Here is a 57671-nt window from a genome sequence, read left to right on the forward strand (position 1 = left end):
CACCTTCCCCCTGGTGGTCGGCCACGAGGTCGCCGGACGCATCGACGCCCTCGGCGAGGGCGTGCGGCACTGGACGGTGGGCGACCGCGTGGAGGTCGGCTGGTTCGGCGGTCACTGCGGGCACTGCCGGCCCTGCCGCGAGGGCGACTTCGTCGACTGCCGGAACCTCCAGGTGCCCGGCTGGGCGTACGAGGGCGGCTACGCCACCCACATGGTCGCCCCCGTCAACGCGCTGGCCCACGTCCCCGACGCGCTGACCGCGGTCGACGCCGCTCCGCTCGGCTGCGCGGGCGTCACCACGTACAACGCCCTCAGGAAGAGCTCCGCCCGGCCCGGTGACCTCGTCGCGGTGATCGGCATCGGCGGTCTCGGGCACCTGGCGGTGCAGTACGCGGCCAAGTCCGGCTACGAGACGGTCGCCATCGCGCGCGGCGCGGACAAGCGGGAGCTGGCACGGAAACTCGGCGCCCACCACTACATCGACAGCTCGGCGAGCGACATCGTCAAGGAGCTGCAGGCACTCGGCGGGGCCAAGGTCGTGCTCGCCACCGCCTCCAATTCGCAGGCCATGGCGGCGGGCGTCGAGGGGCTCCAGACCCGGGGCGAACTGATCGTGGTCGGCATCGCCCCCGATCCCATGCCGATCACGCCGGCGCAGCTGATCCTGACCTCCCGCACCGTCGTCGGCCACCCGTCGGGGACCTCGCGCGACGTCGAGCACACCATGGACTTCAGCGCGCTCGCCGGGATCCGCCCGATGACCGAGACGGTGCCGCTGGAGGAGGTCAACGAGGCCTTCGCCCGCATGATGTCCGGCGCCGCGCGCTTCCGCATGGTGCTCGTCCCCTGAGCCGTGCCGGCGCCGCCGGCCGGGGTGATTCGGTTACCCCCGGCCGCCGTCTGCCCGCCCTGACCGGCGGCGAGGGCGTCCTGGAGCACGCCCTCGACCACTACCGGGAGGTCCGCGGCGAACCCCCGGTGCAGCCCGGGTACCGGCGCGGCTGAGCGGTCCGGGGCACCACGCGCGGCCTCCGCGTTGTGGTGCCCCGGGCCATGTCGCGGGCGTCGCGGCGCTCCTACCGTCCGGCGCATGACCTCACTCAGAGCCGCACTCCAACGGGGCCGCCCGCGTGCCGCCCTGCTCGCCGTCCTCGTGGCGCTCCTCGCCGCGCTCGTCCCCGTCCGACCCGCCCACGCCGCCGGGACGATCGAGGAGGTGACCGGCTTCGGCGGCAACCCGGGCGCGCTGCGGATGTACCGCTACGTCCCCGCCGGGCTGCCGCAGGGCAGGCCCGTCGTCGTCGCCCTCCACGGCTGCACCCAGAACGCCCAGGGATACGGCACCCAGAGCGGCTGGACCGCGCTGGCGGACCGCTGGGGCTTCTCCGTGGTGCTGCCCGGGCAGACCGCGGCCAACAACCTCAGCCAGTGCTTCAACTGGTTCCAGACCGGCGACATCGCGCGCGGCCAGGGCGAGGCCGCCTCCATCCGGCAGATGACCGCCCGCCAGGTCGCCGACACCGGCGCCGATCCGTCGCGGGTGTACGTCACCGGGCTCTCCGCGGGCGGCGCCATGACCGCGGTGATGATGGCGGCCTACCCCGACGTCTACGCCGCGGGCGGCGTGGTCGCCGGCCTGCCGTACGGCTGCGCGCAGGCGGCGGGCTCGCCGTACGTGTGCATGTACGTCGGCGCGACCCAGACGCCCGGGCAGTGGGGCGACCGGGTCGCCGCCGCCTTCCCCGGGTACACGGGCCCGTGGCCGCGGCTGACCGTCTTCCAGGGCACCGCCGACTACACGGTCAAGCCCGTCAACATGGACGACCTCGTACGGCAGTGGACGGACGTGCACGGGACCGACCAGACCGCCGACGCCTCCGACACCGTGGCGGGCTTCCCGCACCGCACGTACAGGGATGCCTCCGGCGCCGCGGTCGTCGAGACGTACAGCATCACGGGCATGGGCCACGGCCAGCCCGTCGACCCGGGCAGCGGGGCGGCCCAGTGCGGCACGGCCGCCGCCTACATGCTGGACGTCAACCTGTGCGCGGCGTACCGGCTCGGGACGGGCTGGGGCCTGGGCTGAGTCCGGCGCGGCGGCGCCGGGCAGCGGTGGTGTCGGGGCGCACGCCGGCCCCGCCCCGTCACTCCGCGGCCATCGCCGCCAGGCGGGTCACGGTGTTCCAGTTGCGGGCGGTGGCCGTCAGCCCCAGGTGCTTCTCCCACAGCGCGTGGGAGAGCCGGGTCTTCTGCACCCCGCCGGGGCAGTGCACGTAGATCTCGCGCTCGCCCGGGCGGAACTCGTCGGGCGCGAAGCCGCCCGGGTCCAGGCCGGCGATCCGGTCGGGCTCGACCGGCCCCGACAGGAAGGTGACCAGGAAGCGCGCGGGGTCGACGCCCGTCATGTCGAAGGGGTTGCGTTCGACGACCCCCGCGAGTCCGGCCGCCTCACGGACGAGGCACGGCACTTTCCGCCCGTCGAACGCGGCGGCGATCCCCGCCTCCAGCGCCTCCGCGAGCTTCCCGGGGTCGTCCTGCTCGTGTTCGAACAGGGCGTTGCCGCTGCGCAGATGGGTGCGCACGGACGTGCCGCCGATCTCCTCCAGCAGCCGGCGCAGGTCCTGCATCGGGAGCATGGTCGTCGGCCCGACGTTGATCCCGCGCAGGAGCGCCACGTATCCGGTCACCCCGCCACATTAACCGTCGCCTCGCCGGGCTTACCCACTTTCGGAGGACCGCCGGCCCGGCGGAACGGTTCGGCACCGCGCGCCGCCGCTACGTTCGCGTCCATGAGCACGAAGCGTGACCGGCCGGTCGTCACCGAACTGCGGCTCTCCGCCTTCAAGTCGCACCGCGGCGCGAGCTTCCCGCTCGGGCCGCTCACCCTGCTGGCGGGGGCGAGCGGCACCGGCAAGTCCAGTGTCCTGGAGGGGCTGGGGCTGCTCGGCCGGCTGGCCGCCGGCGAGGAACTGTCCATGGCGTTCGAGGGCGTACGCGGGGGAGTGGCGGCCTGCGTGCCCCACGCGGCCAAGCCCGACGCGGAGGGCCGCCGGGGCTTCCGCATCGGCTGCACGGTCGACGGCGCGGTCGGTCCCGTCGTACTCGACGTGGCCGTGCAGACCGAACCGGAACTGCGGATCGTCGGCGAGCGGTTGACCGGCGGCGGGGAGACCCTGCTCGCCACCGCGCTGCGCGACCCGGGACGGCGTACGGTCCAGGCGGCCTGGCACACGGCCGGGCTCGTCCCGGTGACCCGGGCCCCGCTGCCCGACGACCGGCTGGCCACCTCCCTGCTGCCGCTGCGCGTGGCGGGCACCACGGAAGGGCAGCGGCTGGTCCTCGCCGCCGCCGAGCAGGTGGTGCTCGCACTGCGCGGGGTGTTCCCCGTCGACCCCCGGCCGCACACGATGCGGGAGCCGGCGCGTGTGGCGGACGGCTTGCTGCGCGGCGGCTGCGACAACCTCTCGGCGGTGCTGCGGCGCACCCAGGGCGAGTGCCGTACGCGGCACGCGGCGCTGGTCGGTGCGCTGCGGGCGGTGTGCAGCCCGCCCGTCGAGGGCCTGACGGTGATCCCCGCCGGAGAGCCGGGGACGGGGGCCTACGCGGAGTCCGTGGTGGCGGCCGTCGACCGGGGGCCGCTGGGGCTGGTGCCGGTGGACCGGCTCGGCGACGGGGAGTTGCGCTTCCTCGCGCTGGCGCTGGTGCTGCTGACCGGTCCCGGGGTGCTGGAGGTGGACACCAGCGGGGAGGTGCCGGACGCCGTGCAGGTCCTCACCGTGCTCGCGGACGGCCTCGACACCGGCCTGGACCGGGCGCAGTCGCGGCAGTTGCTGGCGCTGGCCGCGCTGGTCGCCGAGCGCGGCCACATCAGGCTGCTCGGCACGGTGCACGATTCCGCCGTCGCCGACGGCGCGGAGGGGCTGACCCTGCTGCGCCTGGGGAGCGCCGCGGCCGACCGGGACCGGGTGCCGGCGCAGGGCACCGGCCCGGAGGCGCCGGCCCCCGGGGCCCCGTCGGCCGGGCAGACCCCGCCGCAGCACGCGGCGGCGATGGGGTAGACCTGCGGGTGTGACCGAGGATCTGCACGCGCTGCAGCGCAGGCTGGCCGCCTTCGCGGCCGCACGCCGCTGGGAGCCGTACCACACGCCCAAGAACCTGGCCGTGGCCCTGAGCGTCGAGGCGTCCGAGCTCCTGGAGATCTTCCAGTGGCTCACGCCCGAACAGGCGGCCGGGGTCATGGAGGACCCCGACAGCGCGCACCGGGTGCGGGACGAGGTGGCGGACGTGCTCGCCTACCTGCTGCAGTTCTGCGAAGTGCTCGGTGTGGACGTGCTCGAGGCGCTGTCCGCGAAGATCGACCGCAACGAACTGCGCTTCCCGCTGCCGGGCGCCGGGGACTGACCCACCGCACGCCGGTGGGCCGGGGGTCGTCGCGCAGGCCTCCGCACCCGGTTCACACGGACGGGTGAGCGCGTTGTCCACAGGCGGGAACCGGCCACTTCCCCATCGCGTCACGATCGGTCACTCTGAGTGAGGAACGATCGACGGGGCGAAGACGGGGTGGAGGTGCGTCGTGATGGACGCGGTACGGCTGATCCGGGCCACACGGGAGGCGCTGAGGGGCGGCGGGACCGAACGTGAGCTGATGGCGGAGGCCTGGCAGGTGCAGGCGCTGACGGAGGCCATCGGCAGCCATCTGGCGCTCCACGGGGCGCCCGAGCTGCGCACACCCGGCTTCTCCGTCTGCGAGGCGGGCGGCAGGGCGTGCGGCGCCACGGGACCTCCGGGGGTGCCGGCCGGGCCGCTGCGCGCGTCCCTGCTCACCGGAGTGCGCGAACCGGCCGGGACCTTGCGTGAGCTGCGCGAACTGCTGTCGGAGCTGGGCATGGCCCTGGTCTCGGTGGCCTGCACCGCCGAGAGCGAGACGGAGTACTGGCAGTGCATCGAGGCGGTCGACGCCGCCGACGAGTCCAAGGACCGGGTGGGTGTGCTCCTGCGCGCAGTCGAGGCACGGCAGCGGGAGGGCGCATGAGGACCAAGTCGACGCAACGGAAGCGGAGTTGGCGGATTGCCGCCGCCCCGGGTCCGCGAGGGGGCCACACAGGGCGGCTTGCCGGTCGATCCGGAGCCGGGAGGTGCAGGATGGAGTCATGGATCTTCGAATCTTCACCGAGCCCCAGCAGGGGGCCTCGTACGACACTCTGCTCTCCGTCGCCAAGGCGACCGAGGAGCTCGGGTTTGACGCCTTCTTCCGCTCCGACCACTACCTCAAGATGGGTGACGTCGACGGTGTGCCGGGGCCGACCGACGCGTGGATCACCCTGGCCGGCCTCGCCCGCGAGACCAAGCGGATCCGGCTCGGCACCCTGATGACGGCGGCCACCTTCCGGCTGCCCGGTGTGCTCGCCATCCAGGTCGCGCAGGTGGACCAGATGTCGGGCGGCCGCGTCGAGCTGGGCCTGGGCGCCGGGTGGTACGCGGAGGAGCACGCCGCCTACGGCATCCCCTTCCCGAAGGAGAAGTTCGCCAGGTTCGAGGAGCAGCTCGCCATCGTCACCGGGCTGTGGGGCACCCCGGTGGGGGAGACCTTCGACTTCAAGGGCACGCACTACACGGTCGAGAACTCCCCGGCCCTGCCCAAGCCCGCCCAGGCGAAGGTCCCCGTCCTCATCGGCGGCAGCGGAGCCAGGCGTACCCCGCGCCTCGCCGCCCGCTACGCGGACGAGTTCAACCTGCCGTTCGGCTCGCTGGAGGACACCGCCACGCAGTTCGCCCGTGTGCGGGAGGCCGCCGAGGAGCACGGCCGGGGCAAGGACGAGATCGTCTACTCCAACGCCCTCGTCGCGTGCGTCGGCAAGGACGACGCCGAGGTCGCCCGCAGGGCCGCGGCCATCGGCCGTGAGGTCGACGAGCTCAAGGCCAACGGCCTCGCGGGTTCCCCCGCCGAGGTCGTCGACAAGATCGGCCGCTACGGCGAGCTCGGCGCCACCCGTTTCTACCTGCAGATCCTGGACCTGAGCGACCTCGGGCACCTGGAACTGATCGCCTCCCAGGTCCAGTCGCAGCTCGGCTGAGCCCGGCACACCACACGAGGAGCACCCGCGATGCCCGCACCCGCCCGGCCCCTGGCACAGGCCCTCGCCGAGGGCACCGTCGTCCTCGACGGCGGGCTGTCCAACCAGCTCGCCGACCAGGGCTGCGACCTGGGCGACGCGCTCTGGTCCGCACGGCTGCTCGCCGACGCGCCGGAGCAGATCGAGGCGGCCCACACCGCCTACCTGCGCGCGGGCGCGCGGGTGCTCATCACCGCCAGCTACCAGGCCACCTACGAGGGCTGCGCCGCGCGCGGCATCGGAGGGGAGGAGGCGAACGCCCTGCTGCGGCGCAGCGTCGCCCTCGCCCGTTCCGCCGCCCGCGACCGCGACGACGTGTGGGTGGCGGCCTCCGTCGGACCGTACGGCGCGATGCTCGCGGACGGCAGCGAGTACCGGGGCCGCTACGGGCTGGGCGTCGCGGAACTGGAGCGCTTCCACCGGCCCAGGATCGAGACGCTGGCCGGGGCCGGCCCGGACGTCCTCGCGCTGGAGACCGTGCCGGACACCGACGAGGCGGAGGCGATGCTGAGGATCGTCGAGGGCCTCGGGGTGCCGGTCTGGCTGAGCTACACCGTCGGGGGCGCAGGGACCCGGGCCGGGCAGCCGCTGGAGGAGGCCTTCCGGATCGCGGCGGACACGGAGGCGGTGATCGCCGTCGGCGTGAACTGCTGCGACCCGGCGGACGCCGCCCGCGCCGTGGAGACGGCGGCGGCGACCGTGGACCTGCCCGTGGTCGTCTACCCCAACAGCGGTGAGGCCTGGGACGAACGGGCCCGCGCGTGGCGCGGCGGTCCGGCCTTCGACCCGGCCCTGGCCTCCGCGTGGCAACGGGCCGGTGCCCGGCTCATCGGGGGATGCTGCCGGGTCGGTCCCGCGCAGATATCCGCCCTCGCCCGCTCGCTCGCCGCGGAGCCGGGGAAATCCGCTGTTCGGGGCGGTGGCGGTCAGGCGATACTCAGGCGGTGTTCCTGACGATAACGACCACCGGCAGTGGCGGCGTGCCCGCCACGGACCTCGGCTTCCTGCTGCACAAGCATCCGGACAAGGCCCAGGTCTTCTCGACCTCCTACGGCGACGCCCACGTCTTCTACCCCCTGGCGTCCGAGCAACGGTGCACCGCAGCGCTGCTGCTGGAGGTGGATCCGGTGGCGCTGGTCCGGCGCGGGAAGGGCAAGGGCCGGGGCGGAGCCCCCGACTCGGCGCTCGGCCAGTACGTCAACGACCGGCCGTACGCCGCCTCCTCGCTGCTGGCGGTCGCCCTCCGCACGGTGTTCGCCAGTGCCCTGCGAGGCGCGTGCGACGCGCGTCCCGAGCGTGCGGCGCAGCCCCTGCCGCTGCGGATCGAGATCCCCGCCGTGCCCGCGCGCGGTGGCGCCGCGCTCGTCCACCGGCTCTTCGAGCCGCTGGGCTGGACGGTCGAGGCCGAACCGGTCGCGCTGGACGAGCAGTTCCCCGCCTGGGGCGACTCGCGCTACGTGCGGCTGGCCCTCGAGGGCGAGCTGCGGCTGTCCGCGGCCCTGCGGCACCTGTACGTGCTGCTCCCGGTCCTGGACGACGCCAAGCACTACTGGGTCTCGCCCGACGAGGTCGACAAGCTGCTGCGCATGGGCGACGGATGGCTCGCCGACCACCCGGAGCAGCGGCTGATCACCAGCCGTTACCTGGCCCGCCGCTGGTCGCTGACCCGGCAGGCCATGGAGCGGCTGGAGCTGGCCCGGCTCGCCGAGGCCGACGACAGCGAGGCCGAGGAACTGGACAACGCCGTCGACGAGGAGGTGGACACCGAGGAGAAGCCGCTGCCGCTGGCGGTGCAGCGCCGCGAGGCGATCCTGGCGGAGCTGCGCGGCGCCGGCGCCAACCGGGTCCTCGACCTCGGCTGCGGACAGGGCCAGCTGGTCGGCGCCCTGCTCAAGGACGTCCGCTTCACCGAGGTCCTCGGCGTCGACGTGTCGTCCCGGGCCCTGGGCGAGGCGGCGCGGCGGCTGCGGCTGGACCGCATGGGCGAGCGGCAGTCCTCCCGCGTCCGGCTGGTGCAGGGCTCCCTGACGTACACCGACGCCCGGCTCAAGGGCTGGGACGCCGCGGTGCTCAGCGAGGTCGTCGAGCACCTCGACCTGCCCCGGCTGCCCGCCCTGGAGTACGCCGTCTTCGGCTCGGCACGCCCCGCGACGGTGGTGGTGACCACGCCGAACGTCGAGTACAACGTGCGCTGGGAGACGCTGCCCGCCGGGCACGTGCGGCACGCGGACCACCGCTTCGAGTGGACCCGCGAGGAGTTCCGCTCGTGGGCCGGGCAGGTCGCCGGACGCCACGGCTACGACGTCCGCTTCGTCCCCGTCGGCCCCGACGACCCCGAGGTCGGCCCACCCACCCAGATGGCCGTCTTCACCCTGACCGCCACGGCCATGACATCCACCACGACCACCACGACCACCACCACGACCGCGAAGGAGGTCACGTCCGCATGACCGGCAAGCGCACCCTCCCGGTGACCGACCTGTCCCTCGTCGTCCTGGTCGGCACCACCGGCTCCGGCAAGTCGACGTTCGCCCGGCGCCACTTCAAGCCCACCGAGGTGATCTCCTCGGACTTCTGCCGCGGCCTCGTCAGCGACGACGAGAACGACCAGGCCGCCACCGGTGACGCCTTCGACGTGCTGCACTACATCGCGGGCAAGCGGCTCGCCGCCGGCCGGCTCACCGTCGTCGACGCCACCAGCGTGCAGCAGGAGAGCCGCCGCCAGTTGCTGCGGCTCGCCCGCGAGCACGACGTGCTGCCCATCGCGATCGTCCTCGACGTCCCCGAGCAGGTCTGCATCGAGCGGAACGCCTCCCGTCCCGACCGGGCGCACCTGCTCCGGCACGTCGTGCAGCGCCAGCAGCGCGAGCTGCGCCGCTCGCTGCGGCAGCTGGAGCGCGAGGGCTTCCGCAAGGTGCACATCCTGCGCGGCGCCGAGGAGGTCGACGCGGCCGAGGTCGTGCTGGAGCGCCGCTACAACGACAAGCGCGAGCTCACCGGCCCGTTCGACATCATCGGCGACATCCACGGCTGCAGCTCCGAGCTGGAGACCCTGCTCGGCAAGCTGGGCTACGTCGACGGCGCGCACCCCGAGGGCCGCACCGCCGTCTTCGTCGGCGACCTCGTCGACCGCGGCCCCGACAGCCCCGGCGTGCTGCGCCGCGTCATGGCCATGGTCGCCTCCGGCGACGCCCTGTGCGTGCCCGGCAACCACGAGAACAAGCTGGGCCGCTGGCTCAGGGGCAAGCAGGTCCAGCACACCCACGGCCTCGCCGAGACCATCGAGCAGCTGGAGCAGGAGGACGAGAAAGACCCCGCCTTCCGGGAGCAGGTGCGCGAGTTCATCGGCGGACTCGTCAGCCACTACGTGCTCGACGGCGGCAAGCTGGTCGTCTGCCACGCCGGCCTGCCCGAGAAGTACCACGGCCGCACCTCCGGCCGGGTCCGCTCGCACGCCCTGTACGGCGACACCACCGGCGAGACCGACGAGTTCGGCCTGCCCGTGCGCTACCCGTGGGCCGAGGACTACCGCGGCCGCGCCGCCGTCGTCTACGGCCACACGCCGGTGCCGAGCACCTCGTGGATCAACAACACGATCTGCCTGGACACCGGCGCCGTCTTCGGCGGCCGGCTGACGGCACTGCGCTGGCCCGAGCGCGAGATCGTCGACGTGCCCGCCGAGCGGGTCTGGTACGAGCCGGCCAAGCCGCTGGCGAGCGAGGCCCCCGGCGGCCACGACGGGCGGCCGCTCGACCTCGCCGACGTCAGCGGCCGCCGTGTCGTGGAGACCGCGCACCACGGCCGGGTCGCCGTCCGCGAGGAGAACGCGGCCGCCGCGCTGGAGGTGATGAGCCGCTTCGCGGTCGACCCGAGGCTGCTGATGTACCTGCCGCCGACGATGTCGCCGTGCGCGACCTCGCAGCTGGAGGGCTACCTGGAGCACCCGCACGAGGCGTTCGCCGCCTACCGGGCGGACGGCGTCGGCCAGGTGCTCTGCGAGGAGAAGCACATGGGCTCCCGGGCCGTGGCGCTGGTGTGCCGCGACGCGGAGGCCGCCGGCGAGCGCTTCGGGGTGACCGGCGGCGTGACGGGCTCCCTGCACACCCGCACGGGCCGTCCGTTCTTCGACGACCCGGCCGTCACCGAGCAGGTCCTGGAGCGGCTGCGGGCCTCCGTCACCGCAGCCGGGCTGTGGGACGAGCTCGGCACGGACTGGCTGCTGCTCGACGCCGAGCTGATGCCCTGGTCGCTGAAGGCCTCCGGCCTGCTGCGCAAGCAGTACGCCGCGGTGGGCGCCGCCTCCGGCGCGGTCTTCCCCGGTGCGCTCGCCGCCCTGGAGTCCGCCGTCGCGCGGGGCACCGACGTGGCGGCCCTGCTGGAACGGCAGCGCGGGCGGTCCGCGGACGCGGCCGCCTTCACCGAGGCCTACCGGCGCTACTGCTGGACGACGGAGGGCCTGGACGGAGTGCGTCTGGCGCCCTTCCAGATCCTTGCCGCCCAGGGCCGCAGTCTCGCCGCGCTCCCGCACGACGAGCAGCTGGCGCTGATCGACCGCCTGGTGGCGAACGACCCGACGGGGCTGCTCCAGGAGACCCGCAGGCTGGTGGTCGACACCGGCGACGAGGAGTCGGTGGCGGCCGGCACGCGGTGGTGGCTGGAGATGACGGAGGCCGGCGGCGAGGGCATGGTCGTCAAGCCGCTCGGGGCGCTGGTGCGCACCGAGGACGGCAACCGGCTGGTCCAGCCCGGCGTGAAGTGCCGGGGCCGGGAGTACCTGCGGATCATCTACGGTCCCGAGTACACCCGGCCGGACCAGCTGGTCAGGCTCCGTTCCCGGGCCCTGGGCCACAAGCGCTCCCTCGCGCTGCGCGAGTACGCGCTGGGCCTGGAGGCGCTGGACCGGCTCGCCGGCGGCGAGCCCCTGTGGCGCGTCCACGAGGCGGTCTTCGCCGTCCTGGCCCTGGAGTCCGAGCCGGTGGACCCCCGCCTGTGACGGATGAGGGGCGGGCACCCGGGTGCCCGCCCCTCCCTGGCGGTAAACCCCTGCCAAGTGGGAATGTCTAGCTCCATGGCATTCCATGTGGACTCCGAGGCCGGGCGGCTGCACCGCGTCATCCTCCACCGCCCCGACCTGGAGCTGAAAAGGCTCACGCCGTCGAACAAGGACGCCCTGCTCTTCGACGACGTCCTGTGGGTGCGCCGGGCGCGTGCCGAGCACGACGGCTTCGCCGACGTGCTGCGCGACCGGGGCGTGGCCGTGCACCTCTTCGGTGACCTGCTGCGGGAGACGCTGGACCTGCCCGAGGCGCGGCGCATGGTGCTGGACCGGGTGTTCGACGAGAAGGAGTACGGCCCGGTGGTCACCGACCACCTGCGCGCCGCCTTCGACGAGCTGTCCGCGGCCGAGCTGACCGAGGCGCTGGTCGGCGGCATGACCAAGCGGGAGTTCCTTAGCCGGTTCGCCGAGCCCACCTCGGTCCGCTTCCACGTGATGGACCTGGACGACTTCCTGGTCGACCCGCTGCCCAACCACATCTTCACCCGGGACACCTCGGCCTGGGTCTACGACGGGGTCAGCATCAACGCGATGCGCTGGCCGGCCCGCTGGCACGAGACGATCCACTACGAGGCGATCTACCGCCACCACCCGCTCTTCGCGGGCGGCTCCTTCCACGTGTGGTCCGAGGGACAGGCGGCCTACCCGTCCACCATCGAGGGCGGCGACGTCCTGGTGATCGGCAACGGCGCCGTCCTCATCGGCATGAGCGAGCGCACCACCCCACAGGCCGTGGAGATGCTGGCCCAGCGGCTGTTCAACGCGGGCTCGGCGACCACGATCGTGGCCCTGGACATGCCCAAGCGCCGTGCCTTCATGCACCTGGACACCGTGATGACCATGGTCGACGGCGACACCTTCACCAAGTACGCGGGCCTCGGGATGCTGCGCTCGTACACCATCGAGCCCGGCGCGGGGGAGCGTGACCTCAAGGTCACCGACCACCCGCCGGAGCACATGCACCGGGCGATCGCCGCGGCCCTCGGCCTGGACGACATCCGCGTGCTCACCGCGACGCAGGACGTCCACTCCGCCGAGCGCGAGCAGTGGGACGACGGCTGCAACGTCCTCGCCCTGGAGCCGGGCGTCGTGCTGGCCTACGAGCGCAACGTCACCACCAACACCTTCCTGCGCAAGCGCGGCATCGAGGTCATAGAGATCCCCGGGAGCGAGCTGGGGCGGGGCCGCGGCGGCCCGCGCTGCATGAGCTGCCCCATCGAGCGGGACCCGGTGTGACGGACGGACGGGGGGCGCGGACGGAGGGGGGCCGGGACGGGGACGGACGGCCGGGACCAGGGGTCGCTGGGGCTGTATAAGGATGCGGCAATTCGTATATACTTCCATGGCCCCGGCGCACTCATGTTCGGCACCCGGCCGACCCCGACCTAGGAGCCCCCATGGCCATCGACCTCACGGGCCGCCACTTCCTCAAGGAGCTGGACTTCGCCCCCGAGGAGTTCCGCGGGCTGGTGGAGCTGGCCGCCGAACTGAAGGCGGCCAAGAAGGCGGGCGCCGAGGTCCGGCGGCTCACGGGCCGGAACATCGCCCTGATCTTCGCCAAGACCTCCACCCGCACCCGGTGCGCCTTCGAGGTCGCCGCGGCCGACCAGGGCGCCTCCACCACCTACCTGGACCCGGCCGGCTCCCAGCTCGGCCACAAGGAGTCGGTCAAGGACACCGCCCGGGTGCTCGGCCGGATGTTCGACGGCATCGAGTACCGCGGAACGGGCCAGGAGGTCGTCGAGGAACTGGCCGCCCACGCCGGGGTGCCGGTGTGGAACGGCCTCACCGACCAGTGGCACCCGACCCAGATGCTCGCCGACGTGCTCACCATGGCCGAGCACTCCGCCGCCCCGCTGGAGGAGACCGCCTACGCCTACCTCGGCGACGCCCGCTCCAACATGGGCAACTCGCTGCTGGTCACCGGCGCCCTCCTCGGCATGGACGTACGCATCGTCGCCCCCGAGCGGCTGTGGCCGGACGACTCCGTCGTCGCCGAGGCCCGGCGCCTGGCCGAGGCGAGCGGCGCCCGCGTCACCCTCACCGAGGACGTCACCGAGGGCGTCGCGGGCGCGCGGTTCGTCCACACCGACGTCTGGGTGTCGATGGGCGAGCCCGCCGAGGTCTGGGACGAGCGCATCGCGATGCTGAAGCCGTACGCCGTGACCGCGGACGTGCTGCGGGCCACCGGCCGCGCCGACGCGAAGTTCATGCACTGCCTGCCCGCCTTCCACGACCTCGGCACGACCCTGGCCCGGGAGATCCACGAACGGCACGGGCTGACCTCGCTGGAGGTCACCGACGAGGTCTTCGAATCGGCGCGGTCCATCGTCTTCGACCAGGCCGAGAACCGGATGCACACCATCAAGGCCGTGCTCGTCGCCACGCTGGGAGGCGCGTGAGGCGCCGCGCGTATCGCGCACTCGTGACGGCGGTCACGAAGGAGTGATAACTTCGCGGTGTTGGCAAGCCTGCCTCCCCCGTGAAGGAGGACGTGCCCCATGAGCCCCTACCGAGGCTCCGCAGGCCGTACCGAGGAATGGCGGCACCTGCGGGTCGAGCGCGCGGACGGCGTCGTCACCGTCACCCTCGACCGCCCCGACAAGCTCAACGCGCTCACCTTCGGCGCCTACGCCGATCTGCGCGACCTGCTCACCGAACTGCCGCACCACGGCGACACCCGCGTGCTGGTGCTCGCCGGGGCGGGCCGCGGCTTCTGCTCCGGCGGGGACGTCGACGAGATCATCGGCGCCACCCTCGCCATGGGCGCCGGTCAGCTCCTGGACTTCACACGCATGACCGGACAGGTCGTCCGTGCCATCCGCGAGGCCCCCTTCCCCGTCGTCGCCGCCGTCCACGGCGTCGCGGCGGGCGCCGGCTCCGTCATCGCGCTGGCCTCCGACTTCCGGATCGTCGAGCGCTCGGCCCGCTTCGCCTTCCTCTTCACCAAGGTCGGCCTCGCCGGCGCCGACATGGGCGCCGCCTACCTGCTGCCGCGCATCGTCGGGCTCGGCCACGCCACCCGGCTGCTGATGCTCGGCGACACCCTGGGCGCCGAGGAGGCCGACCGCATCGGCCTCGTCAGCGAACTCGTCGACGACGGCACGGCGGACGCGAGCGCCGCCGCCCTCGCCAAACGCCTGGCCGCGGGCCCCGCGCTGGCGTACGCACAGACCAAGGCGCTGCTCACCGCGGAGCTCGACATGCCGCTCGCCGCCGCCGTGGAGATGGACGCCGCGACCCAGGCGCTCCTGATGACCAGCGAGGACTACGCCGAGTTCCACGCGGCGTTCACCGGGAAGCGCAGCCCCAACTGGAAGGGCCGGTAGCCGTGCGGGTGGCCATCATCGGCGGCGGCCCCGGCGGGCTCTACGCCGCCGCGCTGCTCAAGCGACTCGACCCGGAACGCGAGGTCACCGTCTGGGAGCGCGGCGCGCCCGAGGACACCTTCGGCTTCGGCGTCGTGCTCTCCGACGAGACGCTCGGCGGCATCGAGCACGCCGACCCGGTCGTCTTCCGGGCCCTGCAACGGGAGTTCACCCGCTGGGACGACATCGACGTGCACCACCGCGGGCGCGCCGTCACCTCCGGCGGCCACGGCTTCGCGGCGGTGGACCGGCGCACGCTGCTGGCGATCCTCCACGACCGCTGCCGCGACCTCGGCGTGCGCGTCCGCACCCGCGAACTCGCCCCGGCCGCCGAACAGCTGGCCCGCGACCACGACCTCGTCGTCGCCGCCGACGGCGCGGGCAGCGCCACCCGCGGCGCCCACGCCGCCGTCTTCCGGCCCACCCTCACCGGGCACCGCTGCCGCTACATCTGGCTCGCCACCGACCTCGCCCTGGACGCCTTCCGCTTCGAGATCGCCGAGACCGAACACGGCGTGATGCAGGCCCACGGCTACCCGTTCCGGCCGGACGGGAGCACCTTCATCGTCGAGATGCACGAGGACGTCTGGCGGCGCGCCGGCCTGGACCGGCTGGACGAGGCCGAGTCGATCGCCCGCTGCGAGAAGATCTTCGCCGACGCCCTGCACGGCCACAATCTGCGCGGCAACCGCTCCCGGTGGATCGCCTTCACCACCGTCGTCAACGAGCGCTGGCGGCACGGGAACATCGTGCTGCTCGGCGACGCGGCGCACACCGCGCACTTCTCCATCGGCTCCGGCACCAAGCTCGCCATGGAGGACGCCCTCGCCCTCGCCGCCTGCCTGCACGAACAGCCCGGCGTGCCCGAGGCGCTCGCCGCCTACGAGGCCGAGCGCAAGCCCGTGGTCGCCAGCACGCAGCGTGCCGCGCGGGCCAGCCTGGAGTGGTTCGAGCACCTGGAGCAGTACGCCGCCCAGCCGCCCCGGCAGTTCGCCTTCAACCTGCTCACCCGCAGCCGCCGGGTCACCCACGACAACCTGCGGCTGCGCGACGCGGACTTCACCGCCTCGGTGGAGCGGGAGTTCGGCACCGGTCCCGGCACCCCGCCCATGTTCACCCCCTTCACCCTGCGCGGCCTGACGCTGCGCAACCGGGTCGTCGTCTCGCCGATGGACATGTACTCCGCCACCGACGGCACCCCCGGCGACTTCCACCTCGTCCACCTCGGCGCCCGCGCCCTCGGCGGCGCGGGCCTGGTCATGACCGAGATGGTCTGCGTCAGCCCGGAGGGCCGGATCACCCCGGGCTGCGCGGGACTGTGGAACGACGGGCACGAGGCCGCCTGGCGCCGTGTCGCCGACTTCGTGCACGCCCGGCCCGGCGCCGCCATCGGCCTCCAGCTCGGCCACAGCGGCCGCAAGGGCTCCACCCGGCTGATGTGGGAGGGCATCGACCAGCCGCTCCCCGAGGGCAACTGGCCGCTCGCCGCCCCCTCCCCGCTGCCGTACCACCCCCACGTCAGCCAGGTCCCGCACACCCTGGACACCGCCGGGCTCGCCGCGATCCGCGAGCAGTTCGCCGCCTCCGCCGCGCGCGGTGCCCGCGCCGGGTTCGACCTGCTGGAACTGCACTGCGCCCACGGCTACCTGCTGTCGTCCTTCCTCTCGCCGCTCACCAACCGGCGCACCGACGCCTACGGCCGCGACCTGGCCGGACGGCTCCGCTTCCCGCTGGAGGTCTTCGACGCCGTCCGCGAGGTGTGGCCCGACGACCGCCCGATGACCGTCCGCATCTCCGCCACCGACTGGGCCGAGGGCGGCACGACCGCGGACGACGCGGTGGAGATCGCCAGGGCCTTCGCCGCCCACGGCGCCGACGCCATCGACGTCTCCACCGGCCAGGTGGTCCCCGACGAGGCCCCCGACTTCGGCCGCTCCTACCAGACCCCCTACGCCGACCGGATCCGCAACGAACTCGGCGTGCCCGTCATCGCGGTCGGCGCCATCTCCTCTTGGGACGACGTCAACTCCCTGATCCTCGCCGGCCGCGCCGACCTGTGCGCGCTCGCCCGGCCCCACCTCTACGACCCCAACTGGACCCTCCACGCCGCGGCGGAACAGGGCTACTCCGGCCCCGGCGCCCCCTGGCCGCTCCCGTACCAGGCCGGCAGCCGCCGCCCGCCCACGGGCCGCACCGACGCACCCCGGCCCCGGCTCACGCTGGACGTGTGAGGCGCCCTTGGGCGCGGGTCAGGCGAAGAGGGAGGTGTCGAGGGCGAACGCGAACGGTTCGGGGAGGTCGAGTTCCTTGCCGAACAGCACCCGCACGTCCTGCCGGTAGTCCTCGGCGTCCGGCTCGCTGTACAGAGTGACGGTGCCCTCGGTGCGGTCCACCAGCAGGTAGAAGGGGATGCCGGCAGCCGCGTAGCCGCGCCGTTTCGGGCCGCGGTCCTTGTCCGGGCGGGAGGACGTCACCTCGACGGTCATGACGACGCCATCCGCGTCTGCCCACGAGTCGAGACCACGGAAGAAACCCCGGGGAGCCACCGAGGCGTCGGGGACGAATCGGCCGAGCGGGGTGATGAGCCCCTTGGTGCCCACGCCGTACAGCTCTGCGGCGGACTTCCTGGCGATCTGCCAGAGCAGTTCGCCGACGGCGTCCTCGTGGTCTCCGTCGGGCGGCGGGGTCACGACGATCTCCCCCTCGATCAGCTCGGCGCGGTACCCCTCGGGCACCGTGAGGTCGAGGAAGGCGGCGAGCACGGCGTCGCCGCCGGAGCCCGAGCGTTCGGTCGCGGGCAGTGCCATCTCGCGTACCTCCTCGATCGTCATGGTTCCGCTCCGACGTGGTCAGGTTATGCCCCGCCGGGTGGCATGGGCGTACATCCTTCCAACGATCACCCGGGGAGGCCGGTCACGCCGCGGGGTCGGCGGAGCGCGCGAACTGCGCGCCCGCGTCGTGCAGCCGGGCGTGCAGGCCCTCGAAGACCGCCGCCGCGCGGCCGCCGGGCCAGCCGGAGGGGAGGAGGGTGGGCGGCAGGCCCGGGTCGGCGTAGGGGAGCCGGCGCCAGGAGTCGAGGGCGCGCAGGTAGTCGGCGAAGGCCTCCTGCGGCGGGGTCGTACGGCGGGCCGCCCAGGCGTGCAGCACGGGCTCGTGGGCGTCGAGGAAGGCGAGGTGGCGCTTGGCGACGGCGTCCAGGTCCCACCAGCGGCGCACGGCCGCGGCGGTCGGCTCGAAGCCGTCGTGGGTGCCGGTGAAGAGGTCGACGTAGCCCTCCAGGCCGAGCCGGCGCAGGGTGTGCCCGGCCTCCTCGTGGAGGCGGGCGGGCGCGATCCACACGCCCGGCGCGGCCGTTCCGAAGCCCAGGCGGGCCAGGCGGGAGCGGAGCAGGTGCCGCTTGTTGCGCTCGCTCTCCGGTACGGAGAAGACGGCGAGCACCCACTGCCGGTCCTCCGTTGCGCCGGCCGGGTGACCGTAGATGCGCCGGTCGCCGTCGGCGAGCAGTTGCCGGGCGTCCTCGGACAGCGCGTAGCCGGCGGCGCCGCCGACCCGGTCGGGCTCCAGCAGGCCGCGGCGCTTGAGCCGGGAGACCGCCGAGCGCACCGACTGCGGGTCCACGTCGACGGCGCCCATCAGCCGGATCAGCCCGGCGACGGGTATCCGCCCGTCCCAGCCGTCGGCCCGGCCGTAGGCGCCGAAGAAGGTCAGGATCAGTGAACTGGGGGTGTGCTCGGTCACGCGATCACTGTAGGTCGCGCAGCCGGAAGCGCTGCAGCTTCCCCGTGGGCGTGCGGGGCAGGGCGTCGAGGAAGACGACCTCGCGCGGGCACTTGTAGCTCGCGATCTCCTCCCGGGTGAAGGAGCGCAGCGCCTCGACCGTGTGCTCGTCGCGCGGCGGGCCGTCCCGCAGCACGACGAAGGCCCGCACGATCTGGCCGCGCTGCTCGTCCGGCACGCCGATGACCGCCGCCTCCCGCACGTCGGGGTGGCGCAGCAGCGCCTCCTCGACCTCGGGGCCCGCGATGTTGTACCCCGACGAGATGATCATGTCGTCGGCGCGGGCCACGTAGCGGAAGTAGCCGTCGGCCTCGCGCACATAGGTGTCGCCGGTGATGTTCCAGCCGTCCCGCACGTATTCCCGCTGCCGCTCGTCGGCCAGGTAGCGGCAGCCCGTGGGGCCGCGCACCGCCAGCAGCCCCGGTTCGCCGTCCGGTACGGGGGAGAGCGTCAGGGGATCGACGACCCGGGCCTGGTAGCCCGGCACCGGCAGGCCCGTGGTGCCCGGGCGGATCACGTCGTCGGCGGCGGAGATGAAGATGTGCAGCAGCTCCGTCGCCCCTATGCCGTTGATGATCCGCAGCCCCGTCGACTCGTACCAGGCGTGCCAGGTCGACTCGGGGAGGTTCTCGCCCGCCGACACGCAGCGGCGCAGCGAGGACAGGTCCCTGGAGCCGTGCGAGGCGAGTATGGCCCGGTACGCGGTGGGCGCGGTGAACAGCACCGTCACCCCGTGCTCCGCGACGGCCCGGGCGAGCTGCTCGGGCCCGGCCTGCTCGAGGAGCAGCGCCGACGCCCCCACGCGCAGCGGGAAGACGACCAGGCCGCCCAGCCCGAAGGTGAAGCCCAGCGGCGGGCTGCCGGCGAACACGTCCGCCGGGGTGGGGCGCAGTATGTGCGCCGAGAAGGTGTCGGCGATCGCCAGCACGTCCCGGTGGAAGTGCATGCAGCCCTTGGGCCGTCCGGTCGTGCCGGAGGTGAAGGCGATCAGCGCGACGTCGTCCGACGAGGTCTCCACCGCGGCGAAGGAGTCCGGCCGGCCGGCCGCGAGCCGCAGCAGGTCGTCCGGCGCCTCGCCGCCGTAGGTGGCGACGCGCAGCCCGGGCGCCTCGCACTTGGCGAGGTCGTCGAGCGCGCGGATGTCGCACAGCGCGTGCCGAACGGAGGCGATCTCGCAGATCGTCGCGAGTTCGTGCGGGCGGTGCGCCGCGAGCACCGTCACCGCGACCGCGCCCGCCTTCATGACGGCGAACCAGCAGGCCACCAGCCACGGTGTGGTGGGCCCGCGCAGCAGTACACGGTTGCCGGGCACCACTCCGAGGTCGTCGGTCAGCACGTGCGCGATGCGGTCGGAGGCGGCGCGCAGGTCGGCGTACGACCAGACCTCACCGTCCGGCGTCCGCAGGCAGGGCGCCTCGGGCCGTCCGGCGGCGAGGAGTTCGGTACCGCAGTTGAGCCGGTCCGGATAGGCCAGCTCGGGGAGGTCTCGGGTCAGGACGGGCCACTGGTCACGCGGCGGGAGGTGATCCCGCGGGAAAGTGTCCACGTGTGCTGACGGCAGCAGGTCCATGGCGGGTTCGCCCCTCGTTGGGCCCTGGTTGCGGACGGATTCAGCGTAACGTGTTTGTGACGGCAGTCAACGGTACGCGATACGGGAGGTGCCGCGTGGCATCGTTCGCGCTCGACCCGGAACAACTCAAGTGGTGTGCGCAGGTGCGCGATTGGGCCGCCGAACGGCTCCGGCCGCTGGCGGCGGCCGGTGAGCCCGGGCGGGTCAACCGCCCGCTGCTCACCGCCCTCGGCGAACTCGGGCTGCTGGCCCGCCTCTTCCCCGGCACCGCCCTCGAGCTGTGCCTGCTGAGGGAGTCCCTGGCCCGCGAGTGCACCGAGGCCGAGACCGCGCTCGCCCTGCAGGGGCTGGGCGCCCACCCCCTGCTGGAGTCCCCGGAACTGGCCGCCCGCTGGATCCCGCGGGTTGTCTCCGGAGAGGCCGTCGCGGCCTTGGCGCTCACCGAACCGGGCGCCGGCTCCGACGCCGCCGCCCTCGAACTGGCGGCGGAGCCCGCACCCGGCGGCGGCTGGCGGCTCACCGGCGAGAAGTGCTGGATCTCCAACGCCCCCGAGGCCGACCTCTACACGGTCTTCGCCCGGACCACCCCCGGCGCCGGTGCCCGCGGCGTCACCGCCTTCGCGGTCCCCGCCGACCGCCCGGGCCTGACCGGCGAACCCCTCGACATGCTCTCCCCGCACCCCATCGGGCGGCTGCGCCTCGACGCCGTACCGGTCGGCGAGCAGGACGTGATCGGCGAGGTCGACCGGGGCTTCCGGGTCGCCATGACCACCCTCAACCGCTTCCGGCCGAGCGTCGGCGCCTTCGCGGTCGGCATGGCGCAGGCCGCCCTCGACGCGGCCACCGCCCACGCCGCCTCCCGTACCGCCTTCGGCGCGCCCCTGAAGGAGCTCCAGGCCGTCTCGCACACCCTCGCCGAGATGGCCACCCGCACCGAGGCCGCCCGTCTGCTGGTCTACGCCGCCGCCGAGGCCTACGACTCCGGCGCCGCGGGGACCGCCCGCAGCTCCGCCATGGCCAAGCTCTTCGCCACCGAGACCGCCCAGTACGCGGTCGACTCCGCCGTGCAGATCCACGGGGCCCGCGCCCTGGAGCGCGGTCACCTCCTCGAGCACCTCTACCGCGAGGTCCGCGCACCGCGTATCTACGAAGGCGCCACCGAAGTCCAGCGGTCGATCATCGCCAAGGAGCTCTTCGCATGACCCTCAACCGGATCAACCCGCCCGAGCTCTCCCCGCCCACCGGTTTCAGCCACGCCGTCACCGCCACCGGCCGCACCCTCGTCCTCCTCGCGGGCCAGACCGCGCTGGACTCCGGGGGCAAGGTCGTCGGGGACACGCTCCCCGCCCAGTTCGAGCACGCGTTGATCAACCTGCTGACCGCCCTCCAGGCCGCCGGCGGCACCCCCGCCGACCTCGCCCGGCTCACCGTCCACACCACGGACGTCGCCGCCTACCGCGACCACGCCCCCGAACTCGGCCGCATCTGGCGCGCCCTGGCCGGCCGCGACTACCCGGCGATGGCGGTCATCGGCATCACCCGCCTGTGGGACGAGGAGGCCATGGTCGAACTCGACGGGCTCGCCATGCTGACCTGATGCACAGTCAGGAGGTGTCCGGGCTGCGAGGCCGCGGACCCTGCGCGCGGCCGTGCGTTCCGGCGCGGCGCCGTGCCGGCGCCAACCGGGCGTTGTGCCGGGCCCGCCCCGTAGCGGCGGAGGTGGACGTCCGCTCGGCCCCCGAAGGCCCCCGCGGGGCCGTCACTTCGGGGTGCCGAGCGCCGCACGTCTGCGCCGCAGGAAGTCGCGTTCGGCCTGGTTCTCGGTGCGGGCGGCCGCGGCGTCGTAGGCCTGCGCGGCCTCGGCCGTGCGGCCCAGGCGGCGCAGCAGGTCGGCGCGGACGGCGTGGAACGCGGGGTAGCCCGCCAGGGGGAGGCCGTCGACGGAGGCGAGCGCGGTGGCAGGGCCCTCGACCTCGGCGAGGGCGACGGCCCGGTTGAGGGTGACCACGGGGCCCGGTGCCAGGGCCGTCAACCGGTCGTAGAGGGCGAGGACCTGCTGCCAGTCCGTCTCGGCGGCGGACGGGGCGTCGCTGTGCACGGCGCTGATCGCCGCCTGGACCTGGTACGGCCCGGGCCGGCCCCGGCGCAGGCAGCGGCGGACCAGTTCCTGCCCCTCCGCGACCAGGTCCCGGTCCCACAGGGCGCGGTCCTGCTCGGCCAGCGGCACCGCGGCGCCGTCCGGGCCGGTACGGGCCGGGCGGCGCGACTGGGCCAGCAGCATCAGGGCGAGCAGCCCCAGCGCCTCGGGCTCGTCGGGCATGAGCCCGGCCAGCAGCCGGCCCAGGCGGATCGCCTCGGCGCACAGCTCCTCGCGGACCAGCCGGTCCCCGGAGCCGGGCAGGTAGCCCTCGTTGAAGACCAGGTACACCACCGCCAGCACCGCGCCGAGCCGTTCCGGCAGATCGGCCTCGTCCGGGACGCGGTACGGGATCCGGGCGTCGCGGATCTTGCCCTTCGCCCTGACCAGCCGCTGCGCCATGGTGCTCTCCGGGACGAGGAAGGCCCGGGCGATCTCGGCGGTGGTCAGGCCGCCCAGCAGCCGGAGCGTCAGCGCCACGCGCGCGGCCGGGGCGAGCGCGGGATGGCAGCAGGTGAAGAGCAGACGGAGCCGTTCGTCCCGCACGGGGCCCTCCTCGCCGCTTTCGTGGACGTCGTGGACGTCTTGCGGCAGGGCCGCCCGGGCCTGCCGGTCCTCGCGGGACGCCTCGCGGCGCAGCCGGTCGATCGCGCGGTTGCGGGCGGTGGTGACGATCCAGCCGGCCGGGCTCGGCGGCGGGCCCGTCCGCGGCCACCGCTCCACGGCCGTGGTGAAGGCCTCCTGGACCGCCTCCTCCGCGAGGTCGATGTCGCCGAAGCGGCGGACCAGGACGGCGACCGCGCGCCCGTACTCCTCGCGGAAGATCCGCTCGACCTCGGGCGCGCCCGGCTCCGGCACGCCGACCGTCAGTCCTCGACCTCGTGCGCGAAGGGCCGGACCTCGATGGGCAGCGTGGTCGCCCGCGCCAGCCTGCGCCCCCACTCCAGCGCGGCGTCGAGATCGGCCGCCTTCACGATCGTGAAGCCGCCGAGGTACTCCTTGCTCTCCAGGAACGGCCCGTCGGTGACGAGGACCTCCCCCTCCCGCGGCCGCAGCACCGTGGCGGTGTCCGGGGCGTTCAGCCCCGCCCCGAAGACCCAGGCCCCGGCCTCCTTCATCTGCCGGTTGAGGACCTCGACATCGGCCATGATCCGGGCCAGGTCCTCGGGTGGCGGCGGGGTCCCCTCGGGCTGGTACACGCTGAGCAGGTAGTGCTTCATGTCGGCCGTCCTCGCTCTCCGGGCCGGCCCTGCGCCGGCGTTCCACCCTCTACACGAACGGCGACCGCCCGGATCGACACCCGCGCGCCCCGGTTCCGGGGGAGGGGGCGCCGAGGGCGGTCGCCACGTTCGTACCACGGGTGTCAGCCCTGGCGGCGTGAGGACACCTCCTCGCCGACCCGGGAGAGGATCGCGGCCGCCTGGTCGAGGCCCGCCTCGCGGCAGCGGGTGATCGCGGCGCGCAGCCGCGCGAGGGCGGCGTCCGGCCGCTGCAGTCCGTTCGCCTCGACCAGGGCGGCGACCCGGACGGCCTCGGCGCGCGGCGCCTCGCCCCGCGGCCCGCCCTCGTCGTGGGCGGCGATCGCCCGCTCCAGTTCGGCGAGTGCCTCGGCGAAGCGCCCGGCGCCGGCGTAGGCCCGGCCGCGCTGGTAGTGCGTGGCGCCGGTCTCGTACCAGAGGGCGATGTCCTCGTCCTCGCCGGTCACGGCCGCCAGCAGCTCGTCGGCCTCGCGCAGGTGGCCCAGTGCCTTCTCCAGGCCCTCGGCGCCCTCGGCCGACACCGCGTGCGCCGCGAAGTCCCGCATCATCTCCGCCACGGCGTGCGGGTTCGGGCCCTTCCCGTGCGAGGCGACCGCGCGGTCGTAGGCGGAGCGCGCCGCGTCCTCACGGCCGGCCGCCAGCAGGGCGGTGGCGGCCTCGGCGGCGGCGAGCGTGTGCGTGACCTGCTCCTCCCACGACTCGACGGCGTCGGCCAGCAGCAGGAACTGCTCGGCGCTCGCGCGGTGCTCCGCCAGTTCCCGCAGGCCCCGCGCCAGCAGCAGCCGGGCCTGCGCCAGGGCGCGTTCGTCCATGCCGGCCGCGGCCTCGTCCGTGACCAGCGACTCCAGCACGGCGACGGCGTCCGCCGGGCGGTCGGCGCGCACGAGGACGTCTGCCAGCTCCACCCGCATCTCGGCGGCGCCGGAGGCCTCGCCCTCGCGGTCCAGCCGCGCCGCGCCGTCGGACAGGTGACGTACGGCGGCGCCCAGGTTGCCCGCGTGGTCGGCGGCGTGGCCGAGCAGCGCGTAGGTGCGCGCCACCGGGAACGCGGTGTCGCCGTGGGCGCGGGCCGAGGCCAGCGCGCCGTGGAACTGCTCCATCGCGTCCTCGGGGCGGTGCTGCTGCAGCAGCACCTGGCCGAGCAGCCCCCGCGGACGCGTCGCACGCCAGGGGGTCCCGGCCGCCTCCACGACCCGCAGCACGCTCCGCAGCTCCTGCTCGGCGCGGTCCAGGTCACCGGTGCGGGCCGCGAGGTCGGCCGCGTACACGCGGGTGTTGACCGTGCGCTCCGGCGCGCCGAGCCGCTCCGACTCGGCCACGGCCTCGGCGACGGCGGTCTCGAAGCGCTCGCGCAGCTCCGCCGGGACGTCCGGCAGCGCGGCCATCGCCTCGGTGTGCGCGAGGTAGGCACGGCACTGCAGCACGACGAACCAGGCGCGCAGGACCCCGGGGGTGGCGGGGCTCGCGTCCACCAGCGCACGGGCCTCGGCGAGCACTGCGTCCAGCTCCGCCCGGCCCTCGTCGGCCTCCGGGCCGGGCTCCACGCCGACCGATGCCAGCCGTGCCCGGGCGGTCAGCACGCGCTCGGGCATGCCGGCGACGGCGAACAGCTCCCGTGCCTCGGTGAGCGCGGCCCTGACCGCCGCCTTGTCCTCGTCCTCCATGGCCGCGAAGGCGCGGTGCTCGGCCAGTTCGCCCCGCAGCCGCTCCTCCGGGCCCAGCCGCGGGTCGTGGACGTGGTCCCCGGCCCCGGCGCGCTCGGCGACCAGGTGCCACAGCTCCTCGTCACCGGGACGGCCCGCGTCGGCCAGCTCGCGTGCCCTCTCCACCAGTTCGACGAAGTCCTCGGGCACCTCCCGGGCGGACACGGCCTGGGTAGGTGCCGTCACCGCGGGCGTGCCCTCCGGGGACGACGGTACGGTCGCGGTGCGCAGACCCAGCGGCAGCGGCTCGGCGAGCGGCGGGCGCCGGTCCAGCCGGGCCCGGCGTCGCTCGCCCACGGTGCCGGTGCCGTTGCGCCGGTCGAAGGCCGCGGCCAGGGCGTCGCCCTGCTCGTGGACGTGGTCCAGCAGCTCCCGCGCCGTCCAGGTGCGCCCCAGCGGTCCGGCGACGGGGGTCGTGCCGTACCCCTGGTCGACCAGGCGCCGCGCCAGGACCTCGACGCCGGTCAGGAAACCGAGCAGCGACAGCGGGGCCCCGGCGGTGTCGAAGAGGGCGCGGTTCTCGGCGAGGATCTCCAGCGCCCGGCCCTCGTTGCCGGACAGCGCGCAGAACTCCACGTGCAGGCCTGCCTCCTCGGCCATCCCGACGCGGCCCCGGACGTGCCGGTAGCCGGTCAGGTGGTGGGAACGGGCCTCGTCGGTACGGCCGAGGCGCAGCAGCGGCAGCAGGGCGTGGGCCTGGGTGACCCAGGGCTCCTCCTCGCAGCTCTGGACGCCGCCGAGGACCGGTTCCCAGGTGCGCAGCGCTCCCTCCTCGTCGCCCGCGGCCAGGTGGTGCAGGCCCTGGTGCCGGGTCTCGCAGGCCAGGCAGTCGCTGAGCGGCTCACGGCGCCGGGTCACCCACAGGTCCCAGGCCGTCTCGACGTCCGCGCCGGTGTGCGCGGCGATGCGGTGCCGCATCGCCGCCACCGGCTGCCGGCCCTCACCGGCGGCGCGGTAGCGCTCGCCCATCTGGGAGACCCACCCGTCGACCGCCGCCAGCGGGACGTCCGGCACCTGGAGCAGCGAGGTCGTCACCCACTTGTGGCGCCACAGCACCTGGCGGGCCTCCCACTCGCTGAAGGAGCCGGGCACCTCCTCCCACAGCTTCAGGATCCGGGCGAAGACCACCGGGGACTTGCGGTGCTCGGCGGCGTACTCGTACGCCGACATGAGTTCGAGCAGCGCCGTGACGAGGACGTCCTTCTCCTCGAACTGCTCGGCCGCCTCGACCAGTTCCTCGGCGGTCACGGTGCGGGGCGTTCCGTAGGGGCGCTCGTTGTTCTCGCGGAGCGCCTCGAACACGGCCTCGGGGGTGTCCAGCATCAGTGCTCCTTGGCGTCCGGCCCGGACGCGGGGGTGTCCTGGTCGTGCATGGCGTGGGTGAGCAGGCCGATGAAGGCCCGGTTGAGCAGCGCGCTCTCCGAGGACTTCAGCGGCCTCCGGGTGAGCAGCAGCGCCTGCCCGTACAGGGCCTCGGCCGTGGTCAGCGCGAGCCCCCGCTCGGTGATGCCGGCGGCCCGGCGCACCAGCGGGTTGAGGTGGTTGAGGACGAGCTGGGCCCGCGGGGTCTCCGTGCGCAGCGAGCCCAGGATGTCCGCCCACAGCCCGTCGCTGCCCTCCGCGAGGCCGGCCCGGGTGCGCTCGTGGCGTGCCTCGCGGCTGTCCAGGAGCAGCGCGGGCGCCGTGACCGGCTGGAAGGCCCGCAGCACGACGTCGCAGTCGTACTGGCCGACGACCTCACGGGCGACCGCGAGGAACGCGGCGCCGGCGAGTTCGGCGGCCGAGTCGACGGGGTCGAGGTGGGCCGTCACGGTGGCCGGGTCCAGGTCGGTGACCGTGGTCCCGGGCCGGATCTCCGGCAGCCGGTGCACCAGGTCCCGGTCGTAGGTGTAGCCGCCGTTGACGACGCCGAGACCCGCCGCCGCGGCGATCGGGGCGACCTGCCGGAACTCGTCGACGTTGCGGGTCACCAGCACCGTGGGGTGGGCGCGGGCGAACTCCTCCAGCGTGACGTTGCCGTCGGTGGTCTCGAAGGGCAGCCACGGCAGCAGCATCCGCAGCAGCGCGTCGTCGTAGCGGGCCAGCGCCTTGACGGCCAGGTGGTGGCTGTCGATGAAGCGCTGCAGCAGCACCGGGTCGCTGGCGGCGAGCCCGGTCAGCCAGTCGCGGATGCGGGCGCCGAGGGCGTCGCGGACGGCGGCCAGCGTCTCGTCCTCGTACAGCGCCTCGCGTGAGGCCGTCGGGCGCAGGCTGGTGACGTCCACGACGCAGCGGACGAAGAAGGCCCACTCCGGGAGGAGTTCGGCGGCCCGGTCCGAGAGCAGCATGCCCTTGAGGTGCACCCGGTGCCCGGCCCGCTCCGACGGGTTGACGGCGGTCGGCAGCACGTAGGCCACACCGCGCAGCCCGGCGACGGGCAGGTCGAGGTCGATGGTGTCCAGCGGGGTGAAGCCGAACGTCGCGCGGCAGTGTTCGGCGAGCGCCTCGGCGCGGGCCAGCGGGGAACCGTGGCGGCGCTCCCACGGCGGGGTCTCGTTGACGGCGGTGCTCTCACCGCGCGGATCGACGACGGTGACCTCGTGCCGCAGCAGGCTGCCGTAGTGCCGGGCCAGCTGGGTCACCCGCTCGGGCTCCGTCCACTCGCGGGCGTCCGCCCGCGGGGTCAGCGTCACTCGGGTCCCCGGCTCGGGCAGCGCGTCGGCGGGGAGGGTGCGGATGGTGTAGCTGCCGTCCGAGCGGCCGCGCCACTCGACGGCCGGGGCGCCGGCCACGACCGCCGGGCGGCTGACGACGGTGATCTCGTCGGCCACCACGAAGCAGGCCAGCAGCCCGATGCCGAACTGGCCGATGAAGTCGCCGCGGGCGGCCTCGATCTCGCCGTCGGCGGCGCGCTTGGAGCTGCGCCCGATGGTGGCGAGGAAGGTGTGCACGTCGGCCTCGCTCAAGCCGACACCGGTGTCGGTGATGGTGAGCGTGTCACCGGTGCGCACGGTGATCCGGGCCGGTGCACCCGGCTGGACAGCCTGCCGGGCGGTGATCGCGTCGACGGCGTTCTGCAGCAGCTCGCGCAGGTAGACGCGGGGGCTGGAGTAGAGGTGGTGGGAGAGCAGGTCGACCAGGCCGCGCAGGTCGACCTGGAACGTGTGCGCTGACGGGGACTGGGACACCGAAGGGGCCTTCCGGGCGGTGCGCGGACGGGGATACGGGGCGCGGGACGGCTTGGGTCCGGCCTGGGACGGTCAGGGACGCCCCGAGCTTGACCGCAGCGTGCGGTAGGCCGCGACGGGGTCGCCACCGTTGAGGTACTCCCACGGGAACTCGGTGACGAGCCCGCCGGTGGCGGCGAAGGCCTCGGCGGCCGCCTTCTTCTCGCCGGCCAGGGCGAAGGCCATGGCGAAGACGTTGAGCGTCGCGACCGGGTCGAGGGCGCCCTGGTAGGCCGGGTTGCGGTAGGAGCGGTCCGCGGCCTCGTACAGCTCCTTCTCGACCTGGAGGCGGAGCATGTACGCGGTGTCGGCGCCGTGGTCCAGGTCGCCCCAGTGCTCCAGGTGCGCGATCGCGACCAGCACCCCCAGCTCGCTGCCCTCGGGGGCGGCGAGCATGGACTCCCGGGCGAAGGCGTGCATCTCCTCGTGCGAACCGCCCCACTTGCGGCACACCTGCTGCAACCGCTGCTGGTGCGCACCCAGGTGCAGCGGGGAGCGCCGTACGGTGGCCTCGAAGCGCAGCCGCGCGAGGTCCGGGCCGACCTGCAGCCCCCGTCCGCTCATCTGCAGGAAGTACCAGGGGGACGCCCAACCGGGTTCGAGCTCCGCGGCCCGGTACAGCAGGTCCTCGGCCACCGCGAGGCGTTCGTGGAACACCTGGAACTGCTCGCGCGAGACGTGCTGGGCGCGCAGCCCGGTCCGGGCCTCCCAGGCCCAGGTCACCTGGCGGGCACCCGCCACCAACTGCGCGAGCCCGGAGTCCGGCTCGGCCTCGACGACGGCGGGCATCCAGCCCTCCCAGCCGTCGACGTCCACCGTGTTCGCCACGAGCCAGCTGCGCTCGCGGTCGTCGGCCACCGCCGAGAGCCGCTCGCGGATCGCGGGCCAGTCCGCGGCGGCCGCGGCCGCGCGCAGAGCCGCGAGCCCCGGGTTCCCCCGTGCCGGGTCGAGCTTGGGCGACGGGCGTGGCGCCCACCGCCTCAGTGAGAACGCGGAGCTGCTCCGCGCCCTTGCGTCCACCGTCCCGTCTGCGGGACCACGTCGGACCGCCACCATGAAGACCCCCTCCTGGCCTGGCCGTTCCTCCCCCGAGGGCCATGATCCGCGGCCCGGAGCATGACTATCACGGCCACCTTGCGGGGGAGTAGCCGGTTTCCCTGCCAGGAGGGGCGGGAGGGGTCAGATGTCGCGGAACGTCTCGATCTGCGCCCCGATGGAGTTGAGCCGCTCGGCCAGCTCCTCGTAGCCGCGGTTGATCACGTACACGTTCCGCAGTACCGAGGTGCCCTCGGCGGCGAGCATCGCCAGCAGCGTCACCACGGCGGGCCGCAGCGCCGGCGGGCACATCATCTCGGCGGTGCGCCAGCGGGTCGGGCCCTCGACCAGCACCCGGTGCGGGTCCAGCAGCTTGACGTTGGCGCCGAGCCGGGTCAGTTCGGTGAGGTAGATGGCGCGGTTGTCGTAGACCCAGTCGTGGATCAGCGTGGAGCCCTGGGCCGTGGCGGCGATGGCCGCGAAGAAGGGCACGTTGTCGATGTTGAGGCCCGGGAAGGGCATCGGGTGGATCTTGTCGATGGGGGAGCGCAGCTTGGAGGGGCGCACGGTGAGGTCGATCAGCCGGGTGCGGCCGTTGTCGGCGGGGTACTCGGCCGAGCGCTCGTGGTCCAGCCCCATCTCCTCCAGGACCGCGAGCTCGATCTCCAGGAACTCCACCGGCACCCGGCGGATGGTCAGCTCGGACTCGGTGACCACGGCCGCGGCCAGCAGGCTCATGGCCTCCACCGGGTCCTCGGAGGGCGCGTAGTCCACGTCCCGGTCGATCTCCTTGACGCCGTGCACGGTCAGCGTGGTGGTGCCGATGCCGTCCACCCGCACCCCCAGCTCCTCCAGGAAGAAGCACAGGTCCTGGACCATGTAGTTCGAGCTGGCGTTGCGGATGACGGTCACGCCTTCGTGCCGGGCGGCCGCCAGGAGCGCGTTCTCGGTCACGGTGTCGCCGCGCTCGGTCAGCACGATCGGCCGCCGCGGGGCCACCGAGGGGGCGACCCGGGCGTGGTACATCCCGCTGGTCGCGGTCACGTCCAGCCCGAAGTGCCGCAGGGCGGTCATGTGCGGCTGGACGGTACGCGTGCCGAGGTCGCAGCCGCCCGCGTACGGGATGCGGAAGCGGTCGGTGCGGTGCATCAGCGGGCCGAGGAACATGATCACGCTGCGGGTGCGGCGGGCGGCGTCGGTGTCCATGGAGTCCAGCTCCAGGCGCGCGGGCGGGACGACCTCCAGGTCGTTGCCGTCGTTGATCCAGCGGGTGCGCACGCCGATGCTGTTCAGCACCTCCAGGATGCGGTAGACCTCCTCGATCCGCGCGACACGGCGCAGGGTGGTCCGCCCGGAGTTCAGCAGCGTGGCGCACAGCAGCGCCACGCACGCGTTCTTGCTGGTCTTGACGTCGATGGAGCCGGAGAGCCGGCGGCCGCCGACCACCCGCAGGTGCATGGGGCCCGCGTAGCCGAGGGAGACGATCTCGCTGTCGAGCGCTTCACCGATTCGGGCGATCATCTCAAGGCTGATGTTCTGATTCCCGCGTTCAATACGGTTCACCGCGCTCTGGCTGGTCCCCAGTGCCTCCGCCAGTTGCGCCTGGGTCCAGCCCCGGTGCTGGCGGGCGTCACGGATGAGCTTGCCGATGCGTGCGAGGTAGTCGTCTCCCATGGGGAGAGACTATCTCACATATGAGATGTCAACCCGAGCTCCAGGTCCAGGAGGTACCGCTTGCGCTCCAGCCCGCCCCCGTACCCGGTGAGGCTGCCGGACGCCCCGACCACCCGGTGGCAGGGCACGATGATGCCGACCGGGTTCCTCCCGTTGGCGAGCCCGACGGCGCGCGAGGCGCCGGGGCTGCCGAGCTCCTCGGCCAGCTGACCGTACGTCACGACCGTGCCGTACGGGATGGCCCGCAGGCCCGCCCAGACGCGCCGCTGGAAGGGGGTGCCGTGCAGGTCCAGCGGCAGGTCGAAGGCGGTCAACCCGCCCGTGAAGTAGGCGTGCAGCTGTTCGGCGGCACGCGCGAACGGGGACCCGGCCCGGTCGCGGCGCTCGCCGAAGGACTCCTCGGCCGGCCGGTGCCGCTGCGCGGTCATGTAGAGACCCGACAGGACGCCGTCCGTCGCGACCAGGGTGAGCGGCCCGACCGGGCTGTCGATCAAAGCATGTGTGCGAAGGGACATGAGTGCTCCTCAGGCCGGGTCGGCGGGCAGGACGTTCACGGGGTGGTCGCCGGTGGCCCACAGGTGCTGGACGGCGTACGCGCGCCACGGCCGCCAGGCGGCCGCGCGCCGCACGAGGGCCGCGGGGGTGGCCGGGAGGCCCAGTTTTCCCGCGGCCAGCCGTACACCCAAATCGGTGGCGGGGAAGGCGTCCGGGTCGCCGAGCGCCCTCATCGCGAGCACCTCGACCGACCACGGCCCGAGGCCCGGGAGTGCCGCGAGCTGCCGCCGCGCCTTCTCCCAGTCGCTGCCGACGTCCAGGTCGAGGCCGCCTTCGGTGAGCGCGGCGACCAGGGCGGTCAGCGTGGCCCGACGGGTGCGCGGCATCGCCAGGGACTGCGGGTCCAGGCCGGTGAGCGCCCACGGGGAGGGGAAGAGGTGGGTCAGCCCGCCCGCGGGGTCGGCGACGGGCTCGCCGTGCGCCGCCACCAGCCGGCCCGCCAGCGTACGCGCCGCGGCGGTCGACACCTGCTGCCCGAGCACCACGCGCACCGCGAACTCGGGCCCGTCCACCGTGCGCGGCACCCGGCGCCCGGGGGCCTTGTCCACGTACGGGGCGAGCAGCGGGTCCTCCCGGAGCAGCGCGTCGACGGCGACCGGGTCGGCGTCCAGGTCGAGCAGCCACCGGCAGCGGCTGATCGCGTGCGACAGGTCCCGCCAGTCGGTGAGGGAGAGCCGGCAGGCGACGTGGTCGGGCTCCGGCCGCAGGGCCACGACGCCGTGGCCGTGCGGGAGCCGCAGCGTGCGCCGGTAGGCGCCCTCCCGCCACTCCTCCACACCCGGTACGGCGGTCGCGGCCAGGTGCCCGAAGAGGTTGCCGGGGCACAGCGGCGCCCGGAAGGGCAGCCGCAGCGTCAGCGAGCCCGAGACGCCGTCGGCGGGGACGGGGTGCCGTCCCCGTGCCGCCCGGGTCCGCAGCTCGCTCGGGGTGAGGGCGAAGACCTCGCGCACGGTCTCGTTGAAGGCGCGGATGCTGCTGAACCCGGCGGCGAAGGCGACGTCGCCCATGGGCAGCGCCGAGGTCTCGATCAGCAGCCGGGCCGTCTGCGCCCGCTGCGCCCGGGCGAGGGCGAGGGGTCCCGCCCCGAGCTCGGCCCGCAGCTGGCGCTCGACCTGCCGGGTGCTGTAGCCGAGGCGCGCCGCCAGACCCGGCACGCCGTTCCGGTCGACGACCCCGTCGGCGATCAGGCGCATGGCGCGTGCCACCAGGTCCGCACGCTCGTTCCAGCGCGGGGAACCGGGGGTGGCGTCGGGCCGGCAGCGCTTGCAGGCGCGGAAGCCGGCCTGCTGGGCGGCGGCCGCACTCGGGTAGAAGCTCATGTTCTGCGGCTTGGGCGGCACCGCGGGGCAGCCGGGCCGGCAGTAGATGCGCGTGGTCAGCACCGCGGTGAAGAACCACCCGTCGAAACGGGAGTCCTTCGACTGCACGGCACGCACACAGCGCTCGAAGTCCTCATGCACATCCCCCAGCATCCGCGGCCCGCGCGGGCCGCGGCTAGCGAGAATCCGACATGGACGTACGGGGCGGCGGCCCGGGGACGTACGTGTCGGAAATCCGCCGGACCCCGCACCCCGGCGGTGCTGGACTTCTCTGCGTGACCAGCGAACTCAAGGCCAAGGCCGAACTCCTCCACTCCCTCCACGTCCCCGGGCGCCCGCTGCTGCTGGCCAACGCCTGGGACGCCGCGAGCGCCCGCGTCGCCGAGCGCGCCGGGGCAGCCGCCGTCGCCACCACCAGTTCCGGCGTCTCCTGGACCCTGGGCACCGCGGACGGCGACCACGTCGACCCCCGCCTCGCGCTGGAGCTGACCGCGCGGGTCGCGGCGGCCGTCTCCGTCCCGGTCAGCGCCGACGTCGAGGGCGGCTACGCGGCCGACCCCGAGGGCGTCGCGGAGACGGTGCGGGCGGTGCTGGCGGCGGGCGCGGTCGGCATCAACATCGAGGACTCCCACGACGGCGGCCCGGCCCCGCTGCGCGCCGTGGACGAGCAGGCCGCCCGCATCGCCGCAGCCCGCCGCGCGGCCGACGAGGCGGGGGTGCCGCTGTTCGTCCACGCCCGCACCGACACCTTCCTGCGGGGCGCCGGCGACCTGGGGGAGACCCTGGAGCGCGCCGCCGGCTACGTCGCGGCGGGCGCGGACGGCGTCTTCGTGCCCGGCGTCACCGACCCGGCCGTCGTCGCCGCCCTGGCCGAGGGCATCGACGCCCCGCTCGGCATCCTCGCCGGCCCCGGAGCGCCGCCGGTGTCCGTGCTGGCCGCGGCCGGCGCCGCGCGCGTCAGCCTCGGCAGCGCCGTAGCCGAGGCCGCCTACGCCCTCGTCGACCGCGCGGCCCGCGAGCTGCTCGCCACCGGCACGTACGCCTCCGTCGCGGGCGGCATCCCCTGGGGCGAGCTCAACGCCCTGATGCTCGCGGAGGGCTGACGGCGGCGCCCGCCACGGAACGGCTCCGCCCGGCCGTCCGGCCCCCGGCCCGTGCTCTCCACCCCCGGCGGAATGCCCGGGGGCGAAGAGCACGGGCCTCACGCGTTCCTCATGGGGTGGACATGGCTCCGCCCCCGGCCCGTCCTCGCCCGGTGCGGGCTTCAGCCGCTCTCACGGCGCGGCGCCGGCCCAGGGCCCTGCGGCCGGCGGCGTGGCACGCCCGTCCCGGCGGGGAGGGCGTGATGCCGCACACAGGCGGCCCAGCGCATGACCCGGCAGCGGTGATGTATTAGAGTTATCTCGACATCGAGATATCTGCCAAGGCGCACCGCTGCCGCCAGAGGTAAGGCTCGCCTTACTTAGCCTTACCTTAGCGGATCGGCCAGGGGTCGAAGCGGCAGCATTGCGGTGGTACGCGCAAAGTTACGAAGGAGACTGTCGTGTCGGCGAACAGCTTCGACGCCCGCAGCACCCTGCAGGTGGGCGACGAGTCGTACGAGATCTTCCGGCTGGACAAGGTCGAAGGCGCCGCGCGCCTCCCTTACAGCCTGAAGGTGCTGCTGGAGAACCTGCTCCGCACCGAGGACGGCGCGAACATCACCGCCGACCACATCCGCGCGCTCGGCGGCTGGGACTCCCAGGCCCAGCCGAGCCAGGAGATCCAGTTCACGCCGGCCCGTGTGATCATGCAGGACTTCACCGGTGTGCCGTGCGTGGTCGACCTCGCCACCATGCGCGAGGCCGTCAAGGAACTGGGCGGCGACCCGTCCCGCATCAACCCGCTGGCCCCGGCCGAGCTGGTCATCGACCACTCCGTGATCGCCGACAAGTTCGGCACCCCGGACTCCTTCGCGCAGAACGTGGAGCTGGAGTACGGCCGCAACAAGGAGCGCTACCAGTTCCTGCGCTGGGGCCAGACCGCGTTCGACGAGTTCAAGGTCGTCCCGCCGGGCACCGGCATCGTCCACCAGGTCAACATCGAGCACCTGGCCCGCACGGTGATGGTCCGGAACGGCCAGGCGTACCCCGACACCCTCGTCGGCACCGACTCGCACACCACCATGGTCAACGGCCTCGGCGTCCTGGGCTGGGGCGTCGGCGGCATCGAGGCCGAGGCCGCCATGCTCGGCCAGCCGGTCTCCATGCTGATCCCGCGCGTCGTGGGCTTCAAGCTGACCGGCGAGCTCCCCGCCGGCACCACCGCGACCGACCTCGTACTGACCATCACCGAGATGCTGCGCAAGCACGGTGTGGTCGGCAAGTTCGTCGAGTTCTACGGCGAGGGCGTCGCGGCCACCTCGCTCGCCAACCGCGCCACCATCGGCAACATGTCGCCGGAGTTCGGTTCCACCGCGGCGATCTTCCCGATCGATGCGGAGACCATTAACTACCTGAAGCTGACCGGCCGTTCGGAGCAGCAGCTCGCGCTCGTCGAGGCGTACGCCAAGGAGCAGGGCCTGTGGCTGGACCCGGCCGCCGAACCGGACTTCTCCGAGAAGCTGGAGCTCGACCTCTCCACGGTCGTCCCGTCCATCGCCGGCCCGAAGCGCCCGCAGGACCGCATCGTCCTCGCCAACGCCGCCGAGCAGTTCAAGAGCGACGTGCGCAACTACGTGGACGACGCCGACGAGGCGGGCAAGGAGTCCTTCCCGGCCTCCGACGCCCCGGCCGCCACCAACGGCGTCCCGACCCGCCCGACCGTGGTCACCGCCCCCGACGGCTCGACCTACGAGATCGACCACGGCGCCGTCACCGTCGCCGCGATCACCTCCTGCACCAACACCTCGAACCCGTACGTGATGGTCGCCGCCGCGCTGGTGGCCAAGAAGGCGGTCGAGAAGGGCCTGAGCCGCAAGCCGTGGGTGAAGACCACGCTCGCCCCGGGCTCCAAGGTCGTCATGGACTACTACGACCGCGCGGGCCTCACCCCGTACCTCGACAAGATGGGCTTCAACCTCGTCGGGTACGGCTGCACCACCTGCATCGGCAACTCCGGCCCGCTGCCGGACGAGGTCTCCAAGGCCGTCAACGACCACGACCTGGCGGTCACCTCGGTCCTGTCGGGCAACCGCAACTTCGAGGGCCGGATCAACCCGGACGTCAAGATGAATTACCTGGCGTCCCCGCCGCTGGTCGTCGCGTACGCCATCGCCGGCTCGATGAAGGTGGACATCACCAAGGACGCCATCGGCACCGACACCGAGGGCAAGCCGGTCTACCTCCAGGACATCTGGCCCTCCGAGCAGGAGGTCAACGAGGTCGTCGCCTCCGCGATCGGCCAGGACATGTTCAGCACCTCCTACCAGGACGTCTTCGCCGGCGACGCCCAGTGGCAGTCGCTGCCGATCCCGACCGGCAACACCTTCGAGTGGGACCCGCAGTCCACCTACGTCCGCAAGCCCCCGTACTTCGAGGGCATGGCCATGGAGCCGGCCCCGGTCACCGACATCGCCGGTGCCCGCGTGCTGGCCAAGCTGGGCGACTCGGTCACCACCGACCACATCTCCCCGGCGGGCGCGATCAAGGCCGACACCCCGGCCGGCACGTACCTCACCGAGCACGGTGTGGAGCGCCGCGACTTCAACTCCTACGGCTCCCGCCGTGGCAACCACGAGGTCATGATCCGCGGTACGTTCGCCAACATCCGCCTGCGCAACCAGATCGCGCCGGGCACCGAGGGCGGCTTCACCCGCGACTTCACGCAGGAGGGCGGCCCGGTCTCCTTCATCTACGACGCGTCGCAGAACTACCAGGCCGCCGGCACCCCGCTGGTCGTCCTGGCTGGCAAGGAGTACGGCTCCGGCTCGTCCCGCGACTGGGCCGCGAAGGGCACCGCGCTGCTGGGCGTCAAGGCCGTCATCGCCGAGTCGTACGAGCGCATCCACCGCTCGAACCTGATCGGCATGGGCGTGCTGCCGCTGCAGTTCCCCGAGGGCGCCTCGGCGGACTCCCTGGGCCTGACCGGTGAGGAGACCTTCTCGTTCTCCGGCGTCACCGAGCTCAACGACGGCACCACCCCGCGCACCGTCAAGGTGACGACCGACACCGGCGTCGAGTTCGACGCCGTGGTCCGCATCGACACCCCCGGTGAGGCGGACTACTACCGCAACGGCGGCATCATGCAGTACGTCCTGCGCTCCCTGATCCGCAAGTAAGGCTCACGGCCGCCGGGCACGACGAACGGGCCCGCACCCCTGCCGGGGGTGCGGGCCCGTTCGCGTTACCGGCAGGTCTCAACTAGGGAAAGCTGTCCGTCAAAAGCGCGCATGACCTTGCCCACCTCGCGGGAAGTGGACTATACCTGTCGGCGTCCAGGAGGCCCGCTGAACGCGGGCTTGCGCGGGGGGAACGACGGGTGCGTGGCCCGTGCACAGATTCAACTCCGCACCGCATGGGTCCTGGAGAAGGTGAGGACTTGAGCATGAGATCCGACGTCAACCGGCGCGATCTGATCAAGCGGGCTGCAGCTGTGGGCCTGTTGGCCGCTCCCGCCGCGGGTCTGCTGAGTGCCTGTGCGTCCAGCGGCAGCGGCAACGACAAGGGCACGGCGAAGGGCGAGAAGTCCAAGGACAACCCGTTCGGTGTGGCCAACGACGCCCCTCTGGACGTCGTGATCTTCAAGGGCGGCTACGGCGACGCGTACGCCATCGAGTTCGAGAAGATCTACAAGAAGAGGTTCTCCGGGGCGAAGGTCAGCCACCTCGGCACCCAGGAGATCACCGGCAAGCTCCAGCCCCGCTTCAACGCAGGCAACCCGCCGGACGTCGTCGACGACTCCGGTGCCCAGCAGATCAAGCTGGACGTGCTCTACAAGAGCGGCCAGCTCACCGACCTCACCCCGCTGCTCGACGCGCCCTACATCGACGACCCGAGCAAGAAGATCAGGGACGTCCTGCAGCCCGGCACCGTCGAGATCGGCAGCTTCGACGACGGCAAGATGTACCAGCTCTCCTACATCTACACCGTGTGGGGCCTGTGGTACTCCGGCAAGCTCTTCAAGGAGAAGGGCTGGACCGCGCCGAAGACCTGGGCCGACTTCATGTCCCTCTCCGAGGAGATCAAGAAGTCGGGCATGGCCCCCTTCTGCCACCAGGGCAAGTACCCGTACTACATCAACATCGTGGTCATGGACCTGATCGCCAAGCACGGCGGTGCCGAGCTGGTGAAGCGGATCGACAGCCTCGACCCGACCGTGTGGGACGAGGACGCCGCCAAGGTGGCCGTCGAGTCGGTCTACCAGATCGCCGACAAGGGCTACCTGCTCCCCGGCACCAACGGCATGACCCACATCGAGTCCCAGACCGCCTGGAACGAGGGCAAGGCAGCCTTCATCCCCTGCGGTTCGTGGCTGGAGAACGAGCAGCTGAAGGCCACCCCCTCGGACTTCGAGATGACCTTCCTGCCGATCCCCTCGCTGGACGGCGACAAGCTGCCCTTCGAGTCGATCCGGGCCGGCGCCGGTGAGCCCTTCATCGTCCCGAAGAAGGCCAAGAACCAGGCCGGCGGCCTGGAGTTCCTGCGGATCATGCTCACCAAGGAAGCGTCGAGCAAGTTCGCCCAGACGGCCAACTCGCTGACCGTGCTCAAGGACGGCGTCGGCTCCGACGTCCAGCTGCGCCCGGGCACCAAGTCCACCGTCACGGCGCTCACGGCGGCCGGCAGCAACGTCTTCAACTACAACTACATCAACACGCAGAGCGCCTTCGACACGGACGTGCAGAACGCCAGCGCCGAGTTGATGGCCAAGCGCATCAAGCCCGCCGACTGGCTCAAGCGGGTCAAGGCGGCGGCCGAGAAGGCCAAGAAGGGCTCTTAGTTCAGACCGGCCCTTGCGCACCGGGGCCCCGGTGCCCCCTGATGGTCCGGGGGCGTTCGGGGCCCCGGTGCGACGGTCTACCCGATGGCAGGAGCAGCGCCATGCGTTACCGCAAGTACCCGTTCATCGCGGGATTCCTCTTCCTTCCGGTCGTGCTCTACGTCGTCTTCGTGATCTGGCCGTACCTCCAGACGTTCGGGTATTCCCTGACGGACTGGTCCGGGCAGTCCCAGGAGATGAACTTCGTCGGCCTGGATAACTACACGAAGCTCTTCGGGGACCACGTATTCCTGCAGGCGCTCCAGCACAACGTGCTGCTGCTGGTGTTCCTGCCGGTGATCACGATCCTGCTGGCGCTCTTCTTCGCCTTCATGCTCAACGTGGGCGGCCGCGGCGGCACCACGGGCGTCCGGGGAGTACGCGGATCGGCCTTGTACAAGGTCGTCTTCTTCTTCCCCCAGGTGCTTTCCGTCGCCATTCTCGTGGTGCTCTTCCAGGCGGTGTACCGCAGTGACGGAAGCGGCCTCCTGAACGGCGTCCTGATCAAACTGCACCTCCAGGACCCGAACGCCCCGGTCGAATGGCTGAACAGCCCCAACCTGGTGATGTGGTGCCTGCTCGGCGTGCAGATCTGGGCCGGTGTCGGTTTCTACCTGGTGCTCTTCTCGGCGGCCATGCAGTCCGTTCCGAAGGACATCTACGAGGCCGCGCTGCTGGACGGCGCGGGCCGCCTGCAGACCTTCTTCAAGGTGACGCTCCCGCTGCTGTGGGACAGCGTTCAGACGGCCTGGGTGTACCTCGCGATCGCCGCGATGGACTTCTTCGTACTGGCCTCGGTCCTCACCCCGGGATCGAATTTCGGCGGCGGTCCCGACTACCACGGTGAGGTCATGGCGACCTACCTGATGCGCAACTTCCTCACCTTCGGGAAGAGCGGCTACGCCTGCGCCATGGGCGTCGTCATCCTCTTCCTCACCCTGATCCTTTCCGCCATCGCGCTGCGGGTCTCCCGCCGCGACCGCATCGAGTACTGAGCGGGGAGCGCATCCCATGGCCACTCCCATCAAGCAGCCCACCCCGGTCCCGGTCTTCAAGGGCCGGCCCACCGTCATCGGCAGCAAGAAGACGGACCAGGAACGTTCCGCCGACGGCGGCACGACCCTCAACGTGTTCTCCCACGGATTCCTGGTCCTGTGGGGCGTGATGATCGTCCTGCCGCTGGCGTGGATCGTCCTCGGCTCCTTCAAGAACAACACGGAGATCGGCGCGAGCGCCTGGTCCTGGCCCTCGCAGTGGTCGTTCGACGCGTTCTCCCGGGCCTGGGAGAAGGGCATCGGCGACTTCTTCGTGAACACCGTGATCGTGCTGGTGTTCTCGGTGCCGCTGACCATGCTGCTGGGCTCGATGACGGCGTACGTGCTGGCGCGCTACGAGTTCCCCGGCAACCGGATCATCTTCTACCTGTTCGTCGGCGGGGCGATGTTCCCGGTGTACCTCGCCCTGGTGCCGCTGTTCTTCATGGTCAGCAACCTGGGCATGCTCAACACCTACCAGGGCCTGATCCTGGTCTACGTCGCCTATTCGCTGCCCTTCACCGTCTTCTTCATGCATTCCTTCTTCAGGACCCTGCCCACGGCGGTGCACGAGGCGGCCATGATCGACGGCTGCTCCCATTCCCGGGCCTTCTTCCAGGTCATGCTCCCGATGGCGAAGCCGGGCCTGATCAGCGTGGGCATATTCAACGTGCTGGGGCAGTGGAACCAGTACATCCTGCCGATGACCCTCATGCAGCAGCAGTCCAGCAGCGACCCGGACCGCTCGATGCTGGCCCAGGGCCTGGTCAACCTGGCGCAGCAGCAGGGGTACTCCGGTGACTACCCGGCGCTCTTCGCGGGCATGACCATCGCGATGCTGCCGGTGCTCGTGGTCTACCTCTCCTTCCAGCGGCAGGTGCAGGCGGGTCTGACGGCCGGCACCTTGAAGTAACGGGAAGGTCACTCCACGTGGCCGCCGTCCGGTCGTCCGGACGGCGGAGCGGAAGCGGTCCCGCCGTATGCGGGGCCGCTTCTGGATTTTTCGGGCATACCGCCAGCGGTCTGGTTCTGCCCCTTGACGGGAAGCGAGCCTAAAGGCTTGCTTAGAGTTCACATGTTGTAGACGACGGGGTCTCATCGGCGTGGCTCCCGTCCGGTTCGGCAGGAGTGGAATGGTCGTGGAGACTCCGGGATCCCAGTCGTCGCTGCACCGGGCCAACCTCGAGCGGGTGGTCCGGGCCGTACGCCTCGCGGGTTCGCTGACGCAGGCGGAGATCGCCCGTACGACGGGGCTGTCCGCCGCGACGGTCTCCAACATCGTCCGCGAGTTGCGCGACAACGGGACCGTACAGGTCACCCCCACCTCCTCGGGAGGGCGCAGGGCCCGCGCGGTGGCGCTGTCGGGCGACGCGGGCGTCGTCGTCGGCGTCGACTTCGGGCACTCCCACCTGCGGGTCGCGGTCGGCAACCTGGCCCACCAGGTGCTCGCCGAGCAGTCCGAGCCGATCGACGTGGACGCCTCGGCCTCCGAGGGCTTCGACCGGGCCGAGCAGCTGGTCGCGCGGCTGATCGAGTCCAGCGGCATCGACGCCGACAAGGTGATCGGCGTCGGCCTCGGCGTCCCGGGCCCGATCGACGTGGAGACCGGCGCGCTGGGGTCCACCGCCATCCTGCCGGGGTGGGGCGGCATCAACCCGCGCCAGGAACTCGCCGAGCGGCTGCGCATGCCGGTCCAGGTGGACAACGACGCCAACCTCGGCGCCCTCGGCGAGCTGGTCTGGGGCGGCGGCCGCGGCGTGAAGGACCTGGCGTACATCAAGGTGGCCAGCGGCGTGGGCGCCGGGCTGGTGATCGACGGCCGCATCTACCGCGGCCCCGGCGGCACCGCCGGCGAGATCGGCCACATCACGCTGGACGAGTCCGGTCCGGTCTGCCGCTGCGGCAACCGCGGTTGCCTGGAGACCTTCACCGCCGCCCGGTACGTGCTGGACCTGCTGCGCGGCAGCCACGGCCCCGACCTCACCCTGGCGCGCATGGTGCAGCTGGGCCGCGAGGGCGACCCGGGCTGCCGCCGGGTCATCGCGGACGTCGGCCGGCACATCGGCATGGGCGTCGCCAGCCTCGCCAACCTCTTGAACCCGAGCCGGGTGGTGCTCGGCGGTGACCTCGCGGAGGCGGGGGAGCTGGTCCTGGCGCCGATAAGGGAGTCCGTGGCGCGGTACGCGATCCCCAGCGCCGCCCGCCGCCTCTCGGTCGTCGCAGGGGGCCTGGGGGCCCGCGCTGAGGTGCTGGGCGCGCTGGCGCTGGCCCTCAGCGAGGTAGGGGATTCATCCCTTTTGGATGCTAATGTTCCGGCAGCGGTTGCTGTGCCGTAGAGATCACTCTGCGTTCATCTAGATAACGAAACGCACCGTTGCCATCTCGTTAAGTATTTACTTCTTGACGTCAAGGCTGTAGCCGAGTTGACTCACGCTCACCTCGGCCGCAGTCTCTTGCGGCCCTGTCAGGGAGGCAACCCCACATGAACGCAATGATGCGTCGCGTCGTGATCGGCACCGCGGCCGTCTCCATGGCCCTTTCCGTTGCTGCGTGCGGCAAGGCCGGCGACGACAAGGCGGACGGCGGCAGCAGCAGCACCGGCAGCAAGAGCAAGACCATCGGTCTGCTGCTTCCCGACAGCGTCACCGCGCGTTACGACAAGTTCGACAAGCCGCTGTTCGAGGCGAAGGTCAAGGAGCTGTGCGCCGACTGCGACGTACAGTACGCGAACGCCGCGGGTGACTCCGGCAAGCAGGCCCAGCAGGTCTCCACCATGATCACCAAGGGTGTCAAGGTGATCGTGATCAGCGCGCAGGACGCCGCTGCCATCAAGACCTCGGTCCAGTCCGCCGTCGACAAGGGCATCAAGGTCATCGCGTACGACCGCCTCGCCCAGGGTCCGGTCTCCGCGTACGTCTCCTTCGACAACGAGAAGGTCGGCGAGCTGCAGGGCCAGGCGCTCCTCGACTCGCTCGGCGCCAAGGCCAAGCCGTCGGCGAACGTCGTCATGATCAACGGTGACGACGCCGACCCGAACGCCGCGATGTTCAAGGCCGGCGCCCACAAGGTGCTCGACGGCAAGGTCAAGATCGCCTACGAGCAGAGCGGTCTGTGGAAGGACACCGTCGCCAACCAGAAGATGACGGCGGCCATCACGCAGCTCAAGGCCAAGAACATCGCGGGCGTCTACGCCGCCAACGACGGCATGGCCGGCGGCATCGCCACCGCCCTCAAGGGCGCCGGCATCAGCGGCATCCCGCTGACCGGTCAGGACGCCGAACTCGCGGGCATCCAGCGGATCATCGCGGGCACGCAGTCCAGCACGGTCTACAAGGCGTTCAAGCCCGAGGCCGACGCCGCCGCCCAGCTCGCGGTCAACCTGATCGAGGGCAAGGACATCTCGTCCCTGGCCACGACCTCGCTGACCAGCGGCTCCGGTGACAAGGTCCCGTCGCAGCTGCTGACCCCGGTCTCCGTGACCAAGGCCAACGTCAACGACACGGTCATCGCGGACAAGCTGTACTCCGTCGCCGAGATCTGCACGGCCGAGTTCGCCGACGCCTGCAAGGCCGCCGGCATCCAGTAACACGGCAGGTCCTCCCTCCGGAGGCCGCCACGCGAACCTGTCCGGTGCCCGCCCCGTCCAACAGACCCCGCTGACGGGGCGGGCGCCGGACGGACAGTTCGTTTCCGTTCATGTAAAGCTGTGCAGTTTGCACAAAACTCCGCGCCCCTCCAAGCGCGGCATCCCCGCCGGTCAGGCGGCGAAGGAGATGGTTCACGTGTCCGCTACGCCCGTGCTGGCGTTGCGCGGAGTCTCCAAGCGATTCGGTGCAGTCCAGGCACTCACCGATGTCGACCTGGAGGTCCATGCCGGTGAGGTCGTCGCGCTCGTCGGCGACAACGGCGCAGGTAAGTCGACCCTGGTCAAGACGATCGCGGGTGTCCACCCCATCGATGAAGGCGTCATCGAGTGGGAGGGCGAGCCGGTCAGCATCAACAAGCCGCACGACGCCCAGGGCTTCGGAATCGCGACGGTCTACCAGGACCTCGCGCTCTGCGACAACCTCGACGTCGTCGCCAACCTCTACCTCGGCCGCGAGATCAAGCGCGCCAGCGTGATCGACGAGGTCACCATGGAGGCCCGGTCCAGGGAGCTGCTGAGCACCCTGTCGATCCGCATCCCCAGCGTGCGCATCCCGATCGCCAGCCTCTCGGGTGGTCAGCGACAGGTCGTGGCCATCGCGCGCGCCCTGATCGGCGACCCCAAGCTGGTCATCCTCGACGAGCCGACCGCCGCCCTCGGCGTGGAGCAGACGGCCCAGGTGCTCGACCTGGTGGAGCGGCTGCGTCAGCGCGGCCTCGCCGTCATCCTCATCAGCCACAACATGGTGGACGTCAAGGCCGTCGCCGACAAGGTGGCGGTACTGCGGCTCGGTCGCAACAACGGCGTGTTCGACGTCAAGAGCACGTCCCAGGAAGAAATCATCTCCGCGATCACGGGCGCCACGGACAACGCCGTGACCCGCCGTCAGGCGCGGCGCACGGAGGATGCAAAGTGAGCGACACGTCGAAGACCGTAAAGCAGGACGCGGCGGCAGCGGTCGAGGACGCGTCCTCGGCTGCGGTGCCCGTGGTCGACCCGCGTCTGCTCGTCCGTGAAGAGGGCTTCAAGGGCTACATCACGGAGTTCAAGCGCAAGGTGCGCGGCGGTGAGCTCGGCTCGCTGCCGGTCATCATCGGCCTGATCATCATCTGGACCGTCTTCCAGACCCAGTCCAGCAACTTCCTGACCGCCGGCAACCTGGCCAACATCGGCTTCTTCCTGGCGGCCACCGGCATGCTCGCCGTCGGCCTGGTCTTCGTGCTGCTGCTCGGCGAGATCGACCTGTCGGTGGGCTCGGTCAGCGGTCTGGCGTCCTCGCTCTTCGCGATCCTGGCGACCACCCACGGGATGAACCCGTGGCTCGCCCTGATCCTGACGATCCTGACCGGCATCCTCATCGGTGCCCTGCACGGCTGGTTCTTCGCGAAGATCGGCGTCCCCGCGTTCGTCGTCACCCTCGCCGGCTTCCTCGGCTGGAACGGCCTGATGCTGCAGCTGCTCGGCGACAGCGGAAGCCTCTCCATCCAGGACACGGGCCCGCTGCACATCCTGGGCCAGCAGTCCTTCTTCCTCGACCAGGACATCGCCGGCGCCTACCTGCTGGCGGGCCTCGGCACGGTGGCCATGCTCGCCGGATCGCTCATCGAGCAGCGCCGCCGTCGCGCCGCCGGTGTCCCGTTCCGGCCCACCAGCGAGATCGCGCTCCGTGTCGGCGCCCTCGCGGTGGTCTCGTTCGTCGTCGCCTACGTGCTGAACCAGGCGAGCGGTGTCCCCAACGCGCTGGTCATCTTCCTGGCGGCCCTGGTCATCACCGACTTCGTGCTCCGCCGCACCTCCTACGGCCGCAAGATCTTCGCGGTCGGCGGTGGCATCGAGGCGGCCCGCCGGGCCGGCATCAACGTCGCCATGATCCGCATCTCCGTGTTCGCCATCTCCGGTGCGTTCGCGGCGATCGGCGGTCTGTTCTTCGCCGCCCAGACCTACACCGCCTCGCTCGGCGCGGGTGGCGGCAACTACCTGATGCTGGCCATCGCGGCCGCGGTCATCGGCGGCACCAGCCTCTTCGGCGGCCGCGGCACCGTCTGGTCCGCCCTGCTCGGCATGCTGGTCATCCAGTCCATCCAGACCGGCCTGGACCTGCTCAACATGAACACCGCACTGCAGTACATGATCACCGCCGCGGTGCTCCTCGCCGCCGTGGTCATCGACTCGGTGTCCCGCAAGAGCCAGAAGGCCGCCGGCCGCGGCTGACGGTTCTCATCGCACCAGTGGCGTGACGTGCCCGGCGCAGGGAAGATCATCCCAGCGCCGGGCACAGGTGTGTGCGGAGCTGGAAACGCGAACACATACACTCGGGTAACCGGCAAGCGACAACAAGGAGGCACGGGTGGCGCTGCTGACCCGTATCAAGGGACCGCGCGACCTCGACCGGCTCAGCCCGGAGCAGCTGGTCGAGCTGGCAGGCGAGATCCGTACCTTCCTGGTCGACGAGGTCTCCAAGACGGGCGGGCACCTGGGGCCGAACCTCGGTGTCGTCGAACTCACCGTCGCCCTCCACCGGGTCTTCGACTCGCCGAAGGACAAGGTGCTGTGGGACACCGGACACCAGTCCTACGTCCACAAGCTGCTCACCGGCCGTCAGGACTTCTCCAAGCTCAAGGGCAAGGGCGGCCTGTCCGGCTACCCCTCGCGCGCCGAGTCCGAGCACGACGTCATCGAGAACAGCCACGCCTCCACGGTGCTGGGCTGGGCCGACGGCCTGGCCAAGGCCAACGAGCAGCTCGGCAAGCGCGACCACACCGTCGCCGTCATCGGTGACGGCGCCCTGACGGGCGGCATGGCCTGGGAGGCGCTGAACAACATCGCCGCCGCCAAGGACCGCCCGCTGGTCATCGTCGTCAACGACAACGAGCGCTCCTACGCGCCCACCATCGGCGGCCTCGCCAACCACCTCGCCACGCTGCGCACCACCGACGGCTACGAGCGCTTCCTCACCCGCACCAAGGAACTGCTGGAGCGCACCCCCGTCATCGGCCAGCCGCTGTACGAGACCCTGCACGGCGCCAAGAAGGGCTTCAAGGACTTCATCGCCCCGCAGGGCATGTTCGAGGACCTGGGCCTGAAGTACGTCGGCCCGATCGACGGCCACGACCTCGCCGCCCTGGAGTCCGCGCTGCAGCGCGCCAAGCGCTTCGGCGGCCCGGTCATCGTCCACTGCCTGACGGAGAAGGGCCGCGGCTACACCCCCGCCCTGGAGGACGAGGCCGACCGCTTCCACGCCGTCGGCAAGATCCACCCCGACACCGGCCTGCCCATCGCCGCCTCGGGCGCGGACTGGACCTCGGTCTTCGCCGAGGAGATGGTCAAGCTCGGCAAGGAGCGCAAGGACATCGTCGCCATCACGGCCGCGATGCTCCAGCCCGTCGGTCTCGACAAGTTCGCCAAGGCCTTCCCGGACCGCGTCTACGACGTCGGCATCGCCGAGCAGCACGCCGCCGTGTCGGCGGCGGGCCTGGCCACCGGTGGCCTGCACCCGGTGGTCGCCGTCTACGCGACCTTCCTCAACCGCGCCTTCGACCAGGTGCTGATGGACGTCGCGCTCCACAAGTGCGGCGTCACCTTCGTCCTGGACCGCGCCGGCATCACCGGCACCGACGGCGCCTCGCACAACGGCATGTGGGACCTGTCGATCCTCCAGGTCGTGCCCGGCCTGCGGATCGCCGCCCCCCGCGACGCCGACCAGGTGCGCGCCCAGCTGCGCGAGGCCGTGGCCGTCGAGGACGCCCCGACCGTGGTCCGCTACTCCAAGGGCGCGGTCGGCCCGGCGGTCAAGGCCGTCGGCAAGGTCGGCGGGATGGACGTGCTGCGAGCGGCCAAGACCGAGGGCGAGGACCGGCCGGACGTCCTGCTGGTCTCCGTCGGCGCGCTCGCCCCGATGTGCCTGGAGATCGCCGACCTGCTCGACGCCCAGGGCATCACCACCACCGTCGTCGACCCCCGCTGGGTCAAGCCCGTCGACGAGGCCCTGCCCGGCCTCGCGGCCGGCCACCGGGTCGTCGTCACGGTCGAGGACAACGGACGGGTGGGCGGGGTCGGCTCCGCCGTCGCCCAGGCCCTGCGCGACGCGAACGTGGACGTGCCGCTGCGCGACTTCGGCATCCCGCAGGAGTTCCTCGACCACGCCGGCCGCAAGGAGGTCATGGCCGAGATCGGCCTGACCGCCCCGGACATCGCGCGTCAGGTGACGGGCCTCGTCAGCCGGCTCGAGGGCCGCTACGCGGACGAGCCGGCGCCGCAGGTCGCGAGCGACTGACGCCCGCCTCCCCGCCTCGGCACCACCGGGCCGGGCGACACCCTTACGGGTGATCGCCCGGCCCTTCTGTTGATGTGTAGGCGCGCCAGATCCGGTCACAAGCATCAGCGGATGCTGTGATGCAGGGACAACTGTGGAGGTGCGCCGGTGGACGTGGGCGGTAACGCTACGAGGGGACGGAGCGGCTTCTTCCGTACCAAATCGGTCGAGGATTCCCTGAGGGACACGCAGGAGCCGGAGCACGCGCTCAAGAAGTCGCTGTCCGCCCTCGACCTCACGGTCTTCGGCGTCGGCGTCATCATCGGCACCGGCATCTTCGTCCTCACGGGCAAGGTGGCGAAGGAGAACGCGGGCCCGGCGGTCGCCCTGTCCTTCGTCGCCGCCGGCGTCGTCTGCGCGCTCGCCGCCCTGTGCTACGCCGAGTTCGCCTCCACCGTGCCGGTGGCCGGGTCCGCGTACACCTTCTCCTTCGCGACGCTCGGCGAACTGCCCGCCTGGATCATCGGCTGGGACCTGGTGCTGGAACTGGCGCTGGGCTCCGCGGTGGTCGCGGTCGGATGGTCGGGGTACCTGCGCTCGATCATGGACAACTGGGGCTGGCACCTGCCGTCGGTGCTGTCCGGCGGCCAGCAGGACGGCTTCCACTTCGACCTGCTGGCCTTCCTGCTGGTGGCCGCGCTGACCGCCATCCTGGTCGCCGGGATGAAGCTCTCGGCCCGGGTGACCTCCGTGGTGGTCGCCATCAAGCTGACCGTGGTGCTCATCGTGATCGTCGTGGGCGCGTTCTTCATCAAGGGCCACAACTACACGCCGTTCGTCCCGCCCGCCGTGCGGTCCGAGGGCGCGGAGGCCGGCATCAAGGCCCCGCTCATCCAGCTGATCTCGGGCTTCACGCCGTCCCAGTTCGGCATCATGGGCATCTTCACCGCCGCGGCCGTGGTCTTCTTCGCCTACATCGGCTTCGACATCGTCGCCACCGCCGCGGAGGAGACCAAGAACCCGCAGCGGGACGTGCCGCGCGGCATCCTCGGCTCGCTGCTGATCTGCACCGTGCTGTACGTCGCCGTCTCCATCGTCGTCACCGGCATGCAGCACTACTCCCAACTCACCGTGGACGCGCCGCTGGCCGACGCGTTCAAGGCCGTGGGCCACCCCTTCTGGGCCGGGCTGATCGCCTTCGGCGCCGTGGTGGGCCTGACGACGGTCTGCATGATCCTGCTGCTGGGGCAGAGCCGGGTCTTCTTCGCGATGAGCCGCGACGGACTGCTGCCGCGCTTCTTCTCCCAGGTGCACCCCACGCGGGGCACGCCGTACCGCTCGACGATCCTGCTCGGCGGCATCGTCGCGATCGTCGCGGGCTTCACCACCATCGAGGAACTGGCCGAGCTGGTGAACATCGGCACCCTGTTCGCCTTCGTCGTCGTCGCCATCGGCGTCGTGGTGCTCCGCCGCACCCGCCCCGACCTGCCGCGCTCCTTCCGCACCCCGTTCGTGCCGTGGCTGCCCGCGGTGTCGGTGCTCGCCACGCTGTGGCTGATGCTCAACCTGCCGGCCGAGACCTGGCTGCGGTTCGCCGTCTGGATGGCCATCGGCTTCCTCGTCTACTTCCTGTACGGCTACCGGCACAGCCGGGTGCGCGGGCCGGCCCGGCAGGGCTGAGCTGACGCGGCCGGAGGGCGGCCGGTACGTTGGGCGCGTGCCGACCCGCCCCGAGACCGCCCGCGCCGACGCGCCCGCGCTCCCGGAAGAGCGGTCGGGCGCGTCGGCGAACCGGGTGCCCTCGGCGTTCCCCCGGTTCTCCTGGCCCGTGCTGCTCCCGCTGCTGACGCTTCTCGCGGCCCTGGTCCACTCGCCCTCCTTCGTGCGCCCGGTCTGGAACCCCGACGAGGGGTTCCTGGCGACCCAGGCACGGGTGCTCGCCTCCGGCGGTGTGCTCTACGACACCGTCGTGGACCGCAAGCCCCCCTTCCTGCCCTGGCTGTACCAGGGCGCGTTCGCGCTCTTCGGCGACGGGTCGCTGTGGCCCCTGCGGGTGGCCGCGGTCGCCGCGCACGTCGTGACCGCGGCGCTGCTCGTCTCCCTCGCCCGGCGCCGCTGGGGCGACCGGTGGGGCGCGGCCGCCGGGTTCTGCTACCTGCTGCTGTCCGTCGGGCTGGCGCCCGAGGACACCCAGGCGGCCACCTTCGAGGTCTTCACCCTGCCGTGGACGGCCGCCGCCGTGCTGTGCGCCGACCGCGGCCGCTGGGGTGCGGCGGGGGTGGCGGTGGCCGGGGCGGCGCTGACCAAGCAGACCGGCGCGGTGGTGCTCCTCCCGGTGGTCTGGATGCTGTGGCGGACCCACCGGGGGAGCCCGGCCGCGCCCGCGGGTGCGTGGGGCAGGCTGGCGGCGGGGTGCGCGCTACCCGTGGCGGCCGTGGCCGCGGCGACCGGCGTGGGGCGCTTCGTCTTCTGGACGGTCACCGGGTCCGGCGCCTACATCTCGCCCGAGGGCGCCTGGCTGCTCGCGGCCGGGCGCGGGCTCGGCAACGCCGCGATCCTCACGGCGGCCGGGGCGGGGCTCGTCCTGCCGGCCCTCTGGATCGCCGCGCGGCGGCGGGCCGGTGCCGGGGTCGAGCTGTGGGTCTGGCTCGGCGCGTCGGCCGTCGCCGTCGTGGCGGGCTTCCAGTTCTACGGCCACTACTACCTGCAACTGCTGCCCCCGCTCACGCTCGTCGGGATCGCCGCGCTGCGCCGGCTGCCGGCGCGCGGGCCCGCCAGGAAGGCCGCCGCCGTGTGGACGGTGCTGGCGGCGGCCGCCTTCACCGGCTGGGGCTTCACGGCCCCGCGCGCCGAACTCGACCACGCCCGGGCCGTCGCCGCCGCGATCCGCGCCCACACCGACGCGGACGGGACGGTCCTGGTCTGGGGCATGCACCCGGAGCACTACTGGCTCTCCGGACGCGCACCGGCCGGTCGCTTCCTCACCGCGGGATTCCTCACCAACTTCAGCGGCGGCCGAGGCGGGGCCCGGGTCGGCGAGGAGTACGCCGTGCCGGGCGCCTGGGCGGACTTCCGCCGGGAGTTCGCCGCCGCGCCCCCGGCCGTCGTCGTCGACGACTCCCGGGGCGCGCCCTACGGCGCGGCGCACATCCCCGGCCTGCGCGCTCTCCTCGACGGGGGCGGCTACGAGCGCGTCGCCACCGCGGACGGCGCCGTGCTCTACGCCCGGCCCGGGCGCGGCCAGGGGCTGTCCGATGGGTCGTGTGGGCTGATCAGGGCCGTGGCGTACGGGAGCTCGTCACCAATCCGCCAACCGCCCCTTGCGTCGGCCGGTTGAGGAAATTGGTCGCGGTGGATCAGGCGGATGCGGTGATACTCCCGCATGAGTAGAGATGCCGAGGTCATCGTGCTCGCCCGTTGGTCGGGCGAGGTCATGGAACCGCTGACCCGGGACGATCCAGAACGCACGTGGCAAGGCCGCTTCGTCCCGATAGCGGGGCAGTGGGGCTACGAGTTCGGATGGGCCCTGGAGTTCGAGAAGATGCGTGCCCGCAAGGGCCTGCTCAAGCACCTGGAGTCGCTGCCGTGGCCGTATCCGCATACGGTGCAAGTTCTGCTCCGCGACCAGGACGACGACTGCTTCGGGCTCTGGATGTTCCATGAGGACCGACTGGTGGAGGTCGCCATTGCGCGCACCGAGCGTTTCCACCGGCCGGCACCGCCCAATGAGGACTTCGAACCCGACCCGGGCTTGCTGCTGCGCACCGACCAGGACACGGCCCTGCCCGAGCAGACCCCGGAGGCACGCCGCGACACCCGCCCACCCTGGTAGAAGTGTTCACCGGGTCCGAGGGGGTGGAACACGGTGTTCGTCGAGATCGTCCTTGCGGGGCTGCCCATCGACCGGGACGAGGTCGAGGAGGCGTTGGAGGCAGCGTTCGGCTCGGACGGGGAGATCACGGGTGCGGGCAGCGGGGAGGGGCGTTGCCATCTCGACCTCGAGATCGAGGGGTACCTCGATCGCGGCGCGGCACTGGAACGGGTTCGTTCCGTGCTGGTCGGGCTCGACGTGCTGCAGTACGCGACGTTGAACGTCGGCGACTGATCACGCGGCGAGCGGTCGCCCCCGACGGGGCGGGCCGGGCCACGGCGGCCCTGTGCGGTCGGAGCACCGGTCAGGGGCGTACCGAGCGGGGCCCGGCGACGGACGCGCCGTGGGCGGTCACCCGGCGGCGCAGTTCGCGGTCGGCCGTCACGACCAGGCACGGCCGTTCCGGGGCCCGGGCGGCGACGAGTTCGGCGACGAGGTCGTCACCGCTGCCGCGGGCCGCCTCGACCCGTACCCCCGGCACGGGGGCCACGTTCCGGGCCGCGCCCTCGACGACGAGCACGATGTCGAGCGGCGCCCGCCGGGCCCACTCCGGTACGTCCGCGCGTTCGGGAAGCCCGGTCCGGGCCAGGGCGGCCAGGGCGTCGCGTACGCGTTCCGTCGCCCCGTGCCGGTCCCGCCACCACCCGTCGGGCACGGACCCCACGGTGTTGGCGGCGTCGACCACGACCAGGGGCGCTGTCCCACCGTTCACCGGCCCACCCTCCCACAACGGGCCCGGGGCGGGTCGGGCGCCGTCGCGAGGACACCGCCCCGGCGGTGCCCGCCGCCCGAGGCCGTACCCCCCACGGGGCGCGGTCGTACGCGGTGGTAGAAAGTCCCGGTGAAGCAGACGAAGTCCAAGCGCTGGCGGTCCTACATCGGGACGGTGATCGTCCTGGGTGTGGTGTTCGGGGGCTCCGCCGTCCTCGGGGCGCATGTGCGCAGTGAGAAGCAGCACGAGGTCAAGGCGCCGACCGGCGCCGCGGGCGACGAGCGGCTGGCGGTGCCGGTGCGGCCGTCCGAGCTGCCGGTGACGCTGACCGTGTACGAGGACCTGCGCAGCCCGGAGTCGAAGGCCTTCGCCTCCGAGTACGCGGACACCCTGGCCAAGCTGGTGGCCACCGGCCAGGTCGGCATCGACTACCGCCTGGTGACGCCGACCGACGTCGCGGACGGCGGCACCGGCTCCCTGGCCGCGGCGAACGCGGCCGCGTGCGCGCAGGACGTGGGCCGGTTCCAGGAGTTCGTGGCGCAGGTGTGGGACGCCCAGCCCGTCGACGCCCGGGACGACCCGTTCACCAGCGACACGTTCCTGAAGGGCCTGGCGAAGAAGGCCGGCGGCGTCGACGAGACGCACTTCGTCCCGTGCGTGCAGGGCGGGGACCACGACGGGTGGGTGCGACGCTCGCAGGAGGAGTTCGCCGCGGCCGGGTTCACCTCCACGCCCGTCGTGCAGGTGAACGGCGAGACCGTCACCGACGCCGCGGGCGGCGCGTCCGGGCTCACCCCCGAGCGGCTGACGCAGCTGGTCGACAAGGCCGTCGCCGAGGTCGTGGACAGCACCACCGCGAACGGCTGACCACACCGTCCACTGTCATTCCATCAGATTTACGTGGGAATCGGGTAATAAGGGCATGTGGCACTCGATCGCGAGGAGTGGTGGTGCACATGTCCACACCGGTGTTCGACGAGGTCGGGCCGCAGCCGGGCTGCGTCTGTGAGGACTGCGCCCGGCGGCGGCTGATCCGGTCGGCGATCCGTGGCACGCCCCCGTGCGTGCCACCGGCCGCCGCCCCCGCCGCGCTGGTCGTGCTGGCCACCGCCGGCGCGGCCGTGATGGCGCCCGCCGCCGTGGCCGCCCCCGCGGAGGACGCGGGCCAGGCCGCGTCCGCCGGGCGGACCGAGCAGGCGCAGCCCGACCTGGCCGGCGCCGCGGCACCGCTCCGGCTGACCCGCGATCAGATCCTGGAGCGGGCCCGGGACTGGATCGACGCCGGCGTCCCCTACGACATGCGCCGCCGCTGGCGGGACGGCTACCGGCAGGACTGCTCCGGCTTCGTCTCCATGGCCTGGGGCCTGGGCACCAGCCAGTGGACCGGTACGCTGCCCCGCTACGCCGAACGGATCGGCCGCGACGAGCTCGAACCCGGCGACATCCTGCTCTTCCACAACCCCCGCGACCCCGTCGACGGCTCCCACGTCACGATCTTCGGGGGCTGGGCGAACGCCGCGCACAGCCGCTACGTCGCCTACGAGGAGACCCGGCCGCGCGCCCGGGTGCGCACCACGCCGTACGCCTACTGGGACCACTCCAAGCGCTACGTCCCCTACCGCTACAAGTACCTGCGCGGCGAGGGCCTCGACGACTTGTACGACGACCTCTACGAGGACCTGGACGGCGACCTCGACCTCGGCGACCTGGCCGCCATGGCCTACCCGGGGAGCCGGACCTTCGGGCCCGGCGCCACCAACGGCTACGTCACCCGGCTCGGCAGGATGCTGCGGCAGCGCGGGGCGGGCGGGTACTACCACGACGGGCCGGGTCCCCACTGGAGCGACGCCGACCGCCTCGCCACCCGCGCCTTCCAGCGCGCCCAGGGCTGGAAGGGCGACCAGGCCGACGGCTTCCCGGGCCCCCTGACGTGGCGTTACCTCACCCAGGGCGCGGGGTCCGACATCGACGGCGGCCGCCCCGAGGCACCCCCCGCCTACCCCGGACTCGGCGGTTTCCGGCCCGGCCAGTCCGGGCCGCACGTGCTCGCGCTGGGACGCCGCCTGGTCGCCAAGGGCTTCGGCCGGTTCTACGCCAAGGGGCCCGGCCCCCGCTGGGGCGAGGCCGACCGGCGCGCGGTGGAGGCCTTCCAGCGCTCGCAGGGCTGGTCAGGCAGCCGGGCGGACGGCTACCCCGGACCCGAGACCTGGAGGCGGCTCTTCTCATGACGATCACCGCGCAAGGCGGCCCGGCCGAACTCCCCGTCCCCGCCCGGCCCCCAACCGCCCCCGCCGCCTCTCGCGGTCCGGCCGCCGCGGCACCACTGCCCGAGATCGCCGAGCGTCCGGGGCGCTGCCTGCCCGGCGGCGTCGCCGTGTGCACGGCCCTGGCGGCCGCCGGCGGCACGGCCGCGCTCCTGCTGGGCCCCGCCGGGTCCTCGCCCGCCGTCCGGGGCAGCGCGGTGGCCGTCCTCGCGGCGATCGTGGCGCTGGCCGCGCTCGGCCTGGCGCGGGGCCGCCCCGGCTCGGTCTGGATGCTGTCCCGGCACGGCGCCTACCGCGGCACCGTCCGCCGTACCGGCCTGCTGTGGTTCAGCCCGCTGCTCGTCCGGCGCCGCGTCGACACCAGCCTGCGCCACTGGCGCAGCAGCCCCATCGAGGTCACCGACGCCAACGGCACCCCGCTGCTCGCCACGGTCCTGGTGGTGTGGCGGGTGCGGGACACCGCGCGGGCCGCCTTCACCGTGCACGACCACGTCCGCTACCTGCGCGAGCAGGTCGAGGCCGCGGTCGCGCGCTGCGCGTCCCGGCTGCCCGCCGACGACTTCCGCGGCCCCGGTCCCACGCTGCGCGACACCGACCGCCTCGCGGACGACCTCACCAGGATCCTCGTCGAGGACCTGCGGCCGGTGGGCGTCGAGGTGTTCTCCGCCCAGCCCGTCCACGTCGGCTACGCCCCCTCCGTGGCCGCCGCCATGCGCCGCGCGCACGTCGCGGCACTCGACGCCCGCCACCGCCGGGCCGCCCTGGACGACGCCCTCAACGCCGTGGGCGAGACCGTGCGCGGTCTCCTCGACCGCGGCCTGGTCGACCTCGACGACTACGAACGCAAGGCGCTGGTACGGGACCTGACGGTCGCCTACTGCGCCGCCCGACCCCAGGAGGGCCCGACGCCCGGCGTGTGAGCCTCAGTTGGCGGTCGTGGACTCCAGCACCGACCGCGGGACCGGGGTGTCCTCCCGGATCGCCTTCCACAGGAGGGACGCCTGCGGTTCGGCGGCCACCACGCGGTTGGGGTCGACCTTGTCGTAGGCCACCGGCAGCATGATCGTGCGCAGGTTGCCGGGGTCGAGTCCCTTCAGGCTGCGGCCGAAGTCGGCCAGCTTCACCAGGGAGCCGAGCCCGGAGTCGGTCGTCAGGGACCTGGTGGCCGAGTCCGCGATCCGGTAGGCCTTGGCGGGGCTCCCGAGCAGGTCCTGCTGCTTGATCTCGTCGAGGGTCGCCAGCAGGAACTGCTGCTGCAGCCCGATGCGGCCGAGGTCGCTGCCGTCGCCGATGCCGTGCCGGGTGCGGACGAAGGCGAGGGACTCGGTGCCGTCGAGGCGGTGCGAGCCGGCCGCGAGGTCCAGGCCGCTGGAGGTGTCGTGGATGGTCTTGTCGACGGTGACCGTGACCCCGCCGAGTGAGTCCACCAGGTCCTTGAAACCGGCGAAGTCGACCTCGACGTAGTGGTCGATCCGCACGTCCGAGATCCGCTCGACGGTCTTCACCACGCAGGCCGGACCCGCCGTGGTGTAGACGGAGTTGAACATCACGCGCTTCGCGGACGGCAGCGTGCTCCCGTCGCGGGCCGTGCACTCGGGGCGGGTGACGAGGGTGTCCCGCGGGATGCTGACCGCGACCGCGCTCCTGCGGCCCTCGGGGATGTGAATGACCATGGCGGTGTCCGAGCGCGCGGTGCCGCCGGTGTTTCCGCCCGCCAGGCCCTTGTTGGCGCCGGAGCGGGAGTCGGAGCCGAGCACCAGGATGTCCTTGGCGCCGGTGGCGAGCTTCTCGGGCCGGTCGGGGCCGAGTTCCCGGTCCAGGTCGATGCTGGTCAGGTTGGAGTTGAGGTGCGCGTAGGCCCACCATGCGCCGCCACCGGCGAGCAGGACGAGGGCGAGGAGCGTCCAGACGACGATCCTGCGGATCCGCTGCCCGCGGGTGCGGGACCGGCGTCGGGCCGGCGGCGCGGTGACCGTTGCGGCCTCGTGGTCGGTGGCGACGGCGTGCGGCATGGAGTGCGGTGTCCTCTGGGTGCGCGGTCGGGGAACCGGTCGCGACGCACCGCGTCGCAGCCCTTCCCCCTCGTGATCGAGATCCGCGGAAGTGTAGCCTGCATGGATATCATGTGAACAACTGGGGTTCCGATCCGTGCGGACCCATGGGTCCGGAGGGGTGACCGCACGTCATGAGGGGTGCAGCGGCGCGCGCCGCGCGTGGACGGCGGGCCACCGGGGGGTCGGACCGGCACCCGGACGTCCCGGTCGCCGGAGAGGCCGCGACGGGTACGGCCGCCGGCACCTGGCTGGTGCGCGGCACCGACGGAAGGCTCACCGTCTACGCCCCCTGCCGGGACGGACTGCTCCGGTGGACGCAGACCACGGCGGGCGGCGACGGGTGGACGGGCCCGGACGTCATCGCCGCGACCGGCCTCACGCACCTGTCGGTGGCCCAGGGCGGGGACGCCTTCGTGCACTTCGTGGGCCGCCGCGAACGGCCGGGCGGTGACGGCCGGGTGACGGTGGACGTGGTGTACGCCCTGCAGTACCAGAGCGGACGTCCCACGACCGAGTGGGTGTCGGCGGGCAACCCGCACAAGGAGCCCGGGCGGGCCGCGCGGCTGGGCGTCCCGGCGGCCGCCGTCGATGCCTCGGGCACCGTCCACCTCTTCGTGCGCAACGCCGGAGGCGGCGTCATGCTGCGGCGCGAGGGCAAGGGCGGTGCATGGGAGCCCTGGCGTGATCTGCGGGGCACCGAGGTCGCGGAGGGGCTCGCGCCGGCGGCCACCGCGTCGGGCCGCGTCGAACTGGTGGCACCGGCCGCGGGTTCGGCCCTGCGCTGGGCCGGACAGGCGCCCGGCGGCGCGATGGAGCGGGCGTCGGACATCCGGCCCGCGCCGGTACCCGGGTCCGTCGCGGCCCTCGGGACCGCTCCGGACCGGATCACCTGGTTCTGGACCGACGCGGACGGCTCCGGGGTCGTGGCGCACCGGCCGGGCGGCTGGGTCTACCCGCTGGGCGGGGCCCCTGGGGACGGCGCGCACGCGGCGCTGCGCAGCACGCTCGACGGCTACGACTGCACGGTGCTGGCCCACCGGGGACGGAACGGCAACGCGGTGATCGGCGCGTACGTGACCGAGTCGGAGGGCGACGGGGTGGCGTGGAC

The 57671-nt window shown here is 72.7% G+C and carries 47 protein-coding genes (2 of these 47 cut by a window edge); 33 read left to right on the forward strand and 14 right to left on the reverse strand.

What is annotated here, in order from left to right:
* Nucleotides 1-850, forward strand: partial view of an alcohol dehydrogenase gene (locus tag ACFZAU_RS17795; RefSeq protein WP_500552899.1) — the 3' portion only. The gene continues 164 nt to the left of window position 1, outside the view; the window shows 850 of its 1014 coding nt (coding positions 165-1014); its start codon lies off the left edge, out of view; it ends in the stop codon at nt 848-850.
* A gap of 240 nt (nt 851-1090) precedes the next feature.
* Complete coding sequence (locus ACFZAU_RS17800; protein WP_500552900.1) at nt 1091-2086, forward strand: extracellular catalytic domain type 1 short-chain-length polyhydroxyalkanoate depolymerase; 996 nt, start codon at nt 1091-1093, stop codon at nt 2084-2086.
* Nucleotides 2087-2144: 58 nt separating this feature from the next.
* Here ACFZAU_RS17800 and ACFZAU_RS17805 read toward each other — a convergent pair whose 3' ends face one another.
* Nucleotides 2145-2687 carry a DUF1697 domain-containing protein gene (locus tag ACFZAU_RS17805; protein ID WP_500552901.1) on the reverse strand — a complete coding sequence of 181 codons (543 nt, stop codon included), beginning with the start codon at nt 2685-2687 and terminating at the stop codon, nt 2145-2147.
* Between the two features lie 102 nt (nt 2688-2789).
* Here ACFZAU_RS17805 and ACFZAU_RS17810 point away from each other — a divergent pair, with 102 nt between their 5' ends.
* From ACFZAU_RS17810 to ACFZAU_RS17860, 11 genes are all read left to right on the forward strand, one after another.
* Nucleotides 2790-4058, forward strand: coding sequence for an AAA family ATPase (locus ACFZAU_RS17810; RefSeq protein WP_500552902.1), 1269 nt, complete (start codon nt 2790-2792; stop codon nt 4056-4058).
* Between the two features lie 10 nt (nt 4059-4068).
* On the forward strand, nt 4069-4401 hold the full coding sequence (locus ACFZAU_RS17815; RefSeq protein ID WP_018563257.1) for a nucleotide pyrophosphohydrolase: 333 nt from the start codon (nt 4069-4071) through the stop codon (nt 4399-4401).
* A gap of 175 nt (nt 4402-4576) precedes the next feature.
* Nucleotides 4577-5032 (forward strand): DUF6099 family protein, encoded by a 456-nt coding sequence (locus ACFZAU_RS17820; RefSeq protein WP_500552903.1) that lies wholly within the window; start codon nt 4577-4579, stop codon nt 5030-5032.
* A gap of 118 nt (nt 5033-5150) precedes the next feature.
* Complete coding sequence (locus tag ACFZAU_RS17825) at nt 5151-6074, forward strand: LLM class F420-dependent oxidoreductase (RefSeq protein WP_500460244.1); 924 nt, start codon at nt 5151-5153, stop codon at nt 6072-6074.
* Between the two features lie 30 nt (nt 6075-6104).
* Nucleotides 6105-7067, forward strand: a complete 963-nt coding sequence (gene mmuM, locus ACFZAU_RS17830) for a homocysteine S-methyltransferase (RefSeq protein ID WP_500552904.1) — start codon at nt 6105-6107, stop codon at nt 7065-7067.
* Nucleotides 7058-8563, forward strand: coding sequence for a 3' terminal RNA ribose 2'-O-methyltransferase Hen1 (locus ACFZAU_RS17835; RefSeq protein ID WP_500552905.1), 1506 nt, complete (start codon nt 7058-7060; stop codon nt 8561-8563). The genes mmuM and ACFZAU_RS17835 overlap by 10 nt, the downstream gene beginning before the upstream one ends.
* Complete coding sequence (locus ACFZAU_RS17840; RefSeq protein WP_500552906.1) at nt 8560-11106, forward strand: polynucleotide kinase-phosphatase; 2547 nt, start codon at nt 8560-8562, stop codon at nt 11104-11106. Before ACFZAU_RS17835 ends, ACFZAU_RS17840 begins: the two co-directional genes overlap by 4 nt.
* A gap of 75 nt (nt 11107-11181) precedes the next feature.
* Nucleotides 11182-12405 (forward strand): arginine deiminase, encoded by a 1224-nt coding sequence (locus ACFZAU_RS17845; protein WP_500552907.1) that lies wholly within the window; start codon nt 11182-11184, stop codon nt 12403-12405.
* A gap of 161 nt (nt 12406-12566) precedes the next feature.
* Nucleotides 12567-13571, forward strand: coding sequence for an ornithine carbamoyltransferase (gene argF / locus ACFZAU_RS17850; protein ID WP_500552908.1), 1005 nt, complete (start codon nt 12567-12569; stop codon nt 13569-13571).
* A gap of 99 nt (nt 13572-13670) precedes the next feature.
* Nucleotides 13671-14498, forward strand: a complete 828-nt coding sequence (locus ACFZAU_RS17855; RefSeq protein WP_500552909.1) for an enoyl-CoA hydratase family protein — start codon at nt 13671-13673, stop codon at nt 14496-14498.
* 2 nt (nt 14499-14500) lie between these two features.
* Nucleotides 14501-16768, forward strand: a complete 2268-nt coding sequence (locus tag ACFZAU_RS17860) for a bifunctional salicylyl-CoA 5-hydroxylase/oxidoreductase (protein WP_500552910.1) — start codon at nt 14501-14503, stop codon at nt 16766-16768.
* Between the two features lie 18 nt (nt 16769-16786).
* Here ACFZAU_RS17860 and ACFZAU_RS17865 read toward each other — a convergent pair whose 3' ends face one another.
* From ACFZAU_RS17865 to ACFZAU_RS17875, 3 genes are all read right to left on the reverse strand, one after another.
* Nucleotides 16787-17368: a Uma2 family endonuclease gene (locus tag ACFZAU_RS17865; RefSeq protein ID WP_500552911.1), complete on the reverse strand. Its 582-nt coding sequence runs from the start codon at nt 17366-17368 to the stop codon at nt 16787-16789.
* Between the two features lie 82 nt (nt 17369-17450).
* The gene (locus ACFZAU_RS17870; protein ID WP_500552912.1) at nt 17451-18275 is read right to left on the reverse strand and encodes a PaaX family transcriptional regulator; all 825 of its coding nucleotides are present in this window, start codon (nt 18273-18275) and stop codon (nt 17451-17453) included.
* A gap of 4 nt (nt 18276-18279) precedes the next feature.
* On the reverse strand, nt 18280-19884 hold the full coding sequence (locus ACFZAU_RS17875; RefSeq protein WP_500552913.1) for an AMP-binding protein: 1605 nt from the start codon (nt 19882-19884) through the stop codon (nt 18280-18282).
* A gap of 95 nt (nt 19885-19979) precedes the next feature.
* Here ACFZAU_RS17875 and ACFZAU_RS17880 point away from each other — a divergent pair, with 95 nt between their 5' ends.
* Together ACFZAU_RS17880 and ACFZAU_RS17885 are read left to right on the forward strand one after the other, a co-directional pair.
* A complete protein-coding gene (locus ACFZAU_RS17880) occupies nt 19980-21086 on the forward strand; it encodes an acyl-CoA dehydrogenase family protein (protein WP_500552914.1) in 1107 nt (368 codons plus the stop codon).
* Nucleotides 21083-21481: a RidA family protein gene (locus tag ACFZAU_RS17885; protein ID WP_500552915.1), complete on the forward strand. Its 399-nt coding sequence runs from the start codon at nt 21083-21085 to the stop codon at nt 21479-21481. Before ACFZAU_RS17880 ends, ACFZAU_RS17885 begins: the two co-directional genes overlap by 4 nt.
* Nucleotides 21482-21643: 162 nt before the next feature.
* On the opposite strand, the gene ACFZAU_RS17890 is transcribed toward ACFZAU_RS17885, so the two are convergent.
* From ACFZAU_RS17890 to ACFZAU_RS17925, 8 genes are all read right to left on the reverse strand, one after another.
* On the reverse strand, nt 21644-22879 hold the full coding sequence (locus ACFZAU_RS17890; protein ID WP_500552916.1) for an RNA polymerase sigma factor: 1236 nt from the start codon (nt 22877-22879) through the stop codon (nt 21644-21646).
* 8 nt (nt 22880-22887) lie between these two features.
* Complete coding sequence (locus tag ACFZAU_RS17895) at nt 22888-23241, reverse strand: YciI family protein (RefSeq protein WP_500552917.1); 354 nt, start codon at nt 23239-23241, stop codon at nt 22888-22890.
* 143 nt (nt 23242-23384) lie between these two features.
* Complete coding sequence (locus ACFZAU_RS17900) at nt 23385-26306, reverse strand: hypothetical protein (RefSeq protein ID WP_500552918.1); 2922 nt, start codon at nt 26304-26306, stop codon at nt 23385-23387.
* Nucleotides 26306-28150, reverse strand: a complete 1845-nt coding sequence (locus ACFZAU_RS17905; protein ID WP_500552919.1) for an HSP90 family protein — start codon at nt 28148-28150, stop codon at nt 26306-26308. The genes ACFZAU_RS17900 and ACFZAU_RS17905 overlap by 1 nt, the downstream gene beginning before the upstream one ends.
* A gap of 72 nt (nt 28151-28222) precedes the next feature.
* Entirely contained in the window at nt 28223-29245 is a 1023-nt protein-coding gene (locus ACFZAU_RS17910) for a hypothetical protein (protein ID WP_500552920.1), read from the reverse strand.
* Between the two features lie 123 nt (nt 29246-29368).
* Nucleotides 29369-30898, reverse strand: coding sequence for a UDP-N-acetylglucosamine 1-carboxyvinyltransferase (locus ACFZAU_RS17915; RefSeq protein ID WP_499601757.1), 1530 nt, complete (start codon nt 30896-30898; stop codon nt 29369-29371).
* Nucleotides 30899-30912: 14 nt separating this feature from the next.
* On the reverse strand, nt 30913-31413 hold the full coding sequence (locus tag ACFZAU_RS17920; RefSeq protein WP_500552921.1) for a methylated-DNA--[protein]-cysteine S-methyltransferase: 501 nt from the start codon (nt 31411-31413) through the stop codon (nt 30913-30915).
* 9 nt (nt 31414-31422) lie between these two features.
* Entirely contained in the window at nt 31423-32913 is a 1491-nt protein-coding gene (locus tag ACFZAU_RS17925) for an AlkA N-terminal domain-containing protein (RefSeq protein ID WP_500552922.1), read from the reverse strand.
* A 134-nt stretch (nt 32914-33047) separates the two neighbouring features.
* Between ACFZAU_RS17925 and ACFZAU_RS17930 the strand changes: the two genes are divergently transcribed.
* The 14 genes from ACFZAU_RS17930 (at nt 33048) to ACFZAU_RS17995 (ending at nt 51767) form a co-directional block, all read left to right on the forward strand.
* Nucleotides 33048-33875, forward strand: a complete 828-nt coding sequence (locus ACFZAU_RS17930) for an isocitrate lyase/PEP mutase family protein (RefSeq protein WP_500552923.1) — start codon at nt 33048-33050, stop codon at nt 33873-33875.
* 440 nt (nt 33876-34315) lie between these two features.
* Nucleotides 34316-37030, forward strand: a complete 2715-nt coding sequence (acnA, locus tag ACFZAU_RS17935) for an aconitate hydratase AcnA (RefSeq protein ID WP_500552924.1) — start codon at nt 34316-34318, stop codon at nt 37028-37030.
* 266 nt (nt 37031-37296) lie between these two features.
* Nucleotides 37297-38691: an N-acetylglucosamine/diacetylchitobiose ABC transporter substrate-binding protein gene (ngcE, locus tag ACFZAU_RS17940; RefSeq protein ID WP_500553041.1), complete on the forward strand. Its 1395-nt coding sequence runs from the start codon at nt 37297-37299 to the stop codon at nt 38689-38691.
* A 101-nt stretch (nt 38692-38792) separates the two neighbouring features.
* Nucleotides 38793-39725, forward strand: a complete 933-nt coding sequence (locus ACFZAU_RS17945; RefSeq protein ID WP_500552925.1) for a carbohydrate ABC transporter permease — start codon at nt 38793-38795, stop codon at nt 39723-39725.
* 16 nt (nt 39726-39741) lie between these two features.
* On the forward strand, nt 39742-40677 hold the full coding sequence (locus ACFZAU_RS17950) for a carbohydrate ABC transporter permease (protein ID WP_500552926.1): 936 nt from the start codon (nt 39742-39744) through the stop codon (nt 40675-40677).
* A gap of 226 nt (nt 40678-40903) precedes the next feature.
* Nucleotides 40904-42100 (forward strand): ROK family transcriptional regulator, encoded by a 1197-nt coding sequence (locus tag ACFZAU_RS17955; protein WP_499601743.1) that lies wholly within the window; start codon nt 40904-40906, stop codon nt 42098-42100.
* Between the two features lie 146 nt (nt 42101-42246).
* On the forward strand, nt 42247-43350 hold the full coding sequence (locus tag ACFZAU_RS17960) for a sugar ABC transporter substrate-binding protein (protein ID WP_500552927.1): 1104 nt from the start codon (nt 42247-42249) through the stop codon (nt 43348-43350).
* A 187-nt stretch (nt 43351-43537) separates the two neighbouring features.
* Nucleotides 43538-44326 carry an ATP-binding cassette domain-containing protein gene (locus ACFZAU_RS17965; protein ID WP_500552928.1) on the forward strand — a complete coding sequence of 263 codons (789 nt, stop codon included), beginning with the start codon at nt 43538-43540 and terminating at the stop codon, nt 44324-44326.
* On the forward strand, nt 44323-45621 hold the full coding sequence (locus tag ACFZAU_RS17970; protein WP_499601739.1) for a sugar ABC transporter permease: 1299 nt from the start codon (nt 44323-44325) through the stop codon (nt 45619-45621). Before ACFZAU_RS17965 ends, ACFZAU_RS17970 begins: the two co-directional genes overlap by 4 nt.
* A gap of 136 nt (nt 45622-45757) precedes the next feature.
* Nucleotides 45758-47683, forward strand: a complete 1926-nt coding sequence (dxs, locus tag ACFZAU_RS17975) for a 1-deoxy-D-xylulose-5-phosphate synthase (RefSeq protein ID WP_500552929.1) — start codon at nt 45758-45760, stop codon at nt 47681-47683.
* A 147-nt stretch (nt 47684-47830) separates the two neighbouring features.
* Complete coding sequence (locus ACFZAU_RS17980; RefSeq protein ID WP_500552930.1) at nt 47831-49342, forward strand: amino acid permease; 1512 nt, start codon at nt 47831-47833, stop codon at nt 49340-49342.
* 37 nt (nt 49343-49379) lie between these two features.
* The gene (locus ACFZAU_RS17985; RefSeq protein ID WP_500552931.1) at nt 49380-50999 is read left to right on the forward strand and encodes an ArnT family glycosyltransferase; all 1620 of its coding nucleotides are present in this window, start codon (nt 49380-49382) and stop codon (nt 50997-50999) included.
* 45 nt (nt 51000-51044) lie between these two features.
* Nucleotides 51045-51494, forward strand: coding sequence for a hypothetical protein (locus ACFZAU_RS17990; RefSeq protein ID WP_500552932.1), 450 nt, complete (start codon nt 51045-51047; stop codon nt 51492-51494).
* 33 nt (nt 51495-51527) lie between these two features.
* Nucleotides 51528-51767, forward strand: coding sequence for a hypothetical protein (locus ACFZAU_RS17995; protein WP_500552933.1), 240 nt, complete (start codon nt 51528-51530; stop codon nt 51765-51767).
* 70 nt (nt 51768-51837) lie between these two features.
* Here ACFZAU_RS17995 and ACFZAU_RS18000 read toward each other — a convergent pair whose 3' ends face one another.
* Nucleotides 51838-52245, reverse strand: coding sequence for an NTP pyrophosphohydrolase (locus tag ACFZAU_RS18000; protein ID WP_500552934.1), 408 nt, complete (start codon nt 52243-52245; stop codon nt 51838-51840).
* Nucleotides 52246-52374: 129 nt separating this feature from the next.
* On the opposite strand from ACFZAU_RS18000, the gene ACFZAU_RS18005 reads away from it, so the two are divergent.
* From ACFZAU_RS18005 to ACFZAU_RS18015, 3 genes are all read left to right on the forward strand, one after another.
* Complete coding sequence (locus tag ACFZAU_RS18005; protein WP_500552935.1) at nt 52375-53112, forward strand: DsbA family protein; 738 nt, start codon at nt 52375-52377, stop codon at nt 53110-53112.
* An 89-nt stretch (nt 53113-53201) separates the two neighbouring features.
* Complete coding sequence (locus tag ACFZAU_RS18010; protein WP_500552936.1) at nt 53202-54473, forward strand: peptidoglycan-binding protein; 1272 nt, start codon at nt 53202-53204, stop codon at nt 54471-54473.
* Nucleotides 54470-55429 (forward strand): SPFH domain-containing protein, encoded by a 960-nt coding sequence (locus ACFZAU_RS18015; RefSeq protein ID WP_500552937.1) that lies wholly within the window; start codon nt 54470-54472, stop codon nt 55427-55429. The genes ACFZAU_RS18010 and ACFZAU_RS18015 overlap by 4 nt, the downstream gene beginning before the upstream one ends.
* A 3-nt stretch (nt 55430-55432) precedes the next feature.
* Here the strand turns inward: ACFZAU_RS18015 and ACFZAU_RS18020 are convergent, their stop codons facing one another.
* On the reverse strand, nt 55433-56521 hold the full coding sequence (locus ACFZAU_RS18020) for an LCP family protein (RefSeq protein ID WP_500552938.1): 1089 nt from the start codon (nt 56519-56521) through the stop codon (nt 55433-55435).
* A gap of 173 nt (nt 56522-56694) precedes the next feature.
* Between ACFZAU_RS18020 and ACFZAU_RS18025 the strand changes: the two genes are divergently transcribed.
* Nucleotides 56695-57671, forward strand: partial view of a PLL family lectin gene (locus ACFZAU_RS18025; RefSeq protein WP_500552939.1) — the 5' portion only. It continues 154 nt past the right edge of the window; only the first 977 of its 1131 coding nucleotides appear in the window; its start codon is at nt 56695-56697; its stop codon lies off the right edge, out of view.

It is taken from the genome of Streptomyces sp. NPDC008238 (assembly GCF_042956445.1).
Taxonomy (GTDB): Bacteria; Actinomycetota; Actinomycetes; order Streptomycetales; family Streptomycetaceae; genus Actinacidiphila.

What these genes read in the sequence shown, in the direction of transcription:
- ACFZAU_RS17855 (WP_500552909.1), top strand. Translation starts at nt 13,671, where the DNA reads ATGAGCCCCTACCGAGGCTCCGCAGGCCGTACCGAGGAATGGCGGCAC.
- ACFZAU_RS17950 (WP_500552926.1), top strand. Translation starts at nt 39,742, where the DNA reads ATGGCCACTCCCATCAAGCAGCCCACCCCGGTCCCGGTCTTCAAGGGC.
- ACFZAU_RS17875 (WP_500552913.1), bottom strand. Translation starts at nt 19,884, where the DNA reads ATGGACCTGCTGCCGTCAGCACACGTGGACACTTTCCCGCGGGATCAC.
- mmuM (WP_500552904.1), top strand. Translation starts at nt 6,105, where the DNA reads ATGCCCGCACCCGCCCGGCCCCTGGCACAGGCCCTCGCCGAGGGCACC.
- ACFZAU_RS18010 (WP_500552936.1), top strand. Translation starts at nt 53,202, where the DNA reads ATGTCCACACCGGTGTTCGACGAGGTCGGGCCGCAGCCGGGCTGCGTC.
- ACFZAU_RS17895 (WP_500552917.1), bottom strand. Translation starts at nt 23,241, where the DNA reads ATGAAGCACTACCTGCTCAGCGTGTACCAGCCCGAGGGGACCCCGCCG.
- ACFZAU_RS17820 (WP_500552903.1), top strand. Translation starts at nt 4,577, where the DNA reads ATGGACGCGGTACGGCTGATCCGGGCCACACGGGAGGCGCTGAGGGGC.
- ACFZAU_RS18020 (WP_500552938.1), bottom strand. Translation starts at nt 56,521, where the DNA reads ATGCCGCACGCCGTCGCCACCGACCACGAGGCCGCAACGGTCACCGCG.
- ACFZAU_RS17960 (WP_500552927.1), top strand. Translation starts at nt 42,247, where the DNA reads ATGAACGCAATGATGCGTCGCGTCGTGATCGGCACCGCGGCCGTCTCC.
- ACFZAU_RS17965 (WP_500552928.1), top strand. Translation starts at nt 43,538, where the DNA reads ATGGTTCACGTGTCCGCTACGCCCGTGCTGGCGTTGCGCGGAGTCTCC.
- ACFZAU_RS17845 (WP_500552907.1), top strand. Translation starts at nt 11,182, where the DNA reads ATGGCATTCCATGTGGACTCCGAGGCCGGGCGGCTGCACCGCGTCATC.
- ngcE (WP_500553041.1), top strand. Translation starts at nt 37,297, where the DNA reads ATGAGATCCGACGTCAACCGGCGCGATCTGATCAAGCGGGCTGCAGCT.
- ACFZAU_RS17800 (WP_500552900.1), top strand. Translation starts at nt 1,091, where the DNA reads ATGACCTCACTCAGAGCCGCACTCCAACGGGGCCGCCCGCGTGCCGCC.
- ACFZAU_RS17900 (WP_500552918.1), bottom strand. Translation starts at nt 26,306, where the DNA reads ATGCTGGACACCCCCGAGGCCGTGTTCGAGGCGCTCCGCGAGAACAAC.
- ACFZAU_RS17825 (WP_500460244.1), top strand. Translation starts at nt 5,151, where the DNA reads ATGGATCTTCGAATCTTCACCGAGCCCCAGCAGGGGGCCTCGTACGAC.
- ACFZAU_RS17910 (WP_500552920.1), bottom strand. Translation starts at nt 29,245, where the DNA reads ATGGTGGCGGTCCGACGTGGTCCCGCAGACGGGACGGTGGACGCAAGG.
- argF (WP_500552908.1), top strand. Translation starts at nt 12,567, where the DNA reads ATGGCCATCGACCTCACGGGCCGCCACTTCCTCAAGGAGCTGGACTTC.
- ACFZAU_RS17915 (WP_499601757.1), bottom strand. Translation starts at nt 30,898, where the DNA reads ATGGGAGACGACTACCTCGCACGCATCGGCAAGCTCATCCGTGACGCC.
- ACFZAU_RS17945 (WP_500552925.1), top strand. Translation starts at nt 38,793, where the DNA reads ATGCGTTACCGCAAGTACCCGTTCATCGCGGGATTCCTCTTCCTTCCG.
- ACFZAU_RS17840 (WP_500552906.1), top strand. Translation starts at nt 8,560, where the DNA reads ATGACCGGCAAGCGCACCCTCCCGGTGACCGACCTGTCCCTCGTCGTC.
- ACFZAU_RS17920 (WP_500552921.1), bottom strand. Translation starts at nt 31,413, where the DNA reads ATGTCCCTTCGCACACATGCTTTGATCGACAGCCCGGTCGGGCCGCTC.
- ACFZAU_RS17865 (WP_500552911.1), bottom strand. Translation starts at nt 17,368, where the DNA reads ATGACGATCGAGGAGGTACGCGAGATGGCACTGCCCGCGACCGAACGC.
- ACFZAU_RS17885 (WP_500552915.1), top strand. Translation starts at nt 21,083, where the DNA reads ATGACCCTCAACCGGATCAACCCGCCCGAGCTCTCCCCGCCCACCGGT.
- ACFZAU_RS17990 (WP_500552932.1), top strand. Translation starts at nt 51,045, where the DNA reads ATGAGTAGAGATGCCGAGGTCATCGTGCTCGCCCGTTGGTCGGGCGAG.
- ACFZAU_RS18015 (WP_500552937.1), top strand. Translation starts at nt 54,470, where the DNA reads ATGACGATCACCGCGCAAGGCGGCCCGGCCGAACTCCCCGTCCCCGCC.
- ACFZAU_RS17810 (WP_500552902.1), top strand. Translation starts at nt 2,790, where the DNA reads ATGAGCACGAAGCGTGACCGGCCGGTCGTCACCGAACTGCGGCTCTCC.